Raw genomic sequence first — 50,374 nt, 5'->3', positions numbered from 1 at the left:
GTCTCCGCGCGCCGGCCTCTTGCAACCCCCGCCGAGCACGGCTCAGATCAACCCAGGACTCTCGTTACGACTGGATGAGAAACGGGGGTCACGTCACCCGCCAGCGCCTCTTCGATAAGGGCCATGACGCTCTCGTCGCGCCCGCTGTAACCCGCGACGACAAGACCGAAGCGGTTACCGGCGCTGGTCAGGCATTTTCCCAACTCCTTGTCTTGGGTCAGGAGGTCTGCCGCCAGGTTCTTGATGCTCTGATACCTGAAGTCGCCATGCAGCTTCACGTAGATGGGGAACTCATCGTTGTTCAGCGCTGCGTTCGTCGCGTAGGAGCCCTCCAGATGGAAGGGCGCTATTGCCATTCCCGACACGGCTGCGAACGCCTTCTCGATCACCGTGTCGAAGTTGGTTGTGAACACAGCCTTCGCTTGGTCGCTCACCATCATCGCGGCTAGCGCGCGATGTCCGACCGAGAGCGAGATTTTGTCATCGCCCAGGATCGCGCGGAGATATTTGCTCTGGCGTTCGTAGTCGTCGCCGAAGATCAGCTTGAAGCAAGCGGAGTATTCCGCCGGGTCGCCCGGCGGCAGAAATCCCTGTGCCTCCATGTAGTCGCTGAGCTTCTGTTGCACCGCCGCGTTCTGCACGTCGTTGGGCGTGATCTGCTGATTTTCCTGCTGATTGTAGTGGCGGCGCTTGAGGTCCCACATAACGTCCCAAGCGGTCGGCAGTCCGGCGCTCTGTGACGCGCCAGCGCCAAGCAGCCATGAAAACTGAGGTGCAGATTCAGAGAGCAACTGTACGAGTTGAGTTTGGTCCATCGTTCAGGACGCCTCCTACAGTTGCGATATCAGGATTCTCGCGCAGGCTGCGTCAATGGTGTCGGCGAGTTCTAGGAGTAGACTGCCCGACTAGGAGGGGGTGCCAACACCACGGGTCGGAGCGTGCTGGTGCCCGGTCGCCGAGCGGACCTTCCCAAAGTCCCCAACATCCACTTCCCCCCTAAACCACCATCACCACCACATAGGCCGCCACCAGCAGGCCCAGCAGGATGATCATGGCGCGGCCCATGAGCTTGCGGCGGGCCAGGGCCTTGGGGTCGTCGGGGTCGTCCATCAGGCGGGCTCGTAGTTGAGGATGGGGGCCAGCCAGCGCTCGGCCTTCGCCAGGTCCCAGCCCTTGCGGCGGGCGTAGTCCTCGACCTGGTCGCGCTCGATGCGGCCGACGCCGAAGTAGTGGGCCTCGGGGTGGGCGAAATAGAGGCCCGAGACGGCGGCGGGCGGGGTCATGGCGAAGCTCTCGGTCAGCTCGATCCCCGCCGCCTGCGTCGCGTTCAGCAGCCGGAACAGCGTGGCCTTCTCGGTGTGGTCGGGCTGGGCCGGATAGCCGGCGGCGGGGCGGATGCCCCGGTACTGCTCGGCGATCAGGGCGTCCACGTCCAGGGCCTCGTCGGGCGCATAGCCCCACAGCTCGGTGCGCACCTTGCGGTGCATGGCCTCGGCGAAGGCCTCGGCCAGGCGGTCGGCCAGGGCGGTGAACAGGATGGCCGAATAGTCGTCGCCGGCGTCCTTGAAGGCCTTGGCCTGCGCCAGCTCGCCGTGGCCGGCGGTGACGGCGAAGCCGCCGATCCAGTCGGGCCGGGTCCCCACCGGCGCGACGAAGTCGGAAAGCGCCACGTTGCGCTGGTCGCCCGACTTCAGCATCTGCTGGCGCAGGGTGTGGAGGCGCGCCAGCTCGGCGGTCCGCGTCTCGTCCGTGTAGACCACCACGTCGTCGCCGTCGGCGGCGGCGGGCCAGAAGCCCACCACGCCGTGGGCCTCCAGCAGGCCCTCCTGGACGATGCGGTCCAGCATCCGCCGGGCGTCGGCGTAGAGGTCGGTGGCGGCCTTGCCGACCACGTCGTCCTCCAGGATCTGGGGGAAGCGGCCCACCAGCTCCCAGCTCGCGAAGAAGGGCGTCCAGTCGATGTGGCGGACCAGGTCGGGCAGGTCGTAGGGCTTGAACGTGCGCGTCCCCAGGAACGACGGCCGGGGCGGGTCGTAGGCGGTCCAGTCCGGCGTGAAGGCGTTGTCGCGCGCCTCCTGCAGCGTGGCGCGGGCGCGGCTCCCCTGGCCGCGGGCGAACTGGGCGCGCACCTTCTCGTAGTCGGCGGCCGTCTCGGCCAGGAACCGGGACTTCTCGGTGGGCGAGAGCAGGTTCGAGACCACGCCCACCGCGCGGCTGGCGTCCAGCACATAGGTGGTCGAGCCGGCCGGATAGCGCGGCGAGATCTTCACGGCGGTATGGGTCTTCGACGTGGTGGCGCCGCCGATCAGCAGCGGCTGGGTCATGCCCCGGCGCTCCATCTCGGAGGCCACGAACACCATCTCGTCCAGGCTGGGGGTGATCAGGCCCGACAGGCCGACGATGTCGACGCCGTGGGCGACGGCCTCGTCCAGGATGCGGTCGGCCGGGACCATGACGCCCAGGTCGATGACCTCGTAGTTGTTGCACTGGAGGACCACGCCGACGATGTTCTTGCCGATGTCGTGGACGTCGCCCTTGACCGTGGCCATGAGGATCTTGCCGGCGGACTGGCGCTCGCCCCCGTCCTTCTCGGCCTCCATGAAGGGCATCAGGTAGGCCACGGCCTGCTTCATCACCCGGGCCGACTTCACCACCTGGGGCAGGAACATCTTGCCCGCGCCGAACAGGTCGCCGACCACGTTCATCCCGTCCATCAGCGGGCCTTCGATGACGTGCAGCGGACGCTCGGCGGCGGCGCGGGCCTCCTCGGTGTCGGCCTCGATGAACTCGGTGATGCCGTGGACCAGGGCGTGGGAGAGGCGGGCCGCGACCGGCTGGTCGCGCCAGGCCAGGTTGACCACCTTGGCCTCGCCCTTCTGGCCCTTGTACTTGGGCGCCAGGTCCACGAGGCGCTCGGTGTTGGAGACGCCGCCCTTCGCGGGCCGGTTCAGGATCACGTCCTCGACCAGCTCGCGCAGCTCGGGCTCGATGTCGTCGTAGACGGGCAGGTCGCCGGCGTTGACGATGCCCATGTCCATGCCCGCCGCGATGGCGTGGTAGAGGAACACCGAGTGGATGGCCCGGCGCACCGGCTCGTTGCCGCGGAACGAGAAGCTGACGTTCGAGACGCCGCCCGAGATGCGGGCGTGGGGGCAGAGGGCCTTGATCCGCTTCGTCGCCTCGATGAAGTCGACGGCGTAGTTGTCGTGCTCCTCGATCCCGGTGGCGACCGCGAAGATGTTGGGGTCGAAGATGATGTCCTCGGGCGGGAAGCCCACCTGCTCCACCAGGAGGTCGTAGGCGCGCTTGCAGATCTCGACCTTGCGGTCGGCGGTGTCGGCCTGTCCCACCTCGTCGAACGCCATGACCACGACTGCGGCGCCGTAGCGGAGGCAGGCGCGGGCCTGCTCCAGGAACTTCGCCTCGCCCTCCTTCATGGAGATCGAGTTCACGATCGCCTTGCCCTGGACGCACTTCAGCCCGGCCTCGATCACCTCCCACTTGGAGCTGTCGATCATTACCGGCACCCGCGCGATGTCGGGCTCGGCCGCCACCAGGTTCAGGAACGTCCGCATGGCCGCGACGGAATCGAGCAGGCCCTCGTCCATGTTGACGTCGATGACCTGGGCGCCGGCCTCCACCTGCTGGCGTGCGACGCTCAGCGCCTCGGGATAGTTACCCTCGGCGACCAGCTTGCGGAATTTGGCCGAGCCGGTGACGTTGGTCCGCTCGCCGACGTTGATGAAGGTGGGGCGCATTCAGCTCACGAACCTGTAGGACTTGCAGACGAGAAAAACCGCTCCCGCGTCGCTGGGCGGGCGATATGCGCCGACTGCGCCGAGAATACGAGCGGCGAGGGCCGTCAGCTCCCAGCCGAGGGCGTTGAGGTCGTCATCCTCAAGATACTCGGTGGTCAGTTCCTCGATACCATTCCGGACCCCAAAATCGCGGACCTTGTGCATCTCGTCGATGGCGCAGTCCGCCCAGTGCGGGTTCGCCCACGACCAGAGCCAGTCCCGTGAGCCGGTCGTACCGACGATCTGGATATCGGCCACCACCTTTGCGATGCCTCCTTCGGAGAACGTGAGCGTTCCAGCGGTGGCGCTGTAGTCGAAGCGGGGCCATTCGCCGACCCTGTACGCAGCTCGCGCCTGCTCCTGCTTCGCCACGAGCTCGTGCATGGCCTCTTGCCGCCAAGCCGCATACCATTCGGGCGCTTCCATCACGCCAGCTCGAACGGCTCCAGCCCGGCCAGCCGCATCGCCTTGGGCCGGTCTGGGATCTGGCGCGGCGTCAGCCCGCGCACCGCCTCGGCCACGTGGCGGATGTGGTCCGGCGTGGTCCCGCAGCAGCCGCCCAGGATGTTGACCAGGCCGTGCTCGGCCCACTCGTGGAGCTGATGGCCCGTCTCGTGCGGCTCCTCGTCGTACTCGCCCATCGCGTTGGGCAGGCCGGCGTTGGGATAGGCCGAGACCAGGGTGTCGGCCACCCGCGCCAGCTCGGCGATGTGGGGTCGCATCAGGTCGGCGCCCAGGGCGCAGTTCAGGCCGATGGCGAACGGCTTGGCGTGCCGCACCGAATTCCAGAACGCCTCCACCGTCTGGCCCGACAGCGTCCGGCCCGAGCGGTCGGTGATGGTGCCCGAGATCCAGATCGGCAGCGGCTCGTAGCCCTCGTCCTGCAGGTCGAGTATCGCCTTGATCGCCGCCTTGCAGTTCAGCGTGTCGGTGATGGTCTCGATGAGGAACATGTCGACGCCGCCCTCGTGCAGCGCGCGGACCTGTTCGACATAGGCGTCGTAGACCTGATCGAAGGTGACCTTGCGGGCGCCGGGATCGTTCACGTCCGAACTCATGGACAGCATCACCGGCAGCGGGCCGATCGAGCCGGCGACGAAGCGCGGCTTCCCCGGCTCCTTCGCCGTCCAGCGGTCGGCCACCTCGCGGGCGATGCGGGCGCCCTCCAGGTTGATGTCGCGGACCGCCGCCTCCATGCCGTACTCGGCCTGGCCGATGGAGGTGGCCGAGAAGGTGTTGGTCTCGGAGATGTCGGCGCCGGCGGCGAAGTACTGGTCGTGCAGATCGGCGATGATGTCGGGCCGGGTGACGCAGAGCAGGTCGTTGTTGCCCTTGAGCTGGCCCGGCGCGCCGGCGAAGCGGTCGCCGCGGTAGTCGGCCTCGTCCAGCCCCCGCTTCTGGATCATCACGCCCCACGATCCGTCGAGGATCAGCACGCGTTCCTTCGCCGCGGCCTTGAGCGCCGCGATGCGGTCCTGACGGGTCATCGGGCAAGCTCCTGCAGGTCGAACTGGCGGCCCTGGAAGCCGCGGTAGTCACCGTCCACGATCTCGGCGAAGGCGGCGGCGAGCAGCGTGCGCGCGAAGGCGCGGTTCCCGGCCTCGGCCGCCGCAGCGCTCTCCCAGAGCATGGTGTCGGTCCACGCCCCATCGCCCTCGAACAGCTCGTAGCGGAGGAATCCAGGCTGGGCGTGCATCCACGCCTCGGTTTCCCGGCTGAGGGTGATGAAGCGGTCCCGATGCCCCGGAGCACGGAGCCTGGACGTGACGATCACGACGGCGGTCATGCCGCGGCCTCCTTGGCTTCGGCCGGGGGCGCCTCACGCACGCCCAGCACGCGGCAGATGGCGTAGACGAGGTCGGCGCGGTTCAGCGTGTAGAAGTGGAAGTCCGAGAAGCCCTCCTCGGCCAGGCGCGCGCACATCTCGGCGGCCACGGACGCGGCCACCAGCCGGCGCGTCTCGGGGTCGGTGTCCAGGCCCTCGAAATGGTTGGCCAGCCAGGGCGGGATCGCCACCCCGATGCGGCCGGCCATGTTGGACAGGCCCTCGAAACTGGAGACCGGCATGATCCCGGGCAGGATCGGCGCCTCGATCCCCGCCTTGCGGATACGGTCCACGAAGCGGAGGTAGCCGTCGATGTCGAAGAAGAAGTTGCTGATCGCCCGCGTGGCGCCCGCATCGATCTTCGCCTTGAGCACCTCGATATCGTGGTCGATCGAGGGACTCTCGGGATGGATCTGGGGATAGACGCCCACGCTCACGTCGAACGGCGCGACGGCCTTGATGCCCGCGGTCAGTTCGGTGGCGTTCTGATACCCGTCCGCCCGAGGGGTGTAGGCGCCGCCCAGCGAGCCGGGCGGATCGCCGCGCAGAGCCACGATATGGCGGATGCCGGCGTCCCAGTAGTCCCGGATCACCTCGTCCACCTCGGCGCGGCTGGCCTCTACGCAGGTCAGATGCGCGGCGGGCCGAAGCGTCGTCTCCTTGAGGATACGCACCACCGTCCGATGGGTGCGCTCCCGCGTCGAGCCGCCGGCCCCGTAGGTCACGGATACGAATTCGGGATTCAGCGGCTCCAGGCGGCGGATGGCCTCCCACAGGCTCTCCTCGCTCTTCGGACCCTTGGGGGGCGAGAACTCGAACGAGACGCGCGGAGGCGATCCCGCGCCGGCGCCCGCGCGTGCGACGGGACCCAGGGCTGTGTCGGCGGGGCTCATGCGGCGCTCCTGAGGGCGGTGGGGGCGCGATGGGCCGCCCAGATCTTGACGGTGAGGCCGTCGGCGCGGGCCGGCGGCAGGGCCGAGTGCTCGACCGACGGAAGGTCGGCGTCGGCCAGCCAACGCCCCATTTCCTCGTCCGAGAAACCCAGGCGGCGGTGCTGGTGCGCCTCGCGCAGGAACTCCAGCTTGTGAGGCGCGAAGTCGACGATGATCAGCCGACCCCCGGGCGCCACGATCCGGGCGGCCTCGCGCACGGCGGCGGCCGGATCGCCCAGATAGTGCAGAACCTGATGGACCACCACCAGATCGGCCACGCCCTCGGGCAGGCGGGTGTCGAAGATATCCCCGTGGCGCAGTTCCACGTTGGTCAGGCCCGCCTCGGCGGTGTTGCGTCGGGCGATGTTCAGCATCTGCTGCGACAGGTCGAGCCCCAGGGCCTGTTCGGCCTGCGGCCCCAGGAGGGTCAACATCCGGCCGGTTCCGGCGCCCAGGTCCACCAGCCGGCGGACGCGCGCAGCGCCGGCGGCCTCAAGGATCTTCGCCTCCACCGCGGCGTCGCCCACGTAGAGCGCGCGGATCTGGTCCCACTGCGTAGCGTTTTCGGCGAAGTAGGCCGCCGCGGCCGCCGCCCGCTCGGCCTGGACATCGTCGAGCTTGCGGCGATCGCGCCCCAGGACAGGGTCGTCGGGTGCGATGCGGGACAGGACCTCGGCGGCCACGTCATGCTGGGGACCCACCCCGGCCAGGCGATAGAAGACCCAGGCGCCGTCGGGGAAGCGTTCGACCAGGCCCGCTTCGGCCAGAAGCTTCAGGTGGCGCGAGACGCGCGGCTGACTCTGGTCGAGGACCCGGCACAACTCGAGCACCGCCAGCTCCTCGCGCTGGAGCAGCGCCAGGATACGCAGGCGGGTGGGCTCCCCGGCCGCCCGGAGCACATCCACGATCTGTCGAGCGGATAGCTGCATCGTGACATAAAGATATCTTTATATGTGTTGCCGTCAAGTAAACGGCGGCGGCGGGCGATGAAAACGTCCTGCCGTCCCACGCCGGACGCCCGCATGCGCTATAGCGTCGCCACTCGGAGGACCACATGCGCCGCGTGCTCATCATCGGGAATTCGGGCGGTGGCAAGTCCACCCTCGCGCGGCGGCTCGGCGTGGCGCTGAACATCCCGGTGATCCATCTCGACGTGCTGTTCTGGAAGCCGGGCTGGATCGAGCCCGACCGCACCGAGTTCCGCGCCGACGTGGACTCGGCGATGGCCGGCGAGGCCTGGATCTGCGACGGCAACTTCGGAGGCACCTGGGACCTGCGGATGCCGCGGGCCGACACCATCGTCTGGGTGGACCAGCCGCCGCTCCTCTGCCTCGCCCGCGCGATCCGACGCGTGTTCGCGTACCGGCGCGAGGCACGGCCCGACATGGCCGAAGGCTGCCGGGAGAAGCTCGACCCGAAGTTCTACGCCTACATCCTGGGCTTCAACCGGAAGGTTCGGCCTAGGCTGGAGGCGGCGATCGCCGAACACGGGACCCAGGCCCGTCTCGTGCGCCTGCGCAGCGACCGCGAAATCGACGCCTTCGTCTCGGGCGCCGGCCACCAGGGTTCGGTCAAGAGCCGGGGGACCTGAGCCTCAGACCGTGAAGATCCAGCCTTCGGGCAACGTCGACGCAGTGACACCTATGAGAAGCACCCGACCTCCGCCCACGAGATTGACCACGGTGTCCGGACCGACCTGCTCTACGGTGTAGGCTGCGCCACCAGAGAGCATCAGCCGGTCCCCCTCGGCGGCGTTGAAGTCTTCGATGCGATCGAGTTCGGCGCCCACGAAGCTGTGGAAGAGGTCCGCGCCGGCGCCGCCGACCAGCGTATCCGCCCCGCGGTCTCCCGACAGGAAGTCGTCGCCGTCCCCGCCGAACAGACGATCGTTGTCCTGGCCGCCGCGCAGCGTGTCAGCGCCGGCGCCGCCGTAGCAGTCGTCGTTGCCGATATTGCCGTAGACCAGATCATCGCCCTCGTCGCCGAACAGCAGGTCGTTGTCCTTGCCGCCGACAACCCAGTCGTCGCCCCGCCCCCCCGAGGCGGTGTCGTTACCCATGTTGCCGTTGATGTCGTCGAACCCGTCGGATCCGGCGATCCAGTCGTTGCCCTCGTCGCCCCGCAGATAGGTCTGGCTGCTGTCCCGACTGTCCGGACCGGCGGCGTAGATCACATCGTCCCCGGAGCCGCCGAAGATCTGGTCTCCGCCGCCGCCCCCGATCACGACGTCGTCGCCCGTATGCGCGCGGATACGGTCAGGCCCGCTGCTGCCCAGGATACGATCCGAGCCCGACATCATATAGGCCATCAAGCTGCGGGCGTCCGATCCGTCGAACCCGCCGATGATCGACAGGCTCTTGGGAGCCACTGAAGCCTCCATCCGCAGCGGCGCACCCTGATTGGCGCTCAGCGTGAACCCGGTCACGTCGCCGTAGAGGACTTCCCGAGTCGCATCGGTCGAGAACCCCAAGCCCGTCATGGTGATGTGGAGCCGAGGACTGTCGAACACGATGCGGCTCAGCGACACCTCGCGCACCGAATCGAGATCCAGCGCGCGAAGATCGACGGCGTCCATGTCACCGGCCACCGTCACCTGCCCCGTCGTCGCCCTTGCGGGCGCCGGCGGCGCGGCGGCAGGCGCGGTGGGGAGCGTTGCGGGCAGGATGCCGAGGTTGACCTCCGAAATATCGTCCAGCGTCCGATCCACGAGGCGAACGGAGGAGTCGAACCGCACGCCTGTCCAATGGCCGAAGACGAAGACATCCGGCCCCACCCGGACCGACACCACGGCGTAACCATCGCGCGCCATACGGTTCGCAAGGGCGCGCGCGGCGTCGTAGTCGGCCGCGGCCCCCTCTCCGTAACGCCCTGGCCCCATGTGCACGAACCGGATCGCATCTTCGTAGGCGACCCAGTCCAGGACCCGCAGGGCCTCAGATTCGAGCTGCTGATAGCCGTCCATCAGGATGAGATCCGAACCCGCGCCGAGGCGAACCTCGGAGGTGTCTCCGGAAAATTGGATCACATCGTTGCCGGCGCCGCCGAGGATCGTGTCGCGGGTTCCTCGCGACGAGATGGTGTCTGGCCCGTCACCCCCGTCGAGGCGGTTGTAGGCGCCGCCCCCGACCAGGCTGTCCGCACCGAGTCCGCCGAACAACTCACCTCCGCTATAGGGCGCCGTAAGCGTGTCCGCGCCAGCGGTAGGATCGGTCGTGGGGCCGGTCGGCGGTGGCTCCCCAGGGGTCGGCAGCGGCGCCCCGAAACTGAGGATGTGGGCGCCGGAGATCTGGGACAGCCCCTTGTTGGCGAGCCGGATTGCGTCGTCGGCGACACCGTTGTCGTTCAGGGAATCGACGAACAGGATGACATCGCCGCCGACCTGCACGGCCACGATGTCGGAGGTTCCCGCCGCGATCCGCTGATTGGCGAGCCCAAGCGCCTCGTCGTAGCTGGCGGCCGTCGCCGTGCTGTAGGCTCCCGTGATCGGAGCCGAGATCGATATCCTGTCGAGACTGTCCCAGTCGGTGATGACGTCGATCCGCCCCGCCGCTACGCCGCTGTCTGTCGGCATGAAGTCGAAGCGGTCCGCACCAGCTCCGCCCGTGAGCGTATCGGCTCCCGCGCCGCCCGTGAGCACATCCTGGCCGGCGCCGCCGTCCAGGATGTCGTCGCCGCCCGCGCCATTCAGCAGGTCGTCGCCGACACCGCCATAGAGCCGGTCGCCCGCGGAACCGCCGGTGACGACGTCCTTGAGGGACGATGGCAGGCTGAGCTTCGAACCGTCGGGAAGGGTGAGGATATCACCCTCGGCCCACTGGCCAAGCGTGACCTTCGCGCCCGTGCTGATGATACGGATCGTATAGTGGCCCAGGACCTCAATATTGGTCGCGGTCGCCCCATGGACACCGTCGAACTTCAGATCGTCCCGTGCGGCGTCGTAGTTGCGCGCCTCTTCCGACGTGATGAATGAGAACTGGTAAGTCGCCAAAGCATGGCCCCCGGACGGCGAGCTCGGCCGCGAGCCCACCCTAAGGTGGAGCTTGCAAGCCGCACAACCTCATCCGCCGCCTGAGCGAAAGCTTCAACCGAGACGCGAAACCTCCGGAACGCCCGACGCGATCGACGGCCGCTTCCACGACGGCCTCGCCTAACGCGCGAACTTCTGGAACTTGATCCGATGGGGAATGAGGCTGTCGGCGCCGAGGCGACGCTTCTTGTCCTCTTCGTAGGCTTCGAAGTTGCCCTCGAACCATTCCACCTTCGAGTCGCCTTCGAAGGCCAGGATATGGGTGGCCAGGCGATCCAGGAAGAAGCGGTCGTGGCTGATGACCACGGCGCAGCCCGGAAAATCCTCGAGCGCCGATTCCAGCGCGCCCAGGGTTTCCACATCCAGGTCGTTGGTCGGTTCGTCGAGCATCAGCACGTTGCCGCCCGAGGCCAGGGTCTTGGCCAGATGGACGCGGTTGCGCTCACCGCCCGAGAGCAGGCCCACCTTCTTCTGCTGGTCGCCGCCCTTGAAGTTGAACGAGCCGGTGTAGGCGCGCGACGGGATCTCGCGGGTCCCCACCTTCATGATGTCCAGGCCGCCCGAAATCTCCTCCCAGACGTTCTTGTTGGGGTCGAGGTTGTCCCGGCTCTGGTCGACGTAGGCCAGCTTCACGGTCTCGCCCAGCCGTACGCTGCCCCGGTCGGGCGTCTCCTGGCCGGTGAGGATTTTGAACAGCGTGGTCTTGCCCGCGCCGTTGGGGCCGATCACGCCCACGATGCCGCCCGGCGGCAGCTTGAACGTCAGATCCTTGAACAGCAGCTTGTCGCCGTACTCCTTCTCCAGCCCCTCGGCCTCGATCACCACGTTGCCCAGGCGCGGCCCCGGCGGGATCTGGATCTGGGCGAAGGTCTGCTTGGCGCGATCGGCCTCGTTCTGCAGGTCCTCGAAGGCGGCCAGGCGGGCCTTGGACTTCGTGCGGCGCGCCGAGGGCGACGAGCGCACCCAGGCCAGTTCGCGCTCGATCGTGCGCTTCTTGCCGGCCTCCTCGCGCTCTTCCTGCGCCAGGCGCTTGGTCTTCTGCTCAAGCCAGGACGAGTAGTTGCCCTCGTGCGGCAGGCCCTTGCCGCGATCGAGCTCCAGCGTCCACTTCGTGACCTGATCCAGGAAGTAGCGATCGTGGGTGACCAGGATCACGCAGCCCGGGAAGGCCTCCAGGTGGTGCTGCAGCCAGGCCACGCTTTCGGCGTCGAGGTGGTTGGTGGGCTCGTCCAGCAGCAGCATGTCGGGCTTGGCCAGCAGCAGGCGGGCCAGCGCCACGCGGCGGCGCTCGCCGCCCGACAGCTTGTCCACCGGCCAGTCGTTCGGCGGGCAGCGCAGCGCGTCCATCGCCATCTCGATGCGGCTGTCGATGTCCCAGAGGTCGCCGGCGTCGAGCTTCTCCTGGAGGGCGGTCATCTCCTCCATCAGCTCATCCGTGTATTCCTCGCCCATCCTGGTGGCGACTTCGTTGTACCTGTCGAAGATCTGCTTCTCTTCGCACCACGAGATGACGTTGCCCCAGACGTCGAGCGTCTCGTCGAGCTTGGGTTCCTGCTCGAGATAGCCGCGCTTCACGCCATCGGCGGCGAAGGCCTCGCCGGTGAACTCCTTGTCGATCCCCGCCATGATCTTCAGCAGGGTGGATTTCCCCGAGCCGTTCACGCCAACGACGCCGATCTTCGCGTCGGAGTAGAAGCTCAGCCAGATGTTCTCGAAGAGCTTCTTCGGGCTGCCAGGATAGGCCTTGGTCAGGCCCTGCATCTGGAAAATGTACTGCTGCGCCATGGGGCGTCCGCGCTCGCTCGTCGTCTGTTGGGGAAGTCGAGCGGGGAGATAGCCGCGCCGGCGCCCGGGCGCAACGGAAGCGGGCCAAAGAACCCGCGGGAGAGGCGGGCCGCCCCTCCCGCGGAGGAACCCCGTCGGCCGGGAACGATGGCGGCCGGAGGGGAGGAAACCTGGGGCGACGCCCTAGTTGCGCGCCGTCTGCACCTGGACCGCGGCCTTGTTGCAGGCGCGGAGCTGACCCACGGTGAGTTCGCGGCCGCCCGAGCGGTAGCTGGCGACCGGACCGATGACCGCGACGACCTTCTTGCACTCGCGCACCACGCCATCGAGATTGGCGCGCCGGGCCGCCGCGCCCTGGCACTGGTCGCCCTCGCAGCGCCAATCGACGCCGGAGATGGTCTGGGCCACCGGCGCCGCCGCGGGCGTGGCCAGACGGGCCGAGCCGACGAACCCCGCCTCCTGCGCCTGCGCCGGCCCAAAGACGGCCAAGGACGCGCCGAAGGCCAATGCGGCCATCGCGCCTACACAGTTTTGCATTCCCGTGATCCCTTCGGTAGAAAAGAGCACGACCGGTCGCTCGACCGTCAAAAGAGCACGATCGGTCCCTTTGTCAAGGCGTCGTTTCGGCGAGGAGGTTCCGCGCATTGCGTAAGGGCGAGGCGACCCGCACCCGCATCATCCAGGAAGCCGCGCAGCTCGCCGCGGTGCGAGGCCTCACCGGCGTCAGCCTGAACGACGTGGCCGAGGCGGTCGGCCTGTCCAAGAGCGGCCTCTTCAAGCACTTCGAGTCCAAGGAAGACATGCATCTGGCCGTCGTGGAGATGGTCGGCGGCATGTTCCGAGACCGCGTCTGGACGCCGGCTGCGAGCCTCCCGCCGGGCCGGCCACGCCTGGAGAAGGTGTTTGAGTGCTGGCTGCGCTGGTGCGAGGAGGATTGGCCTCGCAGCGGATGTCCGATCATGGCGCTGAGCGTCGAGTTGGACGACCAGCCCGGCCCGCTGCGCGACTTGCTGCAAAAGCAACTGCGGGCCTTCCGCAAGACGCTGATCGACGAATTCATCGCGCTCCGCACGCCGTCGCTATCCGAGGCCGAGGCCCAGGCGGCGTACTTCCAGCTCAAGAGCTTCGTTCTCGGCCACGCCGACGCCCGGCGGATGATGGGCGACACGGACGCCCGCCGTTCGGCCGTCGCCGCCTTCGCGAGCCTCATCGACCGCACCGCGCGCCAGCCGGCCTGAGGGAACCGCAAGCCCCGCTCCGCGTACTTGTTTCGCAACGCAGCGAAAGGAAGCGCGACATGCACAAGGATGAAGCCAAGGGCGCGGCCAAGGACGCCGTCGGCGCCGTCAAGCAGGCGGTCGGCAAGGCCACCGGCGACGAGCGGCTGCAGGCCGAAGGCGCGGCCGAGCGGGTCGAGGGCAAGGTCCAGAAGGGCGTCGGCGCCCTCAAGGAAGCGGCCCGCGACGTGCTCAAGAAGTAGCGCCGTCCGACGCCTTGGGAAGGGCCCGCGGTCAGGACTCCGCGTCGATTTCGGCGAAGGTCTTGCCGCGGGTCTCCCGCGCCGCCAGCGCGGCGATCCCGGTGATCAGCGATGCGGTCGCCACATAGATGGCGATGGGCGTCCCCGACATCGTCGCCGCCAGCAGCGCCGCCGCGATCAGGGGCGCCAGCGAGCCGGCGAAGATCGACGTGACCTGATAGGCCAGCGAGGCGCCCGAGTATCGCATCCGGGTCGGAAACATCTCGGCCAGGAACGCCGCCTGGGGTCCGTACATCGCGGCATGGAAGACGAGCGCGCCCACGCAGGCCAGGACGATGAGCGTGGGATCTGCGGTGTCGAGCAGCGCGAAGAAGGCGAAGGCCCACAGCATCATGCCGAACGCCCCCGCCGCGTAGACGGGCCGACGCCCGATCCTGTCCGACAGCCAGCCGAAGAACGGGATCGACACCACATGGACGGCCGAGGCGATGAGGATGGCGTTCAACGCCGTGCCGCGTGACAGGCCCAGCTTCTGGGTGACGTAGGTGATCGTGAAGACGCTGACGATGTAGTAGCTGATGTTCTCGGCGAACTTGAGGCCGCCGCCCACCACGATCGCCCAGGGGCGCGTACGGATCGCCTCCACCACCGGAGCCTTGGGCAAGGCCGCCTGTTCGGCCGCCAGGGCCTTGAACGTGGGGCTCTCGTCCACGGCGCTGCGGATCCAATATCCGACGGCGATCAGAACCACCGAGATCAGGAACGGGACGCGCCAGCCCCAGGCCAGGAAATCGGCCTCGGACTGGGTCACGGCCATCACGGTCAGCACCGCCGAGGCCAGAAGGCTGCCGGCCGCGACGCCCGCCTGCGGCCAGCTCGTCCAGAAGCCCCGGCGGGCGGCGTCGCCGTGCTCGGCCACGATCAGGACCGCCCCGCCCCACTCCCCGCCGACGGCGAAGCCCTGGACCAGACGCAGCGCCACCAGCATCGCCGGCGCCCAGAGCCCCACCTGGTCGTAGGTGGGCAGGCAGCCGATCAGCACCGTGGCCCCGCCCATCAGCACCAGGCTCAGCATCAGAAGGCGCTTGCGGCCGATCCGGTCGCCGTAGTGGCCGAAGACGATCCCGCCCAGCGGCCGGGCGAAGAAGCCCAGCGCATAGGTGGCGAACGCGAGCATGGTGCCGACCAACGGATCGGACTCGGGGAAGAACAGGCGATTGAAAACCAGCGCGGCGGCTGTCCCGTAGAGGAAGAAGTCGTACCACTCGATGGTGGTGCCGATGATGCTGGCGCCCACCACCTTGCGGATGGTGGCGGGAGACGAGACGACGTCGGAGGGCGCGGTCACGGGCGGGGCGGTCAAGGCCGGCGCCCCGGCGCGGGTGTCGGGGCGACCGGTGTCGGGGCGGCCGGTGTCGAGGCGGCTGGCGCACGGGAGAATCCGGCGTCCGTCGCCGCGGGCGGAACATGCATCGAGAAGGCCTCCCACGCCGACGTCTTCCGCGCCGGCCGCGAGCGGACCATCCGACATGCCATGGCCATGCTCAAGCCGAAAGCGAGCAGCGTCCCGTGGTCGCAGACAGGCGCCCGCGGGGTTGACCTCGCCCTCCTCGCCGCCATTCTCCCCTCACACGCGAACCGAAGCGCACAGAGAACCCCAGGCCAGGAGGCGTCGTGAACCTGACCGACCGACCCCATCGACGTGATCTTCAGGGACGCCGGCACTTTCCGGGGCGCCGGGACCTTCTGGGACTGGCCGCCGCCGCCGGCGCCACCCTCCTCGCCGCGCCGGCATGGTCCCGCAGCCTGGACGTTTGGGAGCCGCGGCGCGCGGTCCTGCACAACCTGCATACGGGCGACGCGTTCAACGAGGTCTACTACGCCAACGGCAGCTACCTGCCCGACGCCCTGGCGGCGGCGAACCGGGTGATGCGCGACTGGCGCACCGGCGACGAGCACTTCATCGACCCGGGCCTCTTCGACGCGCTCCACGCGATCCAGTCGAAACTGGAAACGCCCAGGCCGTTCCAGATCATCTCGGGGTATCGGTCCCCCCGGACCAACGCGATGCTGGCCGGCCGCTCCAAGGGGGTCGCGACGAACAGCCAGCACACGCTCGGCAAGGCGATCGACGTTCGGCTCCAGGGCGTGGAACTGTCACGGCTGCGCGACGCCGCCCTGGCCGTCGGCGCCGGCGGCGTCGGCTTCTATCCCGTTTCCGATTTCGTCCACGTGGACACGGGCCGCGTCCGCCAGTGGCGGGGATCGTAGGCGGGACGCTTTCACGGCCGGCGGCGCCTCACGTCCCGTCAGTTCTGCGGCGCATCCGGCTCGGGTTCGATCGTCGTCATGCCGGTGGCGGCCGCGTCGTCCAGGATCTGCTGCTCCTCCGGTGTGGGCGGCGGCGCCGGAGGCGCGGGCGCAGGCTCGGGCGGCGGGGCGGGTTCAGCCGCGACAGCGGGGGCGGCGTTCTCCTCGGCGGCGGGCGCGGCGTCTTGGGACGCCGGCGGCGCGGCCGGCCGATCGAAGCCGAGCATCCGGCTCGCCGCCAGGGCGGCCAGCACCGCCGCGCATGCGGCCGCGATCCAAAGCACCTTCCTCAACATCGCCCCCGCTCCCCTCTCAGGCCTTGACGCCCGACGCCAGCACGCCGACCCGCTGCAGCAGCTCACGGTCCCAACCATAGGGATCGGCGCGGAACTGCATCTGTCCGTCCGAACCGCCGAACGCCGTCCAGTAGAAGATGTAGACCGGGACCTGCACGTTCATCCGCGCCCGAACGGTCTTGTCCCCCTGGAGCTGCTTCTCGATCCCCTCGGCGGTCCAGGTGGAGTTGCCTTCCAGCAGCGCCTCGGCCAGCGCCCGCGGCTTTTCGATCCTGACGCAGCCGTGGCTGGCCTGGCGCGCATAGAGGTCGAAGCCGCCCTTCGAAGGCGTGTCGTGCAGATAGACGGCGAACGGGTTGTCGAAGTCGAACTTGAACCGGCCCAGCGCGCTCTGGTCGCCCGAAGCCTGCTGGAGGCGGGGCTGGCCGCCCTCCACGGGGATCACGCGGTAGCCGTTTCGCGCGAAATAGCCGGGACTGGCGCGCTCCTTCGGCCACAGTTCGCGCGCGGCGATGCCGGAGGGCACGTTCCAAGGCGGGTTGATGACCACGCTGTGGATCATCGACGTCAGCATCGGCGTCTCGTCGCCCTTCTTGCCCGAGACCGCCTTCATCGACATCACGGGCCGGTCGTCGCGGAACAGGGTGACGATGGCCGCGCCCGAGTTCACCTGCACGCGCGTGGCCGGCATGGTGGCCGGCATCCAGCGCCAGCGTTCCATGTTGGCGATGATCTGCAACACCCGCTGGCCCACCGGCTGGTTCAGGTGGAAGAGCGTGCCCGGCCCCACCACCCCGTCGGGCTTCAGGCCATAGCGGCGCTGGGCGCGGATCACGGCCTCCTCCAACGGCTTGTCGAAGGTCGCAGGCCCGGCGGCGGCGACCAGAGGGTCGTCCACGGCCAGGCGGGCGCGCAGCGCGACCACCCGCGGGTCGTTCGAGCCCAGCTCCAGCTTCGCGCCCTCGGGAACGGCCTTCCAGCCCCCCTGGGCCGCGATCTCGCGATAACGCGCCAGGCCGCGCTTCAGGGCGACGTAGCCGGAATAGCGGGGCGGCAGGCTGTCGAGCCACGCCTGCAGCCGGTTCTCCGCCAGGGCCTGGGCCAGTTCGGGCGCCGGATCGTAGGCCGCCGGGCGAATCTGCCAGAGCGCGGGAAACCGGCCCGGCTCCAGCCGCCCGATCTTCACGTCGCGCGCATACCTCAGGAGGCCGTCCGACAGCGCCGCGTTCTGCGCCATGCCGAGGTCCGCGCCCTCGGCGACGCCATCGGGCAGATAGGCCTTGGGCTGGAGGCCGTGAGCGTCGGCCGCGCGCAGCACCCGGATCGCCACGTCCACCTGCGCGGCGGTGAGCGCGGGGATTTCGACCGGAGGCGCGGGCGGCGGCGGAAGATCGAGCACGGGCGGCGCAGCCTGTGGCGCGGAGGTCTGGGCGGCCGGAGTCGCAGCGGGAGACTGGGTGGTCGGCTGGCCCGTCGCCGGCGCGGCGAAGGCCAGCGGCGCAGCCGCAACCAGGGCCAGGCGACGTCCCATGCGACCGCCCCCGAAACCTCGACCCCTCATGTGCAAAGCCAGAACCCTCTCTCCGACGCCCTCGGAGCTACGTAGGCTCCGTTCGATCGGATGAACGCATAACTGGCCTCAAGGCGCCGGCGTGTCGACGGCAGGGGCCCACGTGACAGCTTAACTGTCACTCGCCAGCCACAGTGACGCCGCCCGCAGAGCTCGGGCCCCGAGGTCGGGCCGTCAGGTGGGATAGCGGTGTTCGCGACCGGACGGGTCCGTCACCCGGTCCTCGCCGACGTAGCAGGGACCGACCGGCGACTTGCCGAACCCGCCGGGAATGTCGAGCACGTAGGTGGGCTGGCACAGGCCCGAAACCCGGCCGCGCAGGCCGCGCATGAGGGCCTGGCCCTCGGCGAGGGTGGTGCGGAAATGACCGGTGCCGGGCGCCATGTCGGCGTGGTGGAGGTAGTAGGGCTTGATCCGCATCTCGACGAAGCGACGCATCAGGGCCTCCAGCGCCGCGGGAGAATCGTTCACCCCGCGCAGCAGCACGCTCTGGCTCACCATCGGAATCCCGGCGTCGATCAGGCGCGCGCAGGCCCCCTCGGCGGCCGGCGTGAGTTCGTCGGCGTGATTGGCGTGCAGCGCGACCCAGACCGTCTTGCCGGTTCCCGTCAGCGCCTTGACCAGCGACGGGGTCACCCGATCGGGCGCCACGGCCGGAACGCGGGTGTGGAAGCGCACCACCTTCACATGATCGATCCGCTCCAGCCGCGCCATCAGGCCGGAAAGGCGCCGCGGCGACAGAACGAACGGATCGCCGCCGGTGACGATCACCTCCCAGATCTCGGGCCGACCGGCCACATAGGCCATCGCCGCGTCGAGCTGCGCCGAAGACAGCGGCCGTACGCCGTCGGGACCCACCATCTCGCGCCGGAAGCAGAAGCGGCAGTAGACGGCGCAGGCGTGGTTCGCCTTGAGCAGCACGCGGTCGGGATAGCGGTGGACGATCCCCGCCACGGGGCTGTGCGCCTCGTCGCCGATGGGATCGTCGCTCTCGCCCGGCGCCTGGGTGAGTTCGGCGGCGGTGGGAAGGAACTGGCGTCCCACCGGGCCGTCGGGCGCGTCGCCGATGGCCTCGACCATGACCGGCGTCACCGCCACGGCGTACCGCGCCGCCACCGCCTCCAGCGGGGGCGAAGGCTCGGCCAGGCCGGCGTCGGCCAGCGCGCCGAGCGTGCGAAGGGTGGCGGCTGTGGTCATCCGAGCGCGCATATGGCCCGAGGGCGCGGCGGCCGCAACGCCGCCTCGCCTTTCGGCCTCGCCATCGCCACACCGTGGATCAGGCCGTCGTTCAGGCCACGGGGGTCCAGAGAACCTGCTCGATCCGCGACGCACCGGCGGCCAGCATCACCAGGCGGTCGAAGCCCAGGGCCCCGCCGCTGGCCGGCGGCATGTGCGCCAGGGCCGCCAGGAAGTCCTCGTCGATGGGATAGCGCTCGCCGTAGATGCGCGCCTTCTCGTCCATCTCGATCCCGAACCGCCGCCTCTGTTCGTCCGCGTCGGTCAGTTCTCCGAAGCAGTTGGCCAGCTCGACGCCGCAGGCGTACAGCTCGAACCGCTCGGCCACGCGGCCGTCGTCCGGCTTCGGTCGCGCCAGGGCCGCCTCGGACACTGGATATTCGCAGAGGATCGTCGCGCGCCCGAATCCCAGGTTCGGCTCCACCCTCTCCACGATCACGCGGCTGAAGACGTCGGCCCAGGTGTCGTCGGGCGCGGTGCGCACCCCGGCCTCGCGGGCCTTCGCCGACAGGCCGTCGCGGTCGTCGAGCAGCGCCAGCAGGCCGATGCCGGCATAGCGCTCGAAGGCCTCGGCCACGCTCAGCCGCTCGGGGTCGGCGAACGGGTCGGCCTCGCGCCCACGCCAGGTGAGCCGGCGGGTTTCCACGGCCTCGGCCGCCACGGCCAGCAGCGCGGCGGCGTCGGCCATCACCGCCTGGTAGGGCGAGTGGGCCCGGTACCATTCCAGCATGGTGAACTCGGGGTGGTGCAGCGCGCCGCGCTCGCGGTTCCGCCACACCCGGGCCAGGGTGAAGATCTCGCGCTCGCCCGACGCCAGCAGCTTCTTGCACGCGAACTCGGGCGAGGTGTGCAGGTAGAGGGGCGATCTCTCGCCCGCGGTCGTGACCGCCTCGGTGGCGAAGGCGTGCAGATGCGCCTCGTTGCCGGGCGAGACCTGCAGCGCGGCGGTCTCCACCTCTGTGAAGCCGCGATCCTCGAACCAGCGCCGCACCGCCCGCGTCACCGCCGTCCGCGCCGCCAGGAAGGGCCGGCGATCGGGGCGACGGGCGGGCGCCCACCAGGGCGTTTCTCGGGAGTCGGTCAAAGGGGGCCCAGGCGTGAGGGGCTGGAGATTTCGGCGCACATCGCTATAGGGGCCGGCGTAAGAATTCCATCCGTGGAGTCGTCCGGGCGCGCGCCCCGGCTCCGCCGCATCACCGAGGACCCCCATTTGAAGGTTTCCGCCAGCTCGCTGCGCAAGGGCGCGGTCGTCGATCTCGAAGGCAAGCTGTACGTCGTGCTCAGCGCCGAGAACATCCACCCCGGCAAGGGCACGCCGGTCACCCAGCTCAACATGCGCCGCATCTCGGACGGGGTGAAGATCTCGGAACGCTACCGCACCACCGAGACCGTCGAGCGCGCGATCGTGGACGACCGCTCTTACACCTTCCTCTACCAGGACGGGGAAGGGTTCCACTTCATGAACCCCGAGACCTACGATCAGCTCGTCGCGTCCGAGGACATGATCGGCGACGCCGCGCCCTACCTCACCGACGGCTGCACGGTGCAGCTCTCGACCCACGAAGGCGTCGCCATCGCCATCGAACTGCCCCGCACGGCCATCTTCGAAGTGGTCGAGACCGAACCCTCGGTGAAGGGGCAAACGGCATCGTCGTCGTACAAGCCGGCGGTGCTGTCGAACGGCCTGCGCACCATGATCCCGCCCTACATCGGTCCGGGCACCCGGATCGTGATCCTGACCGAAGACGGCAGCTACCAGGAACGCGCGAAGGACTGAGTCCTTCGCCGCCCGTTTCGGGACGAGTTCCGACGCCCGACGTCGGGCTCTTGCGTCGCGCACGAAGTAACTCCACCATTGGGTGTGAGTTGCAATCAGTAGGTGCGTCGCGTGATGGCTTCCGGGGGCCATGTTCTGATCATCGAGGACGAACCGGTCATCGCGCTGGAGCTCGAGGCTCTGCTGGCCGAACTCGGATTCTCCAGCTTCGATGTCGCGGACACGCCCGAGGACGCCCTGGCCTGCGCCCGCGCCCAGCGGCCCGACCTGATCACCGCCGACTACCGCATCCTGCACGGCACGGGCGTCGCCGCCGTCGAGATGATCGCCCGCGCGGTGGGCGAGTCGCCGGTCGTCTACGTCACCGGCAATGCAGGCCAGTTCGATCCCGGCAGGCATGCGGTGGTCGACAAGCCGATCTCGCCGCGCGCGCTGGCGGCGGCCTGCGCCAAGGCCTGCCTTCCCCACTGATCCGCCGAAGTCCTGGCGCGATGCGGCCCGCCGCGACAAGATCGGGCGTCGACCGGGGAGCCTCATGCGTCACGTCCAGTCCGCCGCCGTCGCGGCCGCCATCGCCCTCGCGGCCACCATCGCCCTTGCGGCCACGGGGCCGGCCAAGGCCCAGCCCCTCAGCCCCTACGCCTCGGCGGGCGAGCAGCAGGCCGCGCTCGCCGACGGACGGACGACCTCGGAGCAGCTCGTCCGCGCCTACATCGACCGCATCGCCCGTTACGACGACGCCGGCGTGCGCCTCAACGCGGTTCTGGCCGTCAATCCCAAGGCCCTGGACGACGCCCGGCGGCTGGACGCCGAGCGCCGCGCGGGCCAGGTGCGAGGCCCCCTGCACGGCGTCACGGTCCTGCTGAAGGACAACATCGAGGCCGACGACGGCCTGCCCACCACCGCCGGCTCTCTGGCCCTCGCCGACAACGTCACCCGCCGCGACGCCGCTCTGGTGCGCCGCCTGAAGGACGCCGGCGCAGTCGTGCTGGGCAAGACCAACCTGTCGGAATGGGCCAACTTCCGCTCCACCCGCTCGATCAGCGGCTGGAGCGCGGTCGGCGGACTCGTGCGCAATCCCTACGGCCTGGACCGCACCGCCTGCGGCTCGTCGTCGGGGTCGGGCGCCGCCGTCGCGGCCGGACTGGCCGCGGTCGCCATCGGGACCGAGACCGACGGCTCGATCACCTGCCCGGCCGCAATGACGGGCGTCGTCGGCCTGAAGCCCACCGTAGGGCTGGTTTCGCGCATCCACATCGTGCCGATCACCGCCGCCCAGGACACCGCGGGCCCGATGACCCGCACGGTGGCCGACGCCGCCGCCCTGCTGTCGGCCATCGCCGGAACCGACACTGCGGATCCCGCCACGGCCGAGGCGGACGCGCGGAAGGCCGACTATCTGGCCGCGCTGGACCGCAACGCCCTGAAGGGCGCCCGGATCGGCGTCTGGCACGCCTGGAAGGGACGCTCGCCCCGCACCGACGCCGTCTTCGAGGCGGCGCTGGAGGCCTTGCGGGCGCAGGGCGCGATCCTGGTGGAGCTGAAGGGACCCGACGACGCCGTCATGGGACGTATCGGACGCGAGGAGCTCCAGCTCATGACCGCCGACTTCCGTCCGGCGCTGGACGCCTATCTCGCCACGACGCCCCCGTCCGTGAAGGCGCGGTCCCTGGCCGATGTGGTCGCCTTCAACCGCACCGAGGCGCGCGAGACAGCCCTGTTCGGCCAGGAGATCTTCGAGGAGGCCCTGAGCGTCGCCGACGATCCCGACCGTCCCCGCAAGCGCGCCGACCTCACCCGCCTGGCCCGCGAAGCCCTGGACGGAATGCTGGCGGACCAGACGCTCGACGCCGTGGTCGCGCCCAGCGGCGGGCCGCCGTCCATCGTCGATCCCGTCAACGGCGGCGTCTTCCTGGGTTCGCCGTCGCGCCTGCCCGCCGTTTCGGGCTACCCCCACCTCACGGTCCCGATGGGCTATGTCTCGGGACTGCCGGTCGGGATGTCGTTCCTGGGGCCAGCATGGTCCGAGGCCCGCCTCCTGGCGCTGGGTTTCGCCTACGAGCAGGCGTCCAAGGCCCGCCGCGAGCCCGACTTCCCGCCCCACGTCGGCGCCCGCCCCGAGATCGGCCGGGCCTACGATCCCCGATGAGCGAGACGACGGACGATCGCCAGCGGACGGCAACCTCCGCGCCGAACGCGGGTTATGGCCCTGAGAAGCATCGCTGAGAAGCATCGCCGAAAGGGCGCCCATGGGGATCGTTTCACCGGCATGTCGCCGGGGTCTTGAAAGCGCCGCCTTGGACGATGACATCAGTCCGGCGGCCGATAGAATGGCCAGGCTTCGAGCAAGGGGCGCGACCTTTGGCCAAGCTTTGGAAGAGACCCGCCTTCCCGCTCGTGGCGGCGAACGGTCCCCCAGCCATCGGCCCAACCGGGCCTGAAGCGACAGCCCCCATTTTCCAGGCCGCCAGCCGACCCAGAGCCCGGAGACCTCGCCGCGTGTTCGACGCCACCGCCCCGCGATACGCCGATCTGATCCGGCTCGATCCGGCCCTGAGCCGCCAGACCGCCGAACCTTCGGCCGCCGGCGCCCCGGGTGGGGACGGGACGGGCGGCTTCCACCTGATCGACACCACCATGATGTACGCACCCAAGTCGGGCGGCGTGAAACGCTATCTCATGGCCAAGCGCGCCTGGCTGGCGCGACGCCGGCCGGACGTGCGCCATACGCTGGTGGTCCCCGGCGCCCGCACCCGCGCCGAACCCGAGGGCCTGGTGACGGTGTCGGCCACGCGCCTGCCGTTCGGCGACGGCTACCGGATGCCCGCCAGCCTCACCAAGTGGGAGACGGTGCTGCGGCTCCTGGAACCCGACGTGATCGAGGCCGGCGACGTCTTCGTCCCCGGCCATGCGGCGCTGGAGGCGGGCGAGGCCCTGGGCGTTCCCGTCGTCGGCTTCTGCCACACCGACGCCGCCGCCCTGGCGGCGCTGCACTTCGGCGAATGGGCCGAGGCGCCGGCGTTCAGCTTCTGGGCCCAGGCCTACCAGCGCTTCGACCACGTCGTGGCTCCCAGCCGGCACATGGCCGGCCGCCTCGCCGACGCCGGCGTCCAGCGGATGTCGGTGCAGCAGCTCGGCGTGGACACCGACCTCTTCCACCCCGCCCGCGGCGACCGCGAGCGGCTGATCCGCCGCCTGGGCCTCTCGCCCGACGTCCGCCTGCTGGTCTTCGCGGGGCGCCCTGCGCGGGAGAAGAACATCGACTCCATGGTGGCGGCGGTCGAGCGGCTGGGCGCGCCCTACAAGCTGCTGCTGGTCGGGGCCGGCAAGGACCTCCCCCGGTCACCGCACGTGATCAGTCTGGATTTCGAGCGCGACCCCGTGCGGCTGGCCGCCCTGCTCGCCTCCTGCGATGCGGCGCTCCACGCCAACGAGAACGAGATCTTCGGCCTGTTCGTGCTGGAGGCGATGGCCGCCGGCCTGCCCGTCGTCGGGTCCCGACGCGGCGGCGTGGGCGAACTGATCGACACGCAGGTCGGTCAGCCGGCGGAGAATGTGGAGCCCGGCGGGCTCGCCGAAGCCATCGAAGCCCTCTTCGCCCGCGACGTCGTCGAGGTGGGCGCCGCCGCGCGGCGACGCGCCGAGGCCCGGCACGGCTGGGACGCCACCTTCGAGGCCCTGACGGTGCTGTACGGCGACCTGATCGCCGCCCGCCGGCCCGCGCCCCTCGCGCTCACGGCCTGATCCGAACCGGGGGGCGGCGCCGGGCGCGCTACCGCGCCAGCCAGCGCGCCGGCAGGCGATATTCGGGACGTGTCGGACGCAGGATGTCTGCGGCGATCAGGGCGCCCAGACCCATGAACTTCAACAGTATCCGCATCGTCCGCATGGCGCGCCCCCTGGGTGATCGAAACTGCAACGATCAGCGCGGCCGTAAGTTGCGTGGAATCCATGACGGCGCGATGTCAGACGGCGAAGAACGAACGGCCCGGGATCGCTCCCGGGCCGTCATACGGACTTGGCGTCCCCGCGGGCGCGGAGACGGGTCGTTGCGCGATCAGTTCCGCGCCGTGTCGACCAGCTTGTTCTTGCCGATCCAGGGCATCATGGCGCGCAGGCGCTGTCCGACTTCCTCGATCTGGTGCTCCGAACCACGGCGGCGCGTGGCCTTGAAGCTGGGGGCGCCGACCGCATTCTCCTGCATGAAGTCGCGGACGAAGCGGCCCGACTGGATGTCCTCCAGAACCTTCTTCATCTCGGCCTTGGTGTCGGGCGTCACGATCCGCGGGCCGGTCACGTACTCTCCGTACTCGGCGGTGTTCGAGATCGAGTAGTTCATGTTGGCGATGCCGCCCTCGTAGATCAGGTCCACGATCAGCTTCACCTCGTGCAGGCACTCGAAATAGGCCATCTCCGGCGCGTAGCCGGCCTCGACCAGGGTTTCGAAGCCCGCGCGGATCAGTTCCACGAGGCCACCGCACAGCACGGCCTGTTCGCCGAACAGGTCGGTCTCGCATTCCTCGCGGAAGTTGGTCTCGATGATGCCCGAACGGCCGCCGCCGATCGCCGAGGCATAGGCCAGGCCCAGGTCCATGGCGTTGCTAGAGGCGTCCTGGTGGACGGCGATCAGGCAGGGCACGCCGCCGCCCTTCTGGTATTCGCCGCGCACCGTGTGGCCGGGCCCCTTGGGCGCCACCATGAGCACGTCGACCGTGCTCTTGGGCTCGATCAGGCCGAAATGGACGTTCAGGCCGTGGGCGAACAGCAGGGCGGCGCCGTCGCGGATGTTGGGCTCGATCTCGTTCTGGTAGATGCCGCGTTGCAGTTCGTCCGGCGCCAGAACCATCAGCAGGTCGGCCCAGGCGGCGGCCTCGGCGACGCTCATCACCTTCAGACCATCGGCCTCGACCTTCTTGGCGGTGGACGAACCGGCCTTCAGGGCGACGGCGACGTTCTTCACGCCCGAGTCGTGCAGGTTGAGCGCATGCGCGCGGCCCTGGCTGCCATAGCCTACGATGGCGATCTTCTTGTCCAGGATGCGGGAAATGTCGGCGTCGCGGTCGTAGTAGACGCGCATGATTGTTCTCCTAGGACAAAAGATCGTGTTGCGGCCGCGCAACGGCGTCGCCGCAAAGCCGGGGGTGTGAAGCGGTTTTTTGCCCGAACGTCAAGGGAAGGGCGGTCGCGGCCAGGCTCATGGACGCAGCCTCGCCATGGCCAGGGAGTCCACATAGGCGCCGTCGCGCCACGCGTAGTCCCGGAACAGCCCTTCCCGCTGGAAGCCGAAGCGTTCGTAGAGGGCGATGGCGCGCGGGTTATCCGCATAGACGTTCAGTTCCAGGCGCCGGACGTTCCACCATCGGTCCGCGAGGTCGACCACGGCCGCCATCAGGGCGGTTCCCACGCCGCGGCCGGCATGGGCGTCGTGGACGGCCATGCCCAGGTGGGCGGCGTGACTGCGCCGATGCGGGACCTCCCTGTGCAGGCCGATCATGCCCACCACGCGCCCGCCCGTCTCGGCCACGAGGAGACGGTTGTTGGCGTCGGTCGCGTCGAAGCGCGCCTCGCGCAGAGCCGTCGGTGTCAGCGGCGTCTGAAGCGTGCCCCAGACGGCGCGAGGCTGGTTCATCACCTCGGCCACCTGGGCCATGTCGGCCCGTTCGGCCGCGCGGACGGAAATGTCCGGCGTGTCGTTGGGGGGCGGATCCATCGGTCTCTCCTGACTGCGGGACGGACGGGGCGCCAAAGAAAAAGCCCCGTCCGGTTCCCGGCGGGGCTGGTGTTCGGTCGTCTGCGTTCGCGATCCTAGCGCACGACATCCCTCACCGGCCCGCCGGAGGCGGTCGGATCGAGGCATACGAAATGGGCAGGCGACGCGCGCATGGACGACGAATAGCCCGTCCCGGCCCGCCTGCAAAGCGCCCCGTGCGGCGGCGCGGGCGGCGGCCCGGGCGGCGGCGTAGGCGGCGGCGCGGATGCGGAGGCGCGCGAACCATGGCATCTCTCGCGCATGATCGAACGCACCGCCACCTGCGCTTGCGGCCAGCTCCGCGTCGCCTGCCGCGGCGAGCCCATGAAGGTTTCGCTGTGCCATTGCCGCGAATGCCAGCGACGCTCGGGCGGACCGTTCGGCGTGGCCGCCTTCTTTGCCCGCGACGCCGTGAGCCCGGAAGGCGAGGCCCGCGAGTTCCGGCGCGGATCCGACAGCGGCTTCGGCCTCATCTTCCGCTTCTGCCCCACCTGCGGGTCCACGGTCTGGTGGGAAAGCCTGCGTGTCGCCGACCGGGTCGCGGTGGCCCTGGGCGCGTTCGCCGACCCGGCGTTTCCGGCGCCGACCCAGGCCGTCTACGGCGAACATCGCCACGCCTGGGTTCCCGAAGACATCGCCTGATGCCGGTCGAGATCACCCCTTCCATCGTCCTGGCCGACGACGAAATCCAGATACGCGCCGTCCGAGCGTCGGGCCCGGGCGGCCAGCACGTGAAGACAGTCAAGCCTAAATCGCGGGTATGATGCAGATCACCCCTACCCTTGCCATTGGCGATGACGAATTTTCTGAGCGGTTCGTGAAGGCGAGCGGCCCCGGTGGGCAACACGTCAACAAAACTTCGAGTGCCGTGGAGCTACGGTTCGACGTTCAGGCCAGCACCCTACCCGAGGATGTGAAGGATCGCCTTCAGCGGCTCGCAGGGAGCCGCCTGACGCAGGATGGTGTGTTGGTCTTGTTCTCGCAGGGCTCGCGATCTCAGGAGATGAATCGGCAGGAGGTTCGGGAGCGATTGGCCGATCTGATCCGCCGGGCTCTCCACAAGCCGAAGCCTCGGAAGCCGACCAAGCCGACCTACGCCTCAAAGCTGAAGCGGCTTGAGTCGAAAACCCGACGCAGCGGGGTCAAGAGCATGAGGGGAAGGGTCAGGGACGAATAGGAAAAGGCCCCGGAGAAGCAACACTCCGAGGCCTTCCGTCCTATCCAGTTAAGCCGGAGTCATCTGGCTCAATGGTATTTATGCTCGCCGAACACGCGGCCCGGTGATCAACCTTTCGCGGCGGTGGGCGACATGCATCAGGTGCTCACCCCACTTGAGCCGGAACAACGCGGCATCCGCCTCCGACTGGATTTCCACGCGGATGGCAGGTTCTTCGCACCCGAATGGGACCGCTTGCCGTCCGTCCGTTGTCGTGACGATCCGCGTCACAGCCTCACCCTCGAAATCGAAATCTGAGAGCGATTGGCGACACCAGCGGGTAGCCTCTCGAAGGCGTTCGAGGGGTAGATGAAAGATCATGTCGCCTCTCGCTCGATACCCAACCGCCGCAGCTTCCGTTGAAAGGCACATCGCTCCAAACGGATGAAGTTGGCGGTATGAGTCACGTTCCCGCCGAACCGCCGAAGCTGAAGGGCGATGTAGCGTTTCTCGAACTCTTCCCGTGCTTCGAGGAAGGTGGCGTGAACCGGGATTTTCATCGTCTCCGACATCAGGCCGCTTTCAGGCGTTCGACGATCTGTCGGGTAATCCGGGGCTCCCACGGAAAGCGACCATCCGGCTTCCGAAGTTGGGTGCGGATTTCATCGATTTCCTCTTGGCGAAGCTCCCGAGCTTTCCAGTTCGGCAAAAGAGCTTCGACAAACTGAGCGACAGCCATGCTCTCGACGTAGACGCGATCACTCCCGCCCTGCCCTGCATCGATCACATAGGTGGTCGGCTTCAGGTAGACAGACAGCTTGGATTTGATGGCTTTCGCCGCCTCGTTTTTGGTTTTGCCCGACAGGTAGCCGGAGACCACATAGATACGATTGAAATTCATCCGATTTTCCTACGGAACGGGACAACATTGTCGTTGGCGATGGGTTGATTGAGTTCGAGTTCTGGTTCGGCCACAGCCTCGACGACCGGGACAGGAACCGGCTCAGGCATCGGCTCACCACCCTTCGGACCACTCGGCTGTGTCACCCGGTGATCGTAGTAGTGGTGCTCGTAGATGATCCGCTGAACCGTTTCCTGCGGAGCCCGGCGAGCCCACGGGTCGAACGCCTTTCCGGCCAGCTTGAAGCACAGCCACGCCAGCGGCAGGCCGATGATCGTCATGGCGAATGCCACCCCGGCCATGAGCCAGATCGCGGCAGTCCACCAACCAACCGTCAGCTTCCAAAGCGTTCTCAAGCGACCCTCCTGAAGAAGGGCGTCGGGCAACATTTTGGAGAGCGGCCCGACGCCCAAGTTAAGCAACTACAACCGAAGAACATGCTTCGGTCATGCCATCTATAGCGTATTTTCTGTATTCGTCAACTCGTTTCAACAACCAACCAAATTATTGGTTGGTCATCGCGAGGATAAGTAAGGGCTCAGACAGTTAACTGAGTTCCAATGTCCTCACAGAACGAAAGAGTCGAACGCCTCGGCTTCCCCTACAAACCTCGCCCATGGCAACGGGCCGTCCACCGTCTCTTTCCCGAGCACAAATACATCCTGCTGAACGCCCACCGGGGTAGTGGCAAGACGCGGGTGATGACGTATCGGTTGCTTGAACAGGCATTGTTCGCAGCCTCGCGTAATATCGAAGGCGAGGTTCACACCTTCCTCTACATCACCATGTCTCAGACACATGGGAAGAAAACGGTTTGGAACCCGATCCTAAAGCCGTGGCTGCACAAGTTTATTGAAGCTGGCCACGTTTCGATGAACGCCAACGACTTGAGTGTTTCATTCAAGGATGTGGCGACTGGACGGGTCTACGCCCAAATCCTGATGTTCGGCTTCGATGAGCCCGAGTCCATCCGTGGCCAGCACGTCCATGGGATCGTGATCGATGAGGCTCAGGAATGCCCGAACGAGGTGTTCCAAGAGATCATCCTACCGACCACCACGCAGAACGATGCGACCATCAACGTCATCGGCACGCCAAAGGGTCCTGACGAAGACAAACTCTTCTACACATTGTGGAAGCAGGGTCAGGAAGAGAAGAGCCTTTGGAAAGTCCTGAACCGGACGATCAAGGACACCGGCGAATATCCGGCCAATTGGGAAATGGTTCTTGCGACGACGGAAGAGCGTCGCATTCAACAGGAATATTATTGTTCGTTCGATGCTGCGGTGAACAACCGCATCTACCACACGTTCGACAACGAAACCCATATCAAGCCGCTGCGTCGTCGCGATGGAGCGACGATCTATGTCGGCATGGACTTCAACGTTTCGATGATGCCTGCCGTCATTGGACAGAAGCACGAACACACGCTCGAAATTTTTGACGAAATTGTTCGGCACAATGTGACGACCCAACAATTGGCCGAAGAGATCAAAGCCAAATACGGCACGCACAACGTCGTCATCTGCCCGGACGCCTCCGGCGCCCATCGGACGACACAGACCTACAACACCAATCACTCGATCCTTCAGCAAGCTGGCTTCAAAATTCTTTCTCCAAAAAAGAATCCGCTCGTGAAGCATCGTCTGATGTCGGTGAACGTGCTCTTCAAGGATGCCAGCAATCCGCCGCGTCATCGGCTCTTCATCGATCCGAAGTGCGAGAACCTGATCAACACGCTGCGTTTCCACACCTACACGGACGGGACGCGGGAGATTCCTGACAAGAAAGGTGGATACGACCACTGCGGCGACGCATTGGGCTATCTGGTCTGGCAGACATTCCCAATTCAGCTTCAGTCTGGCTTGCGTCGTTCGAGGTTTAAGCTCGCCGCCTAAGCATCCCGATAAATAACCGGATTACTTTTGTGTGAGCCGGGAATGGATGCTTTCAAGCCAAATGCTGCTTATTCGTCTCAAGACGAGATTCGGACCCTAATCGAGACTCTTCGCTTGGGCGAATACGCCATGAAAGCTGCTGGCGTTGCCTATTTGCCTAAAGAGCCCGCCGAAGAGGATGACGAATACAAGAACCGTCTCGCTCGCTCCACTTTCATCAATTATTTCGAACGCACGCTTCAGACCGCAGCGGGCAAGGTTCTCTCGCGTCCGATCAACCTCGTTGGTGCTGACGACATTCTGAAAGTCTGGTCTGAGGATATCGATCTTGAGGGCAACCACCTCGATCAGTTCCTCAAGACCGTCTTCATCGACGGTCTGGCCTATGGCGTCACCTATATCCTTGTAGACAGCCTTGCTTCGGCCACGCCGAACCGCACGGTCGCGGATGATCGGGCTCAGGGCATCCGCCCCTATTTCGTCCACGTCCCGAACAAGCGACTGATCAACTGGCGGTTCGAGCGTGTGAACGGTCGCTACAAACTGACCCTCGCCGTGATCGATGAATCCGGCATGGTCCCCGATGGAGAATTTGACGAAAAATTCGTCAACCGCGTCCGCGTGCTGCGTCCCGGCTCCTATCAGGTCATTCAGCGTGAGCCCGATCCGAACCCGGTGAAGGCAAAAGAAGGCAAGACCGTCGATGTTGTCGTTGAGGAAGGTCCCTACGGCGACACGATCCCGCTCGTGCCGTTCTACACGAACCGCACAGGCCGTTTCGAGGCTCACCCGCCCCTTCACAACCTCGCTACGCTGAACCTGCGTCACTACCAATCAAAGAGCGATCAGAACAACATCCTGAAGGTCGCCCGCGTCCCGTCGATTGTGTGGAAGCGGTCTTCGCCGGTTGGGGACACCGAACCTCAACGCACCATCGCCCTTGGCGGCAACCAGTCGTTCGAGATCGGTCCCGACGAAGAGCTTGGGTTCCTTGAGCACACCGGCGCCGCCATCGAGGCGGGGCAAGACGATCTCAATGACCTTGAAGAGCAAATGACCAAGGTGGGCTTCCAACTCGTGGCCCGCGACACGTCTGGCGATGTCACCGCGACTGAGAACACTCTGAACTCAGCCGAAGCCCATGCCGCCCTGACGGCCTATGCCGAGAACTTCAAAGATACGGTCGAACTTGCTTTGAAGCACATGGTGGAGATGGGCGGTGAACCGAACATCGAGCCCGAAGTCACCATCACGAAGGATTTTGCTTCGACTTCGACGGCGACCGACGTGCCGTTGCTCCTGCAACTGTTCTCCACCGGCGTGATCGACGCTCCCACTCTCGTGGCCGAAGCGAAGCGTCGTGGCTTGCTCGGTGAAGATGTCATTGTGTCAAACGCAGTGGTTGTTCCCGTCGCAAACACCGCCATTCAGTAAGTAAACCGAGGCTCCCGACTAAATAACTGCGGCTTCAATGAAGCTGTCAACGTTTAGGACGGAGCTTAGGGCTTTAATGACTACTGAAATTGATTGGAACGACGAATCCGCTCGTTCCGCACATATCCAATCTCTCATCGAGACTGAGGTTGCAGGCCTAAAGGCCAAAAACAACGAACTTCTCACCACCAACAAAAGCCTCTCGGGCAAAGCTAAGTTGGCTGATGAAGTAGACATCGAAAAATACAACAAAATGATCGCGGACGAACAAGCCCGCGAAACCGAACTGGCCCGAAAGAGTGGCGAGTTCGACAAACTTCTCGCCAAGGAACAGCAACGCTATTCCGAAGGTGAAAAGAACTGGAAGACCCGCGAAAGCTCGCTGGTCGGCATTATCGACAAGTCGCTTCGCGGTGAGGCCGCAGCGAAAGCCATCGCGGAAGCTGGTGGTTCTGTCGAACTCCTTCTCCCGCACCTTCTGAACCGATCCCGCCTGTCTGAAAAGGACGGCATGTTTGGTGTGGAAGTGCTCGACAAGGACAACCTGCCGATGGCCGGTAAGTCCTACGCGGACATTCTGGAAGAGTTCAAGAAAAACGACTCTTTCGCGGGAGCTTTTGCTTCAAAAGTCGCGACCGGAACAGGTGCAGCCGCCGCAAGCGGATCGAAGAGCACCACTGCAAATCCGTTTGTTCGAGGCCCTGACTACAACGTCGGCGAACAAATGCGTCTGATGAAGAACGAACCCGACAAAGCCAAACGCCTCCAAGCAGAGGCCGCAGCTAAATAGTTTTCAAATATTGCGGTTAGGCCGCGAGGAAGTGGGAGCTTAGGGCGAACCTTCTCGAAAACCAAAACCAAGAACAATTTTCGATAAGGAATATTATCGCCATGACTAAGACTCAAATTACCGATCTGGTTGATCCGCAGCTTTGGGCCAATTACGTGGCCGAAAACTCGGTCACGAACCTGAGCCTGTATCAGTCGGGCATCATTGTCCCGATCCCGGCTCTGGCGGTCCCGAAAGGCCCCTCGGTCAACGTTCCCTACTTCGCTCCGGTGACCGTCTCCAACAGCGGCCAAGGCCAACTGCTGGACGACGCCAACCCGCTGGTTGTGCAGAAGCAAACTGCTAACTCCATGGTCTCTCCGGTCCACAACCGTGGTGACGCATGGGGCTTCAACGAACTGGCTGGCTCCTATGCCGGTGCAGACCCCGTTGGCTACACGCTGGGCAAGATCAGCGAAAAGTGGAACGAGATCATCCAACTGCAAGCCTTCAAGACTCTTGAAGGTGCGGTTGCGTCGGCCTCGATGTCGGGTTCGGTGCTGGGTAACACCAACGCCAACGCCGCTACGTTCTCGGCCAGCTACATGCTGGATGCCCAACAGCTTCTGGGTGACGCCCAAAGCAAGCTGAAGGCCCTGATCGTCCACTCGGCTGTTCGCACCGCAATGCGTAAGGCGAACCTGACCGACTTCGAACTCGACAGCAACAACCAGCAAATCGAGTTCTATCAGGGTATGCGACTGATCGTGAACGATGCCGCTCCGGTGGATATCGCAAACGCCGTCTACACCTCCTACTACGTTGGTGAAGGCGTTCTCGGCTTCGCAGACGGCCACGATCTGGCATCCATCGAAACCGACCGCGACATTCTGGCGGGTGACACAAACATCACCTCGCGTCGCTCCTACGTCCTGCACCCCGTTGGCATGACGTGGGGCCAAGCCCTGACCGGCACGACTCCGTCGAACACGGACATCGCAACCGGCGCCAATTGGGATCGTCGTTTCGACAAGAAAAACATTCCTCTCATCGCAGTCCGCTGCAAGGTGGCCTAACCACCGAGAGGAACCCTCCGAGGATTTGGCCGGGGATCAGAAATGGTCTCCGGCCTTTTTCTTTTGTCCCTTCGCTAAATATGGACATGGAATTTGTTGTTGAAGATGGCACTGGTCTTGCGAATGCAACCTCCTACGCAACCGTAGACGAGGCTAATACCTATTTCGCGAACCTGAACAACGCCGATTGGGACTACTCCAATACGGAGGTTCAGGCCTACCTCAATCAGGCGACCTATCAAGTCGATCTGACCTATGCGTCTTCGTTCCTCGGGTCGAAGCTGACCGCCGAACAGGCCCTTCAGTTCCCCCGCACGCCGTTCACCGCCAATGACGGCTTCGACCGCACCGGCGTTCCCGTGGAGGTTAAGCGTGCCACGTTCGAGGTTGCCTTTCTGATCAGCAAGGGTGGCGCCCTTGTCACCAATCCTGACCGGGCCGACCAACTGAAGCGTCAGACGCAGATCGTCGGTGATCTCGAACTGACCAACGAATATTTCAACCCGATGAGCACCACGCAGACGGCCACGGTCGGTCTGGTGATCGCTCCGGTTCTGCGTCCCGGCTCTGGCTCTGGCGGCATTCGGAACATGCGTGTCGTGAGGGCCTAACGTGACCCTCAAGACCGACTTCCAAGACGCTGCTGTTCAGATCATCAACGGTGCGTTCGCCAGCCTCAATCAGGTGGCGACGATCACCAGCGTGTCGAACGGTCCTGCGAAGGCAGACGGCACGTTTGACGAGTCGGTTTCCGAGCAATCCGTCAAAGTTGTCGTCTCTTCGTTCAAGAGCACCCGCGAGAGCACGCAGCCTGTCCAAGGCGATGACCTGAAGGTCTACATCGCCCGCAAAGGCGTGTCCGAAAAACCCGACACGAACGACCAACTCACGATTGGCGATGTCACCTATTCGATCATCGCCGTGATGGTCGATGGGGCTGATGCAGCCTACGTCCTGCACGTGAGGGCTCTGTGATGGGCCTCAAAGGACGTGTTGAATATGTAAAGGCCCTTCGCCAATCGACTGTTGAGGGGACCAACAATCTCGGTGAGAGCGTTGTAGAGGCGATCAAGAAAGAGACGCCTGTCGATACAGGCCGTCTGCTGCGTGGCTGGGAATATATTCCTGCCACTGAGAGCAACCCGACCGGCCACATCGTCAATGACGTGCCCTATGCCCCGTATGTGAACGACGGGACACCGACGCACGCCGCTCGCAACATGGTCGAAAAGGGCCTCGCGACCGTTGATCGCGACTTCCGCCGCTATCTGCGGAGGGTCAGCCGATGAGTCACTTCGCTGATCTCGATACCGCGATCCGTCAGCACTTCATGGCGAACTTCAGTGAAGTGCCGGTGTATTTCGAAGAACAAATCATCACGAAAGTGCCGACCGAATATGCTCGGCTAATGGTCTCGCCCGTCGAGAGCAATCAAATCTCGCTGGCCAGAAATCCAACGGATCGTCTCTCGGGCATCGTTGCTGTTCAGCTTTTCGTTCAAGCGAACAAAGCCAATACAAACAGTCGTTTGGGCGAACTCGCTGATCTCGTAGCCACGATCTTCACTCGACTTCAGTTGGTCGATGAAGAATGGCGAATTCTTTTCCGCGTCCCGACTGTGAAGAAGGTCGGAACAAGCCCTGAATATCCACTTCATCAATGGAATGTCGTAGTTGAGTTCCTAATGGACAGTCGCGGCTAAATAATCCCAGCAAATACTCTATTCGGGAGCAATAATAAGATGGCTGACCAATTTAACGCCGCGTATGACTCGTCTCTAACGGCCCTTCGTTTCCGTCCAGAATCGAACGTCGGCGTGGCCGCGAGCGGCGCCTACTACGAACTGGAAATTACCGACGAATCTCTGGTGAACAACCGTGAGACTGCCGTCTCTCAATCGTTCCGCAGCGACCGTCAGGTTCCGGGCGTCACCAAGGTCTCTGAGACCAGTTCGGGTGACGTGAATATCGAGACCAAATACGCAAACTCGATTTCCGAACTCTACTCGGGCGCCCTCCAAAGCAATTGGGCGAACAACGTTGTCACCAACGGTCGCACCCGCAAGAGCTATACCGTCGAAAAAGAATTCTACGATCCGGGTGGCACGGGCGACAACTTCCAAATCTTCCTTGGTGCTGAAATCAGCACGTGGTCGGCTGAACTGGCAGTTGGTCAGTTCTTCACGCAGACCTTCGGCTTCACCGCACGCGACTACGAGACTGGAAACGCCACGATCTCCGTCTCGAATTCGAACGTGATCACGGCTCCGGCGACGAAGTTCATGAACGCCGTTGAAGAAGACATCGTGATCGAAGTGAATGGTGTTCCGCTCGAAAGCGGCATCATCCAAAACATTCAATGGACCCTCGACAACAACATGCGTGAACAACGCGGTATTGGTTCGACGGCTCTCTCTGGCATGGGCTCGGGTCGGTTCTCCGTCACTGGCACGATGCAGGTCTATTGGAACGGCTCTAACCCGCTCTACACGGCCTACAAGAACGAACAGTCGGTCGAACTTGACCTTGAAATCCCTGACCCCGATGGCAACGGCTATGGCTACACCTTCCACAGCCTGTTCCTGCAATCGGCTCCGGCTGGTGCTTCTGGCCTCGACCAAGATGTCATTCTGGAAATCCCCTTCACCGCAACGATGAACGGCGATCCTACTCCGAAGACTCTGTCGATTCGCCGTTTCACTGCGTAAGCAGTTCGACGCTCCTGAATAAATAAGGGCGAGGATAATTCCTCGCCCTTTCTTTTTGGAGCGATACATGGATTTCAGAACTATTTTCCAAAAGCCCGACGCCGCAGCCGTGGAAGTGAAACACGATGGCGGTGTTACTTTTTACCTCTATCCCCGTGACCATTCGTCGGCCCAAGCGGTCCTACAACGCAAGGCCAAGATCGACGTGCTGCGTCGTGCGATGAATTTCTACAATGACAAAGAAGGCGAGTTCATGGATCGCGTGGCACGCCACTACGCGACGATGGATGAATACAGCCGCTTCATGAATTCTTTCTACGCGGCCCACATCGCTGGTTGGTCTGATCTCGAACAGGACGGTGCTCCGCTGCCTCATTCCTATGAGACCGCTTTGGGCCTGTTGGAGTTCGACGCTTTCCGCAATTGGATCGAAGAAAAGATCAACGCACTCGCGGATGACAAAGCCGAAGCGGCTCAACTCGACGAAGACATTAAAAAAAAGTCGTCCGAAGAATAGTCCATGACACCAAGTGGGGCTCAGTAATGGGCCTCAACACCATTCTTGGACGAACCAAGCTCGCACAACGACCTTTTCTGAATGTTTTGGAGAACACCTACTACGAAGCATTCCTCCTTCTAACACAAGACCGACCACTAAATACTGCTGAAGGAGGTATTGGATATATCCCGCTATCGAGCAAGCAATGCTTTCTCGAAATGTATCCCGAATTTGATCGCGACTCGTTCGTGTCGATCATCACCGGGATCGATCTGGAATACGTCCACTACCTTCATCAGGAGAACAAAAAGAAGCCTCAGACGGGACGGAAATAGTGAATGGCCGACGTATCGACACTTACAATTGACTTCGAAGGTAGTCGTGCGAAATCCGGCATCAATAGCCTCGACCGCGATCTAAAGAAGCTCGAAAATTCTGCGGACAAGACAGAGAAGTCACTGTCTAAGGCCGGAACCAGCGGGTCTAAGAGCATCGGTCTCTTGGGCGGGGCCGCTGGTGTTGCTTCGGCTGGTCTGGCCGCATTTGCCGCCGCTGTGGTCGCCACGGGCGCCGCTTTCGTCAAGACCAATGCCGATTTCCAACAGCTTCAGGCTCAGTTGGTCACCGTCACCGGATCGACCGAAAAAGCATCCGCTGCGTTCGCCGCCCTACAGCAATTCGCCAAAGAGACCCCGTTCAGCCTTCAGGAGGTGACCGAGGCCTTCACGAAGATGCAGGCCTACGGCCTGAAGACATCCGAGGAATCCCTACGCTCGTTCGGCGACACTGCGTCCGCCATGGGCAAGAGCCTCGATCAGTTCGTTGAGGCCGTCGCCGATGCCGTCACCGGCGAGTTCGAGCGACTGAAAGAATTCGGCATCAAATCGAAGACCGTGGCCGATGGCATCGTGTTCACGTTCAAGGGCGTGTCCACCAAGGTCGGCAAGGATGCGGAGTCGATCCAGAACTACCTTGAGGGCATCGGTAAGACCGATTTCGCCGGATCGATGGAGCGTCAGGCTCAGACGATCAAGGGCGCCTTCTCGAACCTGACCGACAGCATCCAACAGACGTTCTTCCAGCTTGGTGAGAACGGCCTGAACGACGCCATGGTTGGCATCATTCAGTCGGTCACCGATGCCGTTCCGAAAATCCGCGATTTCATCGCCGCGTTCTCGGACACCAGCGGCCTGAGCACCTTCATCACCGCCGTTCAGGAGGTGATCGCCAACATCCAACAATGGATGGGGCAGACCACAGAGTTCGCCGGTGTGGTCGCCACCAATGGCGAGCACATCATCAATGCCTTCCTGACCGCAGCGAAGGTGGTGGGCGATGTGGTCGGAACCATCGTCTCGGGCCTGAGCGAGATCGTCAAAGCCGTCTACGACGCCGGTAAGGCCACTGTGGAGGCCTTCCAAGCCTACTTCGAGACCGGCGTAGGCAAGATCGTGAAGACCACCATGATTGGCGTCGTGAACGCCATTGAGGTGGCGGTCAAATTCATCGTTCGTGCCGTGCTGGCGATCCCGAAGGCCTTCATTGAGGCCTTCACGGCTGCGGCCAAGACCGCAGCCAGCTTCTATACGCGTCTGAACTCCCTGATTAAGGGCAACCTCGGGGCCTTCGCGGGCTTCGGCTCGGAAGTCGCTGGCTACCTCGGCAAGCCGTTCGAGACCCTTGGCGATCTGGCCAAGGCGACCGTCTCCGACATCAACACCGCGATCAAGGATACGAGTGCCGGTAGCATCACGGCGATCAAGGAACTCGGCAACGCCTATCAGGAAGTCGATAAGAAGCGGCGTGCCGCTGCGGAGGCCGCCAAGGCTGACGCTGGCAAGTCGGTCGATATGTCGGCTCTCAACAGTTCCATCGTCACGCCGAAGAAAGATACTTCGGTCGAAGACGAGAAAGCTCGCAAGAAAGCCGCACAGGAACTCAAAGACTTCGAGAGCCGCGTCAAGTCGCTCACGGACACCTATGCCCCGGCCATCGCTCGCAATATCGAGTGGACGCAAGCACAAGCCGATTTCAACCGCCTCATCGCCCTTGGTGATGAAGGTCTGAAGAAATATGGCCTCACGGTCGATCAGGTGAAAACCATGATGGCCGATGCGAAGGAGACGATCAATTCGAGCTTCTTCGACAAAGCCCTTGCTGATGCCCGGTTCGACGAAGCCACGATCAAGGCCTCGGAATTCTCCGATGCGGCCTCTGTGGCGGCTGAACAGGTCCGCCAGATCGGGCGTGCCGCCAAGGAAGCCCATGAGGCCCTGTCACCGGCTCAGGAAGCCGAACTGAAGTCTCAATTGCAGATCAACGAGGCGACTCGTCAGGCTATCGAGCTTCGTAAAAAACAAGCTGACGCCAACGAAGATTTGGCGAAGAGCACCCTTTCGCAAGTTCAGGCCCTCAATGATGAGGCGACCCTTCTCGACTACACGGGCAAGGAACGCGACCGTCAGCAAAAGCTTCTCGAATTCAAGCGTTCGGCTGAAGCCTCCGGTGCGAGCATCGAGGCTCAGGCAAAAGCCTTGCGTGATTACACGGCGGCTCTCGATGGCCTTGAGGCCAAGAAAGAAAGCCTGAACACTTTCGCGAACGGTGCGAAGCAAGCTCTCACCGAATTCGCAGAGAATGCCGAAGATATCGCCGGTCGCAGCAAGGATGCCATCGGCGGCATCTTGGGTGGGCTCGAACAGGGTTTCCAACAGTTCTTCAAGACCGGCAAGTTCGGCATGAAGGATTTCCTGAAGACCGTCGCCGATGAAATGGCTGCATTCGCCGCCAAGGGCACGGTTCTGCTGCTTCTGAAGCTGTTCGGCCTCACCTCGGGTGGTGGCGGCATCTTTGGTGGTCTGCTGGGCGGTCTGTTCGCTGATGGTGGCTCGCCGCCGGTTGGCCGCGTGTCGGTCGTTGGCGAACGGGCGCCGGAAGTGTTCGTGCCGAAGGCTCCGGGCAACATCCTCAACCGCTCGCAGCTTCGTGCTCTGGGCGTCGGAGCCAACGACAACACGTCGGGTGGCAACAAGACGGTTGTTGTCAACTTGGGCGGCATCAACATCGAAGCTGGTGCGAGCGTCACTGCGGACGATCTGGCTGCATTCGGTAATCAGATCACTCGCAATGTCGGCAACGAGATCATGGACCAACTTCGACACAATGGAGTTCTTTACGGACGATAATTATGGCTGTGAATTTTCCTACAATTTCGATCCCACCGGACACTGAATCGGTTCTGAGCTACGAACTTCGCTTGCTCACCAATGACTATGGTGATGGCTATCAGTCACGCACGCCTGATGGGATCAATAATCTCGTCCGTATCTACAGCCCATCATTCCAGCACATCACCTACGAAGAAAAAAATACTCTTCAGGCGTTCTACAAACAGCATGCTCCTGTCGGGAATGCCTTTGTAGTGCCCGTTCTTCCCGAGGATGAGACGGGAAACACCACAGCGTTGTTCATTTTCACGGGCTCGCCGCCTGTGTTCAAAGCCGACGAAGGCGGCGCCCTTTACAACGTCACGTTCAGCCTTCGGGAAGTGTTTGGTGAGTAATGGCCACCATCATTTCGAAGGATCGTAGCCTTCGGCCTCAGTCGGCCCTTGTCTACCTGTATGAGCTTGATCTGAACACGTGCCGCGTGCCGGTCAATTCGGTTCTCTACATTTCGCCTTATCGCAATGGCACATCGAACATCGTCTTCGATGGTCAGGAATATGTCTATGCCGATATCAGCCTGAGCGGTTTCACGGCTCAGGCGGGCGGCACTCTGCCCAATCCGGTCCTGACCTTCACCGGCGGTGGCCCGGCTGACGCATTGCTCTCGATTGCCAACCGCAGCGGCCTTCAGGGCATGAAGATCACGCAGAAACGAACCTATGCCTCGTTTATCGACGGCGGGGTGAATGCCGACCCGACGCAATTCCGCACCCGCACGTTCTTTTCGAACGGTCTGGCTGGAAAAACAAAAACAACTTTGAAGCTGAAACTGACGCCCGGTTTCGGGATCGAAGGTATCAACGATCTCGCGACACGCACGCTTCAGGTCGATACCTGCATGCTTAAATATCGTGTGTGGGATGGGTCTCAGTTTGTCTACACGACTCACGCGGATGGCGGTTGTCCGTGGGGTCAAACCGACGAACAGGCGAACTATCCGACGCTGAGCACTTGGGGCACGCCGTATTTCGACAGCACGAATACGGAAGTCCCGAACCCTGAACAAGACCGATGCTCGCTGAACGCACAGGGCTGCATGGCCCGGTTCCCGACCGGCGACATCCCGATTGAGGCAATCCTGTCTCAAGCTACGAAAGACTGCTGATGGCGATCACCTACCAAGCTTCAACAAAAGAATTCCGGTTCGACCGTGGCGAGTTGCTGACGCAACAAGTCGCCCAACAGGGCGTGTCTGTTCTTCTGTCGAAGACCTTTGTTGAAGGTGGTGATCTGGCCTCCCGTTTCTACAACGGCGAGCGTTTCGGCATTTCTATTGGCAACCAAATTGGCCTGACCTACGGCGAAACTCTGCTGACGGGCAAGATCATCGACTATGGCCGCGTGCGTGCCGATTTCGATCCGAGCCGCATTCAGCGGGTGGTTCGCTTCGTCAATGGCGAGAGTGGGGCCAAGGGTATCAAGGAAGGTATCGAGGGCGTTCCTGAATCGAAGATTCAGAGCGTCATCATCAATTGTGAAAAAGCACAGGACCCCGATACCGGCGAAGCAAAAATTCATGGTCTCGACCTGAAGGAAACGGCTGTTCCGTTGCTGGCAGGCGTTGGCTTGCTTGCAGCACCGTCGATCTTCAAACTTTTTTCTAAAAAAGACCCGTTGACCGGCAAGGAAATCGCGTCGGCGACCAAAGAGCGGATCAGTGCCCGCGACATCCTCAACGAAGAGCCCCAATCCCTCTACGTGCTTCACGTCGATGAGGCTGGCGAGAACATCGTTCAATCTCGCTTTGTCGATTACTTCAACAAAGTCGCTGAGATCGACGTTGAAGGCGGCAAGGGCGGTAAAGGTGGCAAGGGCGGCAAAGGCGGCGGTGGGGGCGGCGGCGGCGCCGGTGGCTGCGGCAGTGCCGGTGATGGTGGGGATGGCGGAAGCAATGCCGTCTCGAACGCGGCCACGAAGGATTGCGACCCGATCTCTTCCGTCAGCTATGCCCCACCTCCCGAGAAATCTCGGGACGGCATGCAATTGCTCATCCATCACGGTGAGAGCAATCGCTATTGGGAAGAGCCGATCAGCCTGAAGGGCAAGAAAGACCTTCAGCTTTCGATGGGGTTCGACGCGTTGAATCTCAAAGAAGAGAAAACGTCGGCATCGGGAACGACTTCCTGCCAACTCAATGGCACTATCTCGTTCAAGTGGTGCATCATCGCTGATGACAAGGTATTGTCCGAAGGCACGATCAGCGAGAGCGGATACGCAGAAAATTTCTTCACGCGGATGTATAATGTCTCGCTGGCTGAAGCGGTCGCGGCGGCTCGCTCGCTGGCCGAAGGTGCGTCGTGCTCGCCTTACGACTCCACCTACACCGATGCCAAGCTTCGCATCTACCGCACGGACGATCCCTTCACGGCTTCGACCGATGGCTATTTCGAAGGCTACGACTTCACCGAAGGCTCGAACTTCGACAACACGCCCGTGCCTCACGAGGCTCCTGTCTCTTGCCCCAAGACCGGCAAGATCGATGACGACGGCAAGGCCCCTCGCGTCCGTCCCACTGGTTCGTTCGGAACCGAGAAATGCCCCGAACCCACGAACTCGGGCGGTGATGGGGGCGAATGCGAAGATGGTGAGGGCGGCGCCGGTGGAGCCGGTCAACCGGGTGAGGATGGTCAGGACGGTCAGGACGGCTCGAACGCCACTGTCACCCTGACGGGTAAGGACGGAGCCAACAGCACCGTAGACCCCTCTGCACCCACGCTGGTGGTCGATGGGACGCGTGACGGCATCTTCACCGTCGATACGGCCTCGAACCCCTTCCCGAGCTTCACAGGGGCTCTGGGGAACGGTTCTACGGCCAATGCGGTGACCGTCACCCTGCAACTGTCTTCCGGCAGTGGTTCCGTGGCTGCGAACAACACCTCTGCCCCGGCCACGTTCAATTGGGATGGCGGCTCGAAAACGGCGACGATCTCAGGCCCGCTTAGCAACGTGAACGACATCCTGCATGGCACTCTGCAATACGTGCCATCTGATCCGGCTGATAAGACGGTCGATGTCGCCTACACGGCGAAAATTCAGGACTCGGACGGCAAGCAAGGCCGGGTCGATGGGACCCTGACGCTCTTCAACAAAGACGTTCAGCGGGATGCCAAGTCGGCCAACGCCAGCGTCACGATCACCGGCACGAACGGTTCGATCCAATTGCTCGCCAACGGCGTGGCGATCTCGAACGTGGTTGCCTTCAGCGGGAGTATCGGAGCCACCGGCACCGCCGTGGTCAACTCCATCAACGCGATCAAGACGACGCCGGATTATTCCGCCTCGGGCTCTGGCGCCACGTTCACAGTCTCGGCTACGTCGGGTCTCGGCTCTGACGCCAACGGTTGGAACATCACCGCCAATACCACGGGCGACATGGCCCTCTCGGGTGGCTCTTCCATGCTCGATGGCGGTGTGACCAAGAACAAGCTCGACAAGGGTCTGAGCAACAAGCTGTTGGGTGCGGCCAAGCTGGTCCTGCCCATCCTTGGTGCAGGCCTGATCGCAAACACGCTCTACAAATCCCTGTCGCAGATGTCTGTGGAATTGCCCGAGTCCGTCTCAGGTGAAGACCCGAACATTTCTGTTCTCTACCAAGGCCAAATGGTCATGGTTCCGAACAACTATAACGCGAATACGAACCAATACACAGGTAGTTGGGACTACGAGACTTTCACCGGTCCCGTCTACACCGACAATCCGACGTGGTGCTTGCTCGATTTCATCAACAGCAAGCGTTACGGAGCGGGCAATAACATTCGTCTCAGCACCGAACAGCGGAACCGGCTGCACCAAGACCTATATGCGGCCTCGGTTCGTTGTGACGAAACCCCGCCCGATGGTCGGGGTGGAACGGCTCGCCGCTACACCTTGAACACGCAGATCGCCAGCCAGACGCGGTTGGAGGTGATCGAGAGCATCTGTTCGAATTTCCACGCTCAGCCGGTGTGGACGGGCGATGGCCTGCGGATCATTCAGGATCGCCCCGATACGCCGAAGCTGGTGGTCAATCAGACCAATGTTCTGAACGACGCCTTCTTCAACTACACGGGCGGATCGTTGGACTCCACCTACAATTGGGTTGATGTCACCTACAACAATCCTGACGATTTCTTTGCCCTGACTCGCGTCACGACTTATGCACCGAAAGACGTGGCTCTAAACGGCGAGCGAAAGAACTCTCTCGTGCTCTTCGGATGCACGAATGAAGCGATGGCTAAGCGTCATGCCGCGTGGGTTCTGCAAAATGAAAACTCGAACCCTCTGATCGTCACCTACACGGCGGGACCAGATCACTCCGACCTGATCCCCGGCGATCTCATCGTGATGATCGATCCCGAGGTTGAGGGACCTGACGAGTCAGGCGCCATCGGCGCCCGTGTGCTCGCGAACCCGTCACCGGGAGTCTACACGCTGGACCGCTCCGGCGGGGTCTCTGGTCACACGGCTTGGTGGGTCGATGAGGATGGGGCTGTTCAGAACGCAGTCGCCACGTTCTCGGGCAACTCGATGACCGTCTCGGGCACGATCCCGCTGATGGCCGTCGTCAACACCACGAACTCGGCAATCGCTGCGGACAATCTTTGGAAGGTTTTGAGCTTCACCGAAAACGGCGATGGGACGTTTGGCATCTCAGCGGTCAAACACAACCCCAATAAATATAGCCAGATCGATGATTTTCAGAACATAATCTAAGGATTCTATGGCTCTCTCTGGTTCCTATACTTACGACAAATACGGCGTTGTTTCGTGCCCGATTAGCATTCCGTCGCCCTCTGGCTACGGATCGACGGAACTTGCCGTCACGGTCGATGTGGGAGCCAATCACGGCAAACTAACCACAGACGGCACTCTCGATACGATGGGGTCATTCATCCCCACGACGGGACGCTTCAAGGTGGTTGGCACGGCTACCGAGATCAACGCCGCTTTGGCCACCCTTGATTATTTTGCCGACACGGCGGGCTATTTCAGCAACATCGCCGCTCCCGTCTCGCTTCAATACCATAGCAACGGTTCGTATATCTCGAACGCGACACTGACGCTGGTGGCGAACGCTCCGGCTTATGCGTGGTTGGATGCTCCCGATTCCGACGATAAAAACGTTCAGTTTTGGCATAATACCAATGCCTCAGTGAGCATCGATCTTGGTGGCGGCTTGGTTACATCGAGCCCCCTGACGCTACTTTCGATTAGCCCGAAGGCAAATTCAACCATTGGAACTGGAACCGGTTTCATGGCGAATGCTCAGACCGAACGCTATAACAGCGAAAAGGTTGGCACCGGCTACACGCTGTTCGCTCCAACGGATGTGATCGAAGCAGTCCTGAGCGACCTTCTTTACATCCCCGAAGATGGCGTCTGGTCTCAAGAATTCTACGCGAACATAAGTTGCGGCGTTGACGGTGCTCCGGTTCTCTCCGAGACGTTCCGTGTTTACAGCTACGGTTCCATCACCGGCTCTCTGGACCAATCCAAGAGTACCTTGGAAGATGTAGGATTCTATCTCGACCCGGTGACTATCACTGGACCTTTCGCTTTCCCGACCAATACGGTCGTGTATCAGGCAAACCTAACTCTATCCGAATCTAACGCCGCAACCATGTCGGCAGATGGAGCGACATTTAACGCTAATACCGGCGTGCTCTCTGTGTTTGGTACAGCAAATGCGGTAAATGCCGCGATTGCAAACGTATTTGTAAATCCAACCCCCAACCGCGATCAGGATTTCACGATCTCCTATGACGTTTCGAGCAATATCGGAATGTTGTTCACCGGCACCGTATCGGTTGACGTCATCGCGATCAACGACGCCCCGTTTTGGAATCAGGACCAAAACGTTCGCCTCTATACGGAAGACGTACCTTATAATTGGTCGGCACAGCCCATCATCATCAACGAGGTTGAGAACGATCCGGTCAGTATGACGCTGAGCATGGTCGAAGTTCTCAACATGAATGCTGTGGTCCTAAATGCGGGTGTTCTCTCATCCAATGTCGGCGGCGGCTTCAACGCTAACACGGCCACTTTCACAATCGGTTCCAACAGCGTCTCTGCGATAAATTCGGTGCTCGCTACGCTGGTGTATACACCTGCCGCCGAATATAGCTCTGTATTTGGGCTAAAACTTCATCTCTCTGACGGGGAAGACGCCCGCGAGGGCCTTATCTACATGATCGGCAATGCCGTGGACGACCCAACGGTTATCATGTCCTACCCGGTCGCCGGAGTTACGAATTATACCTATGACGCCAACGCGAGCGTGTCTAATTCTTCTGCCAATCGCTTCCCAATGACGGCGATAGACGTTGATGACTCAAACTGGCCTACCTACCGACTGCGGTATCAGTGGGATTCATTCAGTCGAATGTTCATGCGTCTGAACAACACCGTAACCCATGGAATGACATGGGATGGCACTGGATATACCAAAGACGCGAACCTGTCCGTAGTGGCAAACACGCTTCAACAGTTTGCCTTCGAGCCAATGTACACGTCGTCTCTAACTGTGACGAATGGTGTACAAACTCATACGACGTATACAGAAGACGTTCCGCTTAGCCTTCGCCCACTTCGGCTCAATTTCCCGAAGAAATATGATACTGTTACGGCCCCACCAGCATCGGTCACAATCAGTGTTGCGAATGTCGGCTCCGGTTCGAGTAATGCTACTGGCACGTATACGGTGTCCTTGTCTCCAAAGGGAGCGTTCACCTTGGATAACGCGAATTCCTTTGCTCGCGTTGAGTTCTCCGGCGGCTACGTATCGATTAACGGACCAGCCGGGAATGCCACCGTAGCCAATGGCTCATATGTCCAAGGAACACTGTCAGATGTAAATAACGCAATTAGCCAGCTTCAATTCGTACCCGTGGCTAATTCTATCGCCCCGGCATCGATCACGGTGTCAGGCTATGCTCGGGATGTCGATTTGAATACCTTCAATATTCCTGCCTCGCAGATTATTTCCATTGGCAACGGAACGCCAGTAAATGATCCATACACACTGACGTGGCGTAATCAAGCCGGTGCTCTTATCGCCAATTCTACATACGTGATCTATGGTCCCACTTCGGCTGCGACTAACACGTCTCTTCGGATCGAAACAGTAGACCCGATCACAACTTACGAGAATGTCTCCGTTCAAATTTCTGTCGTGAACGCAGCGGGAATGGTTGGCTCTGCCGGAACATTGAATAACTCGTCGGTCTACGTTCTGAACGCCAATAGCAGTCTTTCCGCAATTAGCAACACCTTGGCGACGGTGCAGTATCGCATGCCGATTCCGCTCCCCTCAAATGGCTGGGCACTCAGCAATGGATATGTCGTTCCGGGCGCCACTGGTCCGGCTGCGACCGGTAATACAACCTTAGTGGCCAATAGTACCGCGTCATTGTTTCCTATTGATGCCAACAAGGTCACGCAGGTTACGTTCGCGACCGGACTCGAAAATCAATCTCCGGTAACGTTGGTTGGACGCGTTACTGACAACGTGAACGCATTGACGCAGTACGCCAACGCTACGATCTATGATGTTCATGCGAATTCTGCCAACATGGCATACGATGTCGTTATGACGCTGTACCAGCGTGTCGGCACTTTCGACCCCATAACACCGGACCCTTATACAAATGTCTCGGTCAATCCTAACACCAATCCTAATCCTTCGACGGAAGTGATTCTTACGTCGAACAGTATATCGAGTCTTAATAACACGCTGTCAAATATGACTATGACTGTAGCGGCGAGCCCGTTTGTTGACACCCAGCCCGATTCTCCAAGCTTTATTTTTGCCTTCCGCGTATATTCGCCACTCGGCTTGATATTGAACACCTCTCAGAGGTATAGGGTGGACGTGTCATGAGCCTAAGTGGAACATTTTCTTATGATCGTTATAGCGATGTGGCTTGTCCACTTTCGCTCACGGCTGACTATGGTTTCACCGGCCTTGAGCTTGAGATCGATTTTGGTGGTGGAGATAGGGGTTTCCTAATCACGGAGACCGCTGATGTTTCTGTTTCTACGCCAGATGCTGGAATTTTTCGTGTCGTCGGTACCGGTAATACGATCAATTCGGCCATTGCTACGCTCCGTTATATTGCGGATGTAAACGGGGCTGTTCCTACCGTGGTTGGCAATGTCACCGTTCGAGTTGAAGGCACCGGTACGCTGCTGGCTATGGGCACGGCTACGTTCACTCCCAACATCGCCACCTACCCAAGCTACTCGTGGGAAACGCCTCCCTTGGGATCGCAGACCACGGTGAGCTATAGCGGCACGTCGCCGGTGACGGTCGCCTTCCCGAAAGTCTCCACTACATCGGAGTATTCTCAGATTGAAATCACTCACATTGGAAATTTCACCGGGGCGAACGGGAGCATCATTGCCCCTGTTACCGGCGAGTTCGTAGGCAATTCGATTGCAAACGGTGGCGTGACTCTCTCGGGCTCCACAGCGGCAATCAATGCTTATTTGTCGGATATCGCATACGTTCCGGCCAGTGGGGGATATGACAAATATAATATCAGGGTTTACGGTGGATTCGCGAACAGTGTTGGCGTGACTTCCACAGTCGAGTTCAATTTTACCGGTTCGCTCGCGGTTCCTTCCAGCTACGAACGCGTCTCTGGCGTATTTTATACGCTAAGTGGAATCTCAATTGGACCGCCGGGTAATGCGGCAGCGGCCACGTATACCGTGAACATTAAATGTGATGGGGCCGATGCGTATTCTGTTACGCCCGTTGGTGGGGTATCTGCATCCTCTGATCTCACAAATGGAATTACAATTACAGGCGGTAATCGGTCTGATACCAATGCAACGCTTGCTACATGCGGCACACGCATGTTCGCGGATGGCAATGTTGTGGTAACAGCCTCAAATTCACTCGGCTTTATTAGCACGAAAGTGATACCGTATGCTGATATCTCTGCGTCATTCAGTTATGTTGGCACTATAGATGCGACTCCGGTTGGAAATACATTTGTTATTTCTTTCCCAGCCGGAACACAGGCTGGTGATAGAGTTATTATTACGGATTTCAATAACAATAATAACTTGGCCCCGAGCCTGCCGTTTTCTGGTGGTGCGGGCGGGACGTGGTATGGCACGGCCCCAGAGCTATTTGTGTCATCAAATTACGGTGGTGGGCGTTTGCTTTTCGCACATAAGGCGGTGCAGGCCGGTGACCTTTCGGCCACGCTCACTTATCCAAACGCGAATGGATATGTCCGCCCATGTGGCGTTGTTTATCGCGGTATTGCAAATGCATCCACGAGCGTGTCTCGTATCGCCGTAAACACAACCGGCACTCCTTCTTCGCTGAGTGTTGCCTATGCGGCTCCGTCGCCAAACACTGTTCGCTTGGCGACGTTTTTGCTGACGGATCAGAATTTGGGAATTAGTGCTTCGGCGAATGGATCATTCGTGCAGCGGACTTTGAACAATTTCAACGACTCAAATTGGCTTCGTGGAGCCGCCGATAGAGCACCCGATGGTAATGGTGGAACAGTAACGTGGACCACTTCGACATCGGGTGGTAACGCATCTATCGGGATGGGTGTCGTGTTGGAGCTTAAAGTTTAGCCTACAATAAATAAGCCATCAGACTAACGGTGGCTTTGTATGTATGAGAATCGAAATCCCGCGAAAGAGAACATCACCTACTATCGTGGCGATGGGCAGAATTTCGAATACACGATTGAAAATACCAACCTGACCGGAGCGACTTTGCTCTGTCAGGTGCGGGAGAGTGCCGATTCTCCGAAAAAATTGCTCGAACTGACGCTCGATAATGGTGGCATCGTCATCACCGATCTCGTCTCGGATGACGTGACCCCCTGAAACTCAGCCAGGAATAGCTAGAGTCCGCCCGACCAAAGGACGGACGAATGAAGCGATCAAGGTTCACGGAAGAGCAGATCATC

The 50,374-nt window shown here is 63.0% G+C and carries 49 protein-coding genes; 29 read left to right on the top strand and 20 right to left on the bottom strand.

What is annotated here, in order from left to right:
* Positions 1-47: 47 nt before the first annotated feature.
* The 7 genes from ABS78_RS20065 to ABS78_RS20035 all read right to left on the bottom strand — a co-directional run bounded on the left by ABS78_RS20065 (position 48) and on the right by ABS78_RS20035 (position 7,483).
* A complete protein-coding gene (locus ABS78_RS20065; protein WP_293383661.1) occupies positions 48-815 on the bottom strand; it encodes an SIR2 family protein in 768 nt (255 codons plus the stop codon).
* A 294-nt stretch (positions 816-1,109) separates the two neighbouring features.
* Positions 1,110-3,758 (bottom strand): methionine synthase, encoded by a 2,649-nt coding sequence (metH, locus tag ABS78_RS20060; protein WP_293383658.1) that lies wholly within the window; start codon positions 3,756-3,758, stop codon positions 1,110-1,112.
* Positions 3,759-4,223, bottom strand: a complete 465-nt coding sequence (locus ABS78_RS20055) for a DUF6882 domain-containing protein (protein WP_363083662.1) — start codon at positions 4,221-4,223, stop codon at positions 3,759-3,761. It lies immediately after the preceding gene.
* Positions 4,223-5,284: a homocysteine S-methyltransferase family protein gene (locus ABS78_RS20050; protein ID WP_293383652.1), complete on the bottom strand. Its 1,062-nt coding sequence runs from the start codon at positions 5,282-5,284 to the stop codon at positions 4,223-4,225. Before ABS78_RS20050 ends, ABS78_RS20055 begins: the two co-directional genes overlap by 1 nt.
* Complete coding sequence (locus ABS78_RS20045) at positions 5,281-5,583, bottom strand: antibiotic biosynthesis monooxygenase (protein WP_293383649.1); 303 nt, start codon at positions 5,581-5,583, stop codon at positions 5,281-5,283. The genes ABS78_RS20050 and ABS78_RS20045 overlap by 4 nt, the downstream gene beginning before the upstream one ends.
* The gene (metF, locus tag ABS78_RS20040) at positions 5,580-6,515 is read right to left on the bottom strand and encodes a methylenetetrahydrofolate reductase [NAD(P)H] (protein WP_293383646.1); all 936 of its coding nucleotides are present in this window, start codon (positions 6,513-6,515) and stop codon (positions 5,580-5,582) included. The genes ABS78_RS20045 and metF overlap by 4 nt, the downstream gene beginning before the upstream one ends.
* On the bottom strand, positions 6,512-7,483 hold the full coding sequence (locus ABS78_RS20035; RefSeq protein WP_293383643.1) for a metalloregulator ArsR/SmtB family transcription factor: 972 nt from the start codon (positions 7,481-7,483) through the stop codon (positions 6,512-6,514). Before ABS78_RS20035 ends, metF begins: the two co-directional genes overlap by 4 nt.
* Before the next feature lie 125 nt (positions 7,484-7,608).
* Here ABS78_RS20035 and ABS78_RS20030 point away from each other — a divergent pair, with 125 nt between their 5' ends.
* The gene (locus ABS78_RS20030; protein ID WP_293383640.1) at positions 7,609-8,145 is read left to right on the top strand and encodes a hypothetical protein; all 537 of its coding nucleotides are present in this window, start codon (positions 7,609-7,611) and stop codon (positions 8,143-8,145) included.
* 3 nt (positions 8,146-8,148) lie between these two features.
* On the opposite strand, the gene ABS78_RS20025 is transcribed toward ABS78_RS20030, so the two are convergent.
* The 3 genes from ABS78_RS20025 to ABS78_RS20015 form a co-directional block, all read right to left on the bottom strand.
* On the bottom strand, positions 8,149-10,542 hold the full coding sequence (locus ABS78_RS20025) for a hypothetical protein (protein ID WP_293383637.1): 2,394 nt from the start codon (positions 10,540-10,542) through the stop codon (positions 8,149-8,151).
* A 159-nt stretch (positions 10,543-10,701) separates the two neighbouring features.
* Positions 10,702-12,366 (bottom strand): energy-dependent translational throttle protein EttA, encoded by a 1,665-nt coding sequence (gene ettA / locus ABS78_RS20020; RefSeq protein ID WP_293383634.1) that lies wholly within the window; start codon positions 12,364-12,366, stop codon positions 10,702-10,704.
* Positions 12,367-12,549: 183 nt separating this feature from the next.
* Positions 12,550-12,882: a hypothetical protein gene (locus ABS78_RS20015; RefSeq protein WP_293383631.1), complete on the bottom strand. Its 333-nt coding sequence runs from the start codon at positions 12,880-12,882 to the stop codon at positions 12,550-12,552.
* A 128-nt stretch (positions 12,883-13,010) separates the two neighbouring features.
* Between ABS78_RS20015 and ABS78_RS20010 the strand changes: the two genes are divergently transcribed.
* Positions 13,011-13,604, top strand: a complete 594-nt coding sequence (locus ABS78_RS20010; protein ID WP_293383628.1) for a TetR/AcrR family transcriptional regulator — start codon at positions 13,011-13,013, stop codon at positions 13,602-13,604.
* Between the two features lie 59 nt (positions 13,605-13,663).
* On the top strand, positions 13,664-13,846 hold the full coding sequence (locus ABS78_RS20005; protein ID WP_293383624.1) for a CsbD family protein: 183 nt from the start codon (positions 13,664-13,666) through the stop codon (positions 13,844-13,846).
* 31 nt (positions 13,847-13,877) lie between these two features.
* Here ABS78_RS20005 and ABS78_RS20000 read toward each other — a convergent pair whose 3' ends face one another.
* Positions 13,878-15,209, bottom strand: a complete 1,332-nt coding sequence (locus ABS78_RS20000) for an MFS transporter (RefSeq protein ID WP_293383621.1) — start codon at positions 15,207-15,209, stop codon at positions 13,878-13,880.
* Positions 15,210-15,520: 311 nt separating this feature from the next.
* On the opposite strand from ABS78_RS20000, the gene ABS78_RS19995 reads away from it, so the two are divergent.
* Positions 15,521-16,117, top strand: coding sequence for a DUF882 domain-containing protein (locus ABS78_RS19995; protein ID WP_293383618.1), 597 nt, complete (start codon positions 15,521-15,523; stop codon positions 16,115-16,117).
* Between the two features lie 38 nt (positions 16,118-16,155).
* Here ABS78_RS19995 and ABS78_RS19990 read toward each other — a convergent pair whose 3' ends face one another.
* The 4 genes from ABS78_RS19990 to epmA form a co-directional block, all read right to left on the bottom strand.
* Positions 16,156-16,452: a hypothetical protein gene (locus ABS78_RS19990; protein ID WP_293383615.1), complete on the bottom strand. Its 297-nt coding sequence runs from the start codon at positions 16,450-16,452 to the stop codon at positions 16,156-16,158.
* 16 nt (positions 16,453-16,468) lie between these two features.
* Positions 16,469-17,983, bottom strand: coding sequence for a L,D-transpeptidase family protein (locus tag ABS78_RS19985; RefSeq protein WP_293383612.1), 1,515 nt, complete (start codon positions 17,981-17,983; stop codon positions 16,469-16,471).
* A 213-nt stretch (positions 17,984-18,196) separates the two neighbouring features.
* On the bottom strand, positions 18,197-19,219 hold the full coding sequence (locus ABS78_RS19980; protein WP_293383609.1) for a lysine-2,3-aminomutase-like protein: 1,023 nt from the start codon (positions 19,217-19,219) through the stop codon (positions 18,197-18,199).
* Positions 19,220-19,310: 91 nt separating this feature from the next.
* Positions 19,311-20,342, bottom strand: coding sequence for an EF-P lysine aminoacylase EpmA (gene epmA, locus ABS78_RS19975; RefSeq protein ID WP_293383606.1), 1,032 nt, complete (start codon positions 20,340-20,342; stop codon positions 19,311-19,313).
* A gap of 126 nt (positions 20,343-20,468) precedes the next feature.
* Here epmA and efp point away from each other — a divergent pair, with 126 nt between their 5' ends.
* The 4 genes from efp to ABS78_RS19955 all read left to right on the top strand — a co-directional run bounded on the left by efp (position 20,469) and on the right by ABS78_RS19955 (position 24,779).
* Positions 20,469-21,035, top strand: a complete 567-nt coding sequence (gene efp, locus ABS78_RS19970; protein WP_293383604.1) for an elongation factor P — start codon at positions 20,469-20,471, stop codon at positions 21,033-21,035.
* Positions 21,036-21,149: 114 nt separating this feature from the next.
* Positions 21,150-21,506, top strand: a complete 357-nt coding sequence (locus ABS78_RS19965) for a response regulator (protein WP_293383601.1) — start codon at positions 21,150-21,152, stop codon at positions 21,504-21,506.
* A 64-nt stretch (positions 21,507-21,570) separates the two neighbouring features.
* The gene (locus ABS78_RS19960; RefSeq protein WP_293383598.1) at positions 21,571-23,184 is read left to right on the top strand and encodes an amidase; all 1,614 of its coding nucleotides are present in this window, start codon (positions 21,571-21,573) and stop codon (positions 23,182-23,184) included.
* Positions 23,185-23,534: 350 nt separating this feature from the next.
* The gene (locus tag ABS78_RS19955; protein ID WP_293383595.1) at positions 23,535-24,779 is read left to right on the top strand and encodes a glycosyltransferase; all 1,245 of its coding nucleotides are present in this window, start codon (positions 23,535-23,537) and stop codon (positions 24,777-24,779) included.
* Between the two features lie 313 nt (positions 24,780-25,092).
* Here ABS78_RS19955 and ilvC read toward each other — a convergent pair whose 3' ends face one another.
* Both ilvC and ABS78_RS19945 read right to left on the bottom strand, forming a co-directional pair.
* Entirely contained in the window at positions 25,093-26,112 is a 1,020-nt protein-coding gene (ilvC, locus tag ABS78_RS19950) for a ketol-acid reductoisomerase (protein WP_293383592.1), read from the bottom strand.
* A 117-nt stretch (positions 26,113-26,229) separates the two neighbouring features.
* Positions 26,230-26,745, bottom strand: coding sequence for a GNAT family N-acetyltransferase (locus tag ABS78_RS19945; protein ID WP_293383589.1), 516 nt, complete (start codon positions 26,743-26,745; stop codon positions 26,230-26,232).
* Positions 26,746-27,045: 300 nt separating this feature from the next.
* On the opposite strand from ABS78_RS19945, the gene ABS78_RS19940 reads away from it, so the two are divergent.
* From ABS78_RS19940 to ABS78_RS19925, 4 genes are all read left to right on the top strand, one after another.
* Positions 27,046-27,426 carry a GFA family protein gene (locus ABS78_RS19940; protein ID WP_293383586.1) on the top strand — a complete coding sequence of 127 codons (381 nt, stop codon included), beginning with the start codon at positions 27,046-27,048 and terminating at the stop codon, positions 27,424-27,426.
* Positions 27,426-27,548: a hypothetical protein gene (locus tag ABS78_RS19935; protein ID WP_293383583.1), complete on the top strand. Its 123-nt coding sequence runs from the start codon at positions 27,426-27,428 to the stop codon at positions 27,546-27,548. The genes ABS78_RS19940 and ABS78_RS19935 overlap by 1 nt, the downstream gene beginning before the upstream one ends.
* A complete protein-coding gene (gene arfB, locus ABS78_RS19930) occupies positions 27,545-27,961 on the top strand; it encodes an alternative ribosome rescue aminoacyl-tRNA hydrolase ArfB (RefSeq protein WP_293383580.1) in 417 nt (138 codons plus the stop codon). Before ABS78_RS19935 ends, arfB begins: the two co-directional genes overlap by 4 nt.
* A 132-nt stretch (positions 27,962-28,093) precedes the next feature.
* Positions 28,094-28,258: a hypothetical protein gene (locus tag ABS78_RS19925; RefSeq protein ID WP_293383577.1), complete on the top strand. Its 165-nt coding sequence runs from the start codon at positions 28,094-28,096 to the stop codon at positions 28,256-28,258.
* A 59-nt stretch (positions 28,259-28,317) separates the two neighbouring features.
* Here the strand turns inward: ABS78_RS19925 and ABS78_RS19920 are convergent, their stop codons facing one another.
* Genes ABS78_RS19920 through ABS78_RS19910 form a run of 3 tightly spaced genes read right to left on the bottom strand, consistent with a single transcriptional unit; the run spans position 28,318 to position 29,197 of the window.
* Positions 28,318-28,512 carry a helix-turn-helix domain-containing protein gene (locus ABS78_RS19920; protein ID WP_293383574.1) on the bottom strand — a complete coding sequence of 65 codons (195 nt, stop codon included), beginning with the start codon at positions 28,510-28,512 and terminating at the stop codon, positions 28,318-28,320.
* Positions 28,512-28,841 (bottom strand): hypothetical protein, encoded by a 330-nt coding sequence (locus ABS78_RS19915; RefSeq protein ID WP_293383571.1) that lies wholly within the window; start codon positions 28,839-28,841, stop codon positions 28,512-28,514. Before ABS78_RS19915 ends, ABS78_RS19920 begins: the two co-directional genes overlap by 1 nt.
* Entirely contained in the window at positions 28,838-29,197 is a 360-nt protein-coding gene (locus ABS78_RS19910; RefSeq protein ID WP_293383569.1) for a YccF domain-containing protein, read from the bottom strand. Before ABS78_RS19910 ends, ABS78_RS19915 begins: the two co-directional genes overlap by 4 nt.
* A 204-nt stretch (positions 29,198-29,401) precedes the next feature.
* On the opposite strand from ABS78_RS19910, the gene ABS78_RS19905 reads away from it, so the two are divergent.
* The 17 genes from ABS78_RS19905 to ABS78_RS19825 all read left to right on the top strand — a co-directional run bounded on the left by ABS78_RS19905 (position 29,402) and on the right by ABS78_RS19825 (position 50,291).
* A complete protein-coding gene (locus ABS78_RS19905; RefSeq protein WP_293383566.1) occupies positions 29,402-30,739 on the top strand; it encodes a terminase family protein in 1,338 nt (445 codons plus the stop codon).
* A gap of 42 nt (positions 30,740-30,781) precedes the next feature.
* On the top strand, positions 30,782-32,173 hold the full coding sequence (locus ABS78_RS19900; protein WP_293383563.1) for a DUF4055 domain-containing protein: 1,392 nt from the start codon (positions 30,782-30,784) through the stop codon (positions 32,171-32,173).
* Between the two features lie 76 nt (positions 32,174-32,249).
* The gene (locus ABS78_RS19895) at positions 32,250-32,963 is read left to right on the top strand and encodes a hypothetical protein (RefSeq protein ID WP_293383560.1); all 714 of its coding nucleotides are present in this window, start codon (positions 32,250-32,252) and stop codon (positions 32,961-32,963) included.
* Between the two features lie 101 nt (positions 32,964-33,064).
* Entirely contained in the window at positions 33,065-34,018 is a 954-nt protein-coding gene (locus tag ABS78_RS19890; RefSeq protein WP_293383557.1) for a major capsid protein, read from the top strand.
* Positions 34,019-34,104: 86 nt separating this feature from the next.
* On the top strand, positions 34,105-34,629 hold the full coding sequence (locus tag ABS78_RS19885; RefSeq protein WP_293383554.1) for a DnaT-like ssDNA-binding protein: 525 nt from the start codon (positions 34,105-34,107) through the stop codon (positions 34,627-34,629).
* A gap of 1 nt (position 34,630) precedes the next feature.
* Positions 34,631-34,993: a hypothetical protein gene (locus ABS78_RS19880; RefSeq protein WP_293383551.1), complete on the top strand. Its 363-nt coding sequence runs from the start codon at positions 34,631-34,633 to the stop codon at positions 34,991-34,993.
* Complete coding sequence (locus ABS78_RS19875; protein WP_293383548.1) at positions 34,993-35,307, top strand: HK97 gp10 family phage protein; 315 nt, start codon at positions 34,993-34,995, stop codon at positions 35,305-35,307. The genes ABS78_RS19880 and ABS78_RS19875 overlap by 1 nt, the downstream gene beginning before the upstream one ends.
* Positions 35,304-35,720, top strand: coding sequence for a hypothetical protein (locus ABS78_RS19870; RefSeq protein ID WP_293383545.1), 417 nt, complete (start codon positions 35,304-35,306; stop codon positions 35,718-35,720). Before ABS78_RS19875 ends, ABS78_RS19870 begins: the two co-directional genes overlap by 4 nt.
* Positions 35,721-35,759: 39 nt before the next feature.
* The gene (locus ABS78_RS19865; protein WP_293383542.1) at positions 35,760-36,725 is read left to right on the top strand and encodes a phage tail tube protein; all 966 of its coding nucleotides are present in this window, start codon (positions 35,760-35,762) and stop codon (positions 36,723-36,725) included.
* A 67-nt stretch (positions 36,726-36,792) separates the two neighbouring features.
* Positions 36,793-37,242 carry a hypothetical protein gene (locus ABS78_RS19860; RefSeq protein WP_293383539.1) on the top strand — a complete coding sequence of 150 codons (450 nt, stop codon included), beginning with the start codon at positions 36,793-36,795 and terminating at the stop codon, positions 37,240-37,242.
* Positions 37,243-37,562: 320 nt separating this feature from the next.
* The gene (locus ABS78_RS19855) at positions 37,563-40,409 is read left to right on the top strand and encodes a tape measure protein (RefSeq protein WP_293383536.1); all 2,847 of its coding nucleotides are present in this window, start codon (positions 37,563-37,565) and stop codon (positions 40,407-40,409) included.
* 2 nt (positions 40,410-40,411) lie between these two features.
* On the top strand, positions 40,412-40,786 hold the full coding sequence (locus tag ABS78_RS19850; protein WP_293383533.1) for a hypothetical protein: 375 nt from the start codon (positions 40,412-40,414) through the stop codon (positions 40,784-40,786).
* Entirely contained in the window at positions 40,786-41,556 is a 771-nt protein-coding gene (locus ABS78_RS19845) for a hypothetical protein (RefSeq protein ID WP_293383530.1), read from the top strand. Before ABS78_RS19850 ends, ABS78_RS19845 begins: the two co-directional genes overlap by 1 nt.
* On the top strand, positions 41,556-45,143 hold the full coding sequence (locus ABS78_RS19840) for a phage tail protein (protein ID WP_293383527.1): 3,588 nt from the start codon (positions 41,556-41,558) through the stop codon (positions 45,141-45,143). The genes ABS78_RS19845 and ABS78_RS19840 overlap by 1 nt, the downstream gene beginning before the upstream one ends.
* Before the next feature lie 7 nt (positions 45,144-45,150).
* On the top strand, positions 45,151-48,312 hold the full coding sequence (locus tag ABS78_RS19835; RefSeq protein WP_293383524.1) for a hypothetical protein: 3,162 nt from the start codon (positions 45,151-45,153) through the stop codon (positions 48,310-48,312).
* Complete coding sequence (locus ABS78_RS19830) at positions 48,309-50,033, top strand: hypothetical protein (RefSeq protein WP_293383521.1); 1,725 nt, start codon at positions 48,309-48,311, stop codon at positions 50,031-50,033. Before ABS78_RS19835 ends, ABS78_RS19830 begins: the two co-directional genes overlap by 4 nt.
* 39 nt (positions 50,034-50,072) lie before the next feature.
* Positions 50,073-50,291, top strand: a complete 219-nt coding sequence (locus ABS78_RS19825; RefSeq protein ID WP_293383518.1) for a hypothetical protein — start codon at positions 50,073-50,075, stop codon at positions 50,289-50,291.
* Positions 50,292-50,374: the final 83 nt, after the last annotated feature.

The sequence above is a fragment of the Phenylobacterium sp. SCN 70-31 genome (assembly GCF_001724605.1).
In the GTDB taxonomy this organism is placed as follows: domain Bacteria; phylum Pseudomonadota; class Alphaproteobacteria; order Caulobacterales; family Caulobacteraceae; genus Phenylobacterium.
The sequence above is the reverse complement of the archived record's forward strand: the minus strand, read 5'-3'. Positions and strand labels throughout refer to the sequence as shown.

Coding starts and splice junctions, on each gene's coding strand:
- ABS78_RS20065 (WP_293383661.1), bottom strand. CDS start 815: ATGGACCAAACTCAACTCGTACAGTTGCTCTCTGAATCTGCACCTCAG.
- metH (WP_293383658.1), bottom strand. CDS start 3,758: ATGCGCCCCACCTTCATCAACGTCGGCGAGCGGACCAACGTCACCGGC.
- ABS78_RS20055 (WP_363083662.1), bottom strand. CDS start 4,223: ATGGAAGCGCCCGAATGGTATGCGGCTTGGCGGCAAGAGGCCATGCAC.
- ABS78_RS20050 (WP_293383652.1), bottom strand. CDS start 5,284: ATGACCCGTCAGGACCGCATCGCGGCGCTCAAGGCCGCGGCGAAGGAA.
- ABS78_RS20045 (WP_293383649.1), bottom strand. CDS start 5,583: ATGACCGCCGTCGTGATCGTCACGTCCAGGCTCCGTGCTCCGGGGCAT.
- metF (WP_293383646.1), bottom strand. CDS start 6,515: ATGAGCCCCGCCGACACAGCCCTGGGTCCCGTCGCACGCGCGGGCGCC.
- ABS78_RS20035 (WP_293383643.1), bottom strand. CDS start 7,483: ATGCAGCTATCCGCTCGACAGATCGTGGATGTGCTCCGGGCGGCCGGG.
- ABS78_RS20030 (WP_293383640.1), top strand. CDS start 7,609: ATGCGCCGCGTGCTCATCATCGGGAATTCGGGCGGTGGCAAGTCCACC.
- ettA (WP_293383634.1), bottom strand. CDS start 12,366: ATGGCGCAGCAGTACATTTTCCAGATGCAGGGCCTGACCAAGGCCTAT.
- ABS78_RS20015 (WP_293383631.1), bottom strand. CDS start 12,882: ATGGCCGCATTGGCCTTCGGCGCGTCCTTGGCCGTCTTTGGGCCGGCG.
- ABS78_RS20005 (WP_293383624.1), top strand. CDS start 13,664: ATGCACAAGGATGAAGCCAAGGGCGCGGCCAAGGACGCCGTCGGCGCC.
- ABS78_RS19990 (WP_293383615.1), bottom strand. CDS start 16,452: ATGTTGAGGAAGGTGCTTTGGATCGCGGCCGCATGCGCGGCGGTGCTG.
- ABS78_RS19985 (WP_293383612.1), bottom strand. CDS start 17,983: ATGGGACGTCGCCTGGCCCTGGTTGCGGCTGCGCCGCTGGCCTTCGCC.
- ABS78_RS19980 (WP_293383609.1), bottom strand. CDS start 19,219: ATGACCACAGCCGCCACCCTTCGCACGCTCGGCGCGCTGGCCGACGCC.
- ABS78_RS19965 (WP_293383601.1), top strand. CDS start 21,150: ATGGCTTCCGGGGGCCATGTTCTGATCATCGAGGACGAACCGGTCATC.
- ABS78_RS19960 (WP_293383598.1), top strand. CDS start 21,571: ATGCGTCACGTCCAGTCCGCCGCCGTCGCGGCCGCCATCGCCCTCGCG.
- ilvC (WP_293383592.1), bottom strand. CDS start 26,112: ATGCGCGTCTACTACGACCGCGACGCCGACATTTCCCGCATCCTGGAC.
- ABS78_RS19945 (WP_293383589.1), bottom strand. CDS start 26,745: ATGGATCCGCCCCCCAACGACACGCCGGACATTTCCGTCCGCGCGGCC.
- ABS78_RS19940 (WP_293383586.1), top strand. CDS start 27,046: ATGATCGAACGCACCGCCACCTGCGCTTGCGGCCAGCTCCGCGTCGCC.
- ABS78_RS19935 (WP_293383583.1), top strand. CDS start 27,426: ATGCCGGTCGAGATCACCCCTTCCATCGTCCTGGCCGACGACGAAATC.
- arfB (WP_293383580.1), top strand. CDS start 27,545: ATGATGCAGATCACCCCTACCCTTGCCATTGGCGATGACGAATTTTCT.
- ABS78_RS19925 (WP_293383577.1), top strand. CDS start 28,094: ATGCATCAGGTGCTCACCCCACTTGAGCCGGAACAACGCGGCATCCGC.
- ABS78_RS19920 (WP_293383574.1), bottom strand. CDS start 28,512: ATGTCGGAGACGATGAAAATCCCGGTTCACGCCACCTTCCTCGAAGCA.
- ABS78_RS19915 (WP_293383571.1), bottom strand. CDS start 28,841: ATGAATTTCAATCGTATCTATGTGGTCTCCGGCTACCTGTCGGGCAAA.
- ABS78_RS19905 (WP_293383566.1), top strand. CDS start 29,402: ATGTCCTCACAGAACGAAAGAGTCGAACGCCTCGGCTTCCCCTACAAA.
- ABS78_RS19900 (WP_293383563.1), top strand. CDS start 30,782: ATGGATGCTTTCAAGCCAAATGCTGCTTATTCGTCTCAAGACGAGATT.
- ABS78_RS19895 (WP_293383560.1), top strand. CDS start 32,250: ATGACTACTGAAATTGATTGGAACGACGAATCCGCTCGTTCCGCACAT.
- ABS78_RS19890 (WP_293383557.1), top strand. CDS start 33,065: ATGACTAAGACTCAAATTACCGATCTGGTTGATCCGCAGCTTTGGGCC.
- ABS78_RS19885 (WP_293383554.1), top strand. CDS start 34,105: ATGGAATTTGTTGTTGAAGATGGCACTGGTCTTGCGAATGCAACCTCC.
- ABS78_RS19875 (WP_293383548.1), top strand. CDS start 34,993: ATGGGCCTCAAAGGACGTGTTGAATATGTAAAGGCCCTTCGCCAATCG.
- ABS78_RS19870 (WP_293383545.1), top strand. CDS start 35,304: ATGAGTCACTTCGCTGATCTCGATACCGCGATCCGTCAGCACTTCATG.
- ABS78_RS19865 (WP_293383542.1), top strand. CDS start 35,760: ATGGCTGACCAATTTAACGCCGCGTATGACTCGTCTCTAACGGCCCTT.
- ABS78_RS19860 (WP_293383539.1), top strand. CDS start 36,793: ATGGATTTCAGAACTATTTTCCAAAAGCCCGACGCCGCAGCCGTGGAA.
- ABS78_RS19855 (WP_293383536.1), top strand. CDS start 37,563: ATGGCCGACGTATCGACACTTACAATTGACTTCGAAGGTAGTCGTGCG.
- ABS78_RS19850 (WP_293383533.1), top strand. CDS start 40,412: ATGGCTGTGAATTTTCCTACAATTTCGATCCCACCGGACACTGAATCG.
- ABS78_RS19845 (WP_293383530.1), top strand. CDS start 40,786: ATGGCCACCATCATTTCGAAGGATCGTAGCCTTCGGCCTCAGTCGGCC.
- ABS78_RS19840 (WP_293383527.1), top strand. CDS start 41,556: ATGGCGATCACCTACCAAGCTTCAACAAAAGAATTCCGGTTCGACCGT.
- ABS78_RS19835 (WP_293383524.1), top strand. CDS start 45,151: ATGGCTCTCTCTGGTTCCTATACTTACGACAAATACGGCGTTGTTTCG.
- ABS78_RS19830 (WP_293383521.1), top strand. CDS start 48,309: ATGAGCCTAAGTGGAACATTTTCTTATGATCGTTATAGCGATGTGGCT.
- ABS78_RS19825 (WP_293383518.1), top strand. CDS start 50,073: ATGTATGAGAATCGAAATCCCGCGAAAGAGAACATCACCTACTATCGT.